At 66.7% G+C, this 57,671-nt stretch carries 44 protein-coding genes (1 of these 44 only partly in view); 22 read left to right on the plus strand and 22 right to left on the minus strand.

The genetic code is table 11. The features are described from left to right. Window positions 1-649: 649 nt before the first annotated feature. Together EYW47_RS24675 and EYW47_RS24680 are read left to right on the plus strand one after the other, a co-directional pair. Window positions 650-2,344, plus strand: coding sequence for a diguanylate cyclase (locus EYW47_RS24675; RefSeq protein WP_133197465.1), 1,695 nt, complete (start codon window positions 650-652; stop codon window positions 2,342-2,344). Between the two features lie 177 nt (window positions 2,345-2,521). Further along, window positions 2,522-2,788, plus strand: a complete 267-nt coding sequence (locus tag EYW47_RS24680) for a double-stranded DNA-specific endonuclease (protein WP_028219326.1) — start codon at window positions 2,522-2,524, stop codon at window positions 2,786-2,788. A gap of 67 nt (window positions 2,789-2,855) precedes the next feature. Here the strand turns inward: EYW47_RS24680 and EYW47_RS24685 are convergent, their stop codons facing one another. Both EYW47_RS24685 and EYW47_RS24690 read right to left on the minus strand, forming a co-directional pair. Beyond that, on the minus strand, window positions 2,856-4,172 hold the full coding sequence (locus EYW47_RS24685; protein ID WP_133197466.1) for an ATP-binding protein: 1,317 nt from the start codon (window positions 4,170-4,172) through the stop codon (window positions 2,856-2,858). Then, complete coding sequence (locus EYW47_RS24690; protein WP_028219324.1) at window positions 4,156-4,887, minus strand: response regulator; 732 nt, start codon at window positions 4,885-4,887, stop codon at window positions 4,156-4,158. Before EYW47_RS24690 ends, EYW47_RS24685 begins: the two co-directional genes overlap by 17 nt. A 230-nt stretch (window positions 4,888-5,117) precedes the next feature. Here EYW47_RS24690 and EYW47_RS24695 point away from each other — a divergent pair, with 230 nt between their 5' ends. Beyond that, entirely contained in the window at window positions 5,118-5,666 is a 549-nt protein-coding gene (locus EYW47_RS24695; protein WP_133197467.1) for a Spy/CpxP family protein refolding chaperone, read from the plus strand. A 138-nt stretch (window positions 5,667-5,804) separates the two neighbouring features. Here the strand turns inward: EYW47_RS24695 and EYW47_RS24700 are convergent, their stop codons facing one another. Beyond that, complete coding sequence (locus EYW47_RS24700) at window positions 5,805-6,521, minus strand: pirin family protein (protein WP_133197468.1); 717 nt, start codon at window positions 6,519-6,521, stop codon at window positions 5,805-5,807. A 663-nt stretch (window positions 6,522-7,184) separates the two neighbouring features. Here EYW47_RS24700 and EYW47_RS24705 point away from each other — a divergent pair. From EYW47_RS24705 to EYW47_RS24725, 5 genes are all read left to right on the plus strand, one after another. Beyond that, on the plus strand, window positions 7,185-7,961 hold the full coding sequence (locus EYW47_RS24705) for an ABC transporter substrate-binding protein (protein ID WP_133197469.1): 777 nt from the start codon (window positions 7,185-7,187) through the stop codon (window positions 7,959-7,961). 160 nt (window positions 7,962-8,121) lie between these two features. Beyond that, complete coding sequence (locus EYW47_RS24710; RefSeq protein ID WP_133197470.1) at window positions 8,122-8,811, plus strand: ABC transporter permease; 690 nt, start codon at window positions 8,122-8,124, stop codon at window positions 8,809-8,811. Between the two features lie 19 nt (window positions 8,812-8,830). Beyond that, window positions 8,831-9,553 carry an ABC transporter permease gene (locus EYW47_RS24715; RefSeq protein WP_028219319.1) on the plus strand — a complete coding sequence of 241 codons (723 nt, stop codon included), beginning with the start codon at window positions 8,831-8,833 and terminating at the stop codon, window positions 9,551-9,553. Window positions 9,554-9,572: 19 nt separating this feature from the next. Next, complete coding sequence (locus EYW47_RS24720) at window positions 9,573-10,355, plus strand: ABC transporter ATP-binding protein (protein WP_133197471.1); 783 nt, start codon at window positions 9,573-9,575, stop codon at window positions 10,353-10,355. Between the two features lie 587 nt (window positions 10,356-10,942). Then, complete coding sequence (locus EYW47_RS24725) at window positions 10,943-12,103, plus strand: porin (protein ID WP_133197472.1); 1,161 nt, start codon at window positions 10,943-10,945, stop codon at window positions 12,101-12,103. Between the two features lie 179 nt (window positions 12,104-12,282). Here EYW47_RS24725 and EYW47_RS24730 read toward each other — a convergent pair whose 3' ends face one another. Next, on the minus strand, window positions 12,283-12,621 hold the full coding sequence (locus tag EYW47_RS24730) for a P-II family nitrogen regulator (RefSeq protein WP_133197473.1): 339 nt from the start codon (window positions 12,619-12,621) through the stop codon (window positions 12,283-12,285). A gap of 98 nt (window positions 12,622-12,719) precedes the next feature. Then, window positions 12,720-14,840 carry an NAD(+) synthase gene (locus EYW47_RS24735; RefSeq protein WP_133197474.1) on the minus strand — a complete coding sequence of 707 codons (2,121 nt, stop codon included), beginning with the start codon at window positions 14,838-14,840 and terminating at the stop codon, window positions 12,720-12,722. A 165-nt stretch (window positions 14,841-15,005) separates the two neighbouring features. Between EYW47_RS24735 and EYW47_RS24740 the strand changes: the two genes are divergently transcribed. Then, window positions 15,006-16,172 (plus strand): GNAT family N-acetyltransferase, encoded by a 1,167-nt coding sequence (locus EYW47_RS24740; RefSeq protein ID WP_133197475.1) that lies wholly within the window; start codon window positions 15,006-15,008, stop codon window positions 16,170-16,172. A 68-nt stretch (window positions 16,173-16,240) separates the two neighbouring features. Here EYW47_RS24740 and EYW47_RS24745 read toward each other — a convergent pair whose 3' ends face one another. From EYW47_RS24745 to EYW47_RS24750, 3 genes are read right to left on the minus strand one after another with little or no spacing between them, the layout of a single operon-like run. Next, window positions 16,241-18,025 (minus strand): M48 family metalloprotease, encoded by a 1,785-nt coding sequence (locus EYW47_RS24745; protein ID WP_165976666.1) that lies wholly within the window; start codon window positions 18,023-18,025, stop codon window positions 16,241-16,243. Then, window positions 18,022-18,420, minus strand: a complete 399-nt coding sequence (locus tag EYW47_RS41015) for a hypothetical protein (RefSeq protein ID WP_165976667.1) — start codon at window positions 18,418-18,420, stop codon at window positions 18,022-18,024. Before EYW47_RS41015 ends, EYW47_RS24745 begins: the two co-directional genes overlap by 4 nt. Window positions 18,421-18,461: 41 nt before the next feature. Then, complete coding sequence (locus tag EYW47_RS24750; protein WP_133197477.1) at window positions 18,462-20,048, minus strand: CHASE2 domain-containing protein; 1,587 nt, start codon at window positions 20,046-20,048, stop codon at window positions 18,462-18,464. Between the two features lie 226 nt (window positions 20,049-20,274). Between EYW47_RS24750 and EYW47_RS24755 the strand changes: the two genes are divergently transcribed. Then, a complete protein-coding gene (locus EYW47_RS24755; RefSeq protein ID WP_133197558.1) occupies window positions 20,275-20,586 on the plus strand; it encodes a GIY-YIG nuclease family protein in 312 nt (103 codons plus the stop codon). 437 nt (window positions 20,587-21,023) lie between these two features. After that, complete coding sequence (locus EYW47_RS24760; RefSeq protein WP_133197478.1) at window positions 21,024-23,963, plus strand: EAL domain-containing protein; 2,940 nt, start codon at window positions 21,024-21,026, stop codon at window positions 23,961-23,963. 156 nt (window positions 23,964-24,119) lie between these two features. Here the strand turns inward: EYW47_RS24760 and ppa are convergent, their stop codons facing one another. After that, window positions 24,120-24,647, minus strand: coding sequence for an inorganic diphosphatase (ppa, locus tag EYW47_RS24765; protein WP_133197479.1), 528 nt, complete (start codon window positions 24,645-24,647; stop codon window positions 24,120-24,122). Window positions 24,648-25,042: 395 nt separating this feature from the next. Here ppa and EYW47_RS24770 point away from each other — a divergent pair, with 395 nt between their 5' ends. The 3 genes from EYW47_RS24770 to EYW47_RS24780 all read left to right on the plus strand — a co-directional run bounded on the left by EYW47_RS24770 (window position 25,043) and on the right by EYW47_RS24780 (window position 28,839). Continuing rightward, entirely contained in the window at window positions 25,043-26,482 is a 1,440-nt protein-coding gene (locus EYW47_RS24770; RefSeq protein ID WP_133197480.1) for an aldehyde dehydrogenase family protein, read from the plus strand. A gap of 66 nt (window positions 26,483-26,548) precedes the next feature. Continuing rightward, window positions 26,549-27,307, plus strand: a complete 759-nt coding sequence (locus EYW47_RS24775; RefSeq protein WP_133197481.1) for an SDR family oxidoreductase — start codon at window positions 26,549-26,551, stop codon at window positions 27,305-27,307. Window positions 27,308-27,519: 212 nt separating this feature from the next. Then, window positions 27,520-28,839 carry an MFS transporter gene (locus tag EYW47_RS24780; protein ID WP_133197482.1) on the plus strand — a complete coding sequence of 440 codons (1,320 nt, stop codon included), beginning with the start codon at window positions 27,520-27,522 and terminating at the stop codon, window positions 28,837-28,839. A 109-nt stretch (window positions 28,840-28,948) separates the two neighbouring features. On the opposite strand, the gene EYW47_RS24785 is transcribed toward EYW47_RS24780, so the two are convergent. The 3 genes from EYW47_RS24785 to hemC all read right to left on the minus strand — a co-directional run bounded on the left by EYW47_RS24785 (window position 28,949) and on the right by hemC (window position 33,456). Next, window positions 28,949-30,148, minus strand: a complete 1,200-nt coding sequence (locus EYW47_RS24785; RefSeq protein ID WP_133197483.1) for a heme biosynthesis protein HemY — start codon at window positions 30,146-30,148, stop codon at window positions 28,949-28,951. Window positions 30,149-30,151: 3 nt separating this feature from the next. Then, on the minus strand, window positions 30,152-32,317 hold the full coding sequence (hemDX, locus tag EYW47_RS24790) for a fused uroporphyrinogen-III synthase HemD/membrane protein HemX (protein ID WP_133197559.1): 2,166 nt from the start codon (window positions 32,315-32,317) through the stop codon (window positions 30,152-30,154). Window positions 32,318-32,397: 80 nt separating this feature from the next. Next, a complete protein-coding gene (hemC, locus tag EYW47_RS24795; protein WP_133197484.1) occupies window positions 32,398-33,456 on the minus strand; it encodes a hydroxymethylbilane synthase in 1,059 nt (352 codons plus the stop codon). A gap of 432 nt (window positions 33,457-33,888) precedes the next feature. Between hemC and ppc the strand changes: the two genes are divergently transcribed. From ppc to EYW47_RS24810, 3 genes are all read left to right on the plus strand, one after another. Continuing rightward, the gene (gene ppc / locus EYW47_RS24800) at window positions 33,889-37,002 is read left to right on the plus strand and encodes a phosphoenolpyruvate carboxylase (protein WP_133197485.1); all 3,114 of its coding nucleotides are present in this window, start codon (window positions 33,889-33,891) and stop codon (window positions 37,000-37,002) included. 290 nt (window positions 37,003-37,292) lie between these two features. Further along, the gene (locus tag EYW47_RS24805) at window positions 37,293-37,646 is read left to right on the plus strand and encodes an aggregation-promoting factor C-terminal-like domain-containing protein (RefSeq protein WP_240763901.1); all 354 of its coding nucleotides are present in this window, start codon (window positions 37,293-37,295) and stop codon (window positions 37,644-37,646) included. Window positions 37,647-37,769: 123 nt separating this feature from the next. Then, window positions 37,770-38,126 carry a hypothetical protein gene (locus EYW47_RS24810; protein WP_133197487.1) on the plus strand — a complete coding sequence of 119 codons (357 nt, stop codon included), beginning with the start codon at window positions 37,770-37,772 and terminating at the stop codon, window positions 38,124-38,126. A 109-nt stretch (window positions 38,127-38,235) separates the two neighbouring features. Here EYW47_RS24810 and EYW47_RS24815 read toward each other — a convergent pair whose 3' ends face one another. Beyond that, window positions 38,236-39,000, minus strand: coding sequence for a class I SAM-dependent methyltransferase (locus tag EYW47_RS24815; protein ID WP_133197488.1), 765 nt, complete (start codon window positions 38,998-39,000; stop codon window positions 38,236-38,238). Between the two features lie 152 nt (window positions 39,001-39,152). Here EYW47_RS24815 and EYW47_RS24820 point away from each other — a divergent pair, with 152 nt between their 5' ends. The 3 genes from EYW47_RS24820 (at window position 39,153) to EYW47_RS24830 (ending at window position 42,979) form a co-directional block, all read left to right on the plus strand. Beyond that, on the plus strand, window positions 39,153-39,992 hold the full coding sequence (locus EYW47_RS24820; RefSeq protein WP_133197489.1) for a helix-turn-helix transcriptional regulator: 840 nt from the start codon (window positions 39,153-39,155) through the stop codon (window positions 39,990-39,992). Window positions 39,993-40,345: 353 nt separating this feature from the next. Then, the gene (gene argH / locus EYW47_RS24825) at window positions 40,346-41,752 is read left to right on the plus strand and encodes an argininosuccinate lyase (protein ID WP_133197490.1); all 1,407 of its coding nucleotides are present in this window, start codon (window positions 40,346-40,348) and stop codon (window positions 41,750-41,752) included. 306 nt (window positions 41,753-42,058) lie between these two features. Further along, window positions 42,059-42,979, plus strand: a complete 921-nt coding sequence (locus EYW47_RS24830) for a bestrophin family protein (RefSeq protein WP_133197491.1) — start codon at window positions 42,059-42,061, stop codon at window positions 42,977-42,979. Between the two features lie 105 nt (window positions 42,980-43,084). On the opposite strand, the gene EYW47_RS24835 is transcribed toward EYW47_RS24830, so the two are convergent. From EYW47_RS24835 to apbC, 5 genes are all read right to left on the minus strand, one after another. Next, window positions 43,085-43,804: a lysozyme inhibitor LprI family protein gene (locus tag EYW47_RS24835; RefSeq protein ID WP_133197492.1), complete on the minus strand. Its 720-nt coding sequence runs from the start codon at window positions 43,802-43,804 to the stop codon at window positions 43,085-43,087. Window positions 43,805-43,821: 17 nt separating this feature from the next. Then, the gene (locus EYW47_RS24840; RefSeq protein ID WP_133197493.1) at window positions 43,822-46,101 is read right to left on the minus strand and encodes an arginine/lysine/ornithine decarboxylase; all 2,280 of its coding nucleotides are present in this window, start codon (window positions 46,099-46,101) and stop codon (window positions 43,822-43,824) included. Between the two features lie 89 nt (window positions 46,102-46,190). Beyond that, a complete protein-coding gene (dcd, locus tag EYW47_RS24845; RefSeq protein WP_133197494.1) occupies window positions 46,191-46,760 on the minus strand; it encodes a dCTP deaminase in 570 nt (189 codons plus the stop codon). A gap of 321 nt (window positions 46,761-47,081) precedes the next feature. Then, the gene (locus EYW47_RS24850) at window positions 47,082-47,630 is read right to left on the minus strand and encodes a superoxide dismutase family protein (RefSeq protein ID WP_133197495.1); all 549 of its coding nucleotides are present in this window, start codon (window positions 47,628-47,630) and stop codon (window positions 47,082-47,084) included. Between the two features lie 220 nt (window positions 47,631-47,850). Next, window positions 47,851-48,939 carry an iron-sulfur cluster carrier protein ApbC gene (apbC, locus tag EYW47_RS24855; protein WP_133197496.1) on the minus strand — a complete coding sequence of 363 codons (1,089 nt, stop codon included), beginning with the start codon at window positions 48,937-48,939 and terminating at the stop codon, window positions 47,851-47,853. A gap of 334 nt (window positions 48,940-49,273) precedes the next feature. On the opposite strand from apbC, the gene EYW47_RS24860 reads away from it, so the two are divergent. Both EYW47_RS24860 and metG read left to right on the plus strand, forming a co-directional pair. Continuing rightward, entirely contained in the window at window positions 49,274-49,927 is a 654-nt protein-coding gene (locus EYW47_RS24860; RefSeq protein ID WP_133197497.1) for a YiaD family glycine zipper/OmpA-like lipoprotein, read from the plus strand. A 548-nt stretch (window positions 49,928-50,475) separates the two neighbouring features. Further along, a complete protein-coding gene (gene metG / locus EYW47_RS24865; protein WP_133197498.1) occupies window positions 50,476-52,641 on the plus strand; it encodes a methionine--tRNA ligase in 2,166 nt (721 codons plus the stop codon). Window positions 52,642-52,852: 211 nt separating this feature from the next. Here metG and EYW47_RS24870 read toward each other — a convergent pair whose 3' ends face one another. From EYW47_RS24870 to EYW47_RS24885, 4 genes are all read right to left on the minus strand, one after another. After that, window positions 52,853-53,377, minus strand: coding sequence for a fimbrial protein (locus EYW47_RS24870; protein WP_240763902.1), 525 nt, complete (start codon window positions 53,375-53,377; stop codon window positions 52,853-52,855). A gap of 75 nt (window positions 53,378-53,452) precedes the next feature. Then, entirely contained in the window at window positions 53,453-56,362 is a 2,910-nt protein-coding gene (locus EYW47_RS24875) for a fimbria/pilus outer membrane usher protein (protein ID WP_240763903.1), read from the minus strand. Window positions 56,363-56,520: 158 nt separating this feature from the next. Beyond that, a complete protein-coding gene (locus EYW47_RS24880) occupies window positions 56,521-57,264 on the minus strand; it encodes a fimbrial biogenesis chaperone (RefSeq protein ID WP_133197499.1) in 744 nt (247 codons plus the stop codon). Between the two features lie 225 nt (window positions 57,265-57,489). Further along, window positions 57,490-57,671, minus strand: partial view of a fimbrial protein gene (locus tag EYW47_RS24885; RefSeq protein ID WP_133197500.1) — the 3' end only. 370 nt of this gene lie beyond the right edge of the window; only the last 182 of its 552 coding nucleotides appear in the window; its start codon lies beyond the right edge, outside the window; its stop codon occupies window positions 57,490-57,492.

Below are 57,671 nucleotides of genomic sequence, written 5' to 3' on the forward strand. Positions count from 1 at the left end.
ACGGTTCAGGTTGAAGCTGAAGTCCATTCAGACGCCCTCCACGCGTTGCCGCGGATGCACGGGGTGAGACGCGGCGCGGCGGGCGCGGCCACATGAATAGCACGCGCAACGCTGGCAGCGCGCATGGCGTTCAGGGAAAGCGCGATCGGGAAAGGCAAGACGCATGGAGACCGTATTTCGTTTGGCGTTGACGACGCACCGTCCGCAAGTGCGGGACCGGGCCGGCGACCAGCCTCGCGGGACCCGCCAGGCCGGCTTGCCTTGTTCAGGAACGGCACGACACTACACAACCTTCGTGACAGATTCAACCTCGCGCTCGATGGCGCCACACGCCCGCCGGCAAGGGCTTTGCGCGTCCTTTCAGGGCGCCTTCGGGGACCTTGCGCTGGCGCTCGAATACCCCGCCCGTCGACGCTATGCTGCACCGTGCAGCCACTCAGGCATGCAAACTGCATCGGGACGGCCCGCACAAGGGCGTCTGCGGATTCTCAGGCAGCATTCGAGAGTTAAAATCGTCGCACGGCAGCGGCTGCCAACTGTTAAAACTGTTGTCACACGCGGCCACGCATTGCCTCGTTTTCCCGGATGCCAGCCATCCCGCCCGCCAATGCACCATGCGCGCCATGCGCCTGAACGAACCAGAAGGCCGATGAACAGGAGACTCTTGCGTCAGGCTGCCGTGTCCCCCGCGGTTACGGTGGCGGTCGTCGTGGCGGTCGCGCTCGTCTGCTGGCTGGTCGCGGGCTGGCTCGCCGAGCGCATGGTGCGCCAGGAGCTCGACACCGCGCTCGGCGTGCAGCGCCAGATGACGCGCTCGGTCGTCGACAACATGGCCGAGGTCATCGCGAGCGATCTGTCGATGTCGCGCGCCGTCCCCGCGACCATGGCCGAAACCGCCGTGGTGCAACAGGCGCTGGCCGAGGCCGGGCATTATGCCGCGTCGCGCCCGTCTGCGGAACTGGCGCGGCGCGAGGCGCTGCAAAGCGCGCCCGCGCTCGTGGCCGTCAACGGCTTCCTGCACGACGCGCAAGGCTTCTCCGGCTTCGACGCCATCTGGCTCGTGAACAACAACGGCATCTGCATCGCGTCGAGCAACGCCATGGAGAAAATCTCCTACGTGGGCATCGACATGCGCTCGCGCAACTATCTGAGCGACACCCTGCTCGGCGCGTTCTCCGAGACCTATGGCGTGGGGACCTCGAGCGGCGAGCCGGGCATCTTCGTCGCCGCGCCGGTCTATAGCGACGGCTTGCTCGTGGGCGCCGTGCTCGCCAAGGTCAGCATCGCGCGCCTGCGCCACTGGGTGACGCACGCGGGCACCTTTGTCTCCGACAGCAACGGCGTGATCGTCATGGCACATGACAGCAAGCTCGAAGGGCTCGCCATGCCGGGCTCCCACGTCGAGGAGATGAACGCCGTCGATCGCGTGAATACCTATCTGCGCGAGCGCTTCTCGGAACTCCCGCTGCACAGCGCCGCCCACGCCGCGACGCGCGAGGCCCCCTGGATGCCGGCGAGCGAGGCGCAGGCGTTCGTGGACCTGCCCGGCCTGCGCTCCCCGGCGCTCTATGAGCATCGGGGCGGGCTCAATTCGGGGCTCACCGCCCATCTCGTCGATCCGCTCAACGCGTGGCCCGAGTTGCTCGCCAATCAACGGCGCGACCGGCTGCTGATCTTCCTCACGCTCACGGGGTCGACGGCGCTCGCGGCCGTGATCTCGATCTCGTGGGTACGCGAGCGCCGCCTGCACCGCGCAAGCCGCGACCTCGCGGAGCAACTGCAGGCCGCCAACTCGCTGCTGGCCGCCGAGGCGCGCCACGACGCCCTCACGGGCGCGCTCTCGCGCCGCTATTTCCTCAATCTGCTGCGCCGCGAGATCGATGCTGCCTACGCGAGCGGCAGGCCGCTGTGCATGGCGATCGCCGACCTCGATCACTTCAAGCAGATCAACGACCGCTTCGGCCACCCCGCGGGCGATCGCGCGCTACAGCACTTCGTCGAGACCTGCCGCGCCGAGTTGCGCTCCGACGACGCCGTCGGGCGGCTCGGCGGAGAGGAGTTCGGCATCCTGCTGCCGGCCACGTCGCTCGCCACCGGGCAGGAAGTGGTCGAGCGCCTGCGCCGCGAGGTGAAGGCGAGCGTCTGCGCCGGGCTGCCCAGCGAAGCGTATCTGAGCGTGAGCATCGGCATCACGGAGCTCGCGGCGTCCCAGGACCAGCCCGAGCGCCTGATGAGCCGCGCCGATCTCGCGCTCTACATGGCGAAGGCGGGAGGCCGCGACCGCTGCGAAGCGATGGCCTCCGACGGCGCCGCGCCGCCGCGCGCCACCGCGGCGACCTGGTAAGCCGGGCGGCAGCCGCGCGTGGCTATCGCAACCCCGTCTACCCAAGCCATTACTTACTTAATTGCAGGACTCGTCCCGGGCTTTCGCCTCTGACGCGGTATGATCGAACGAACGGAGCGCGTGGCGTCGTGCGGCGCGCATCGCCGTAGCAAGTCGCTCAGCACATAGGAGGCATGCATGAAGGGAAATCTGGTCATCGTCTGCCGCGATCAGGATGCTCTCGCGTTCGACCAGTTGATGGTCGAATACGGGGCGTTCCAGACGCGCCTGTCATCGACCGCGTGGTACCTGAAGCTCGAAGCCGCACCGGAGCTGGTTCAGGAAGAGATTCTTGCCCGCCTCGGCAAGTACACGACGCACTACATCTTCGAGGCCGACAGCGTCGTCTACAACACCGTCGATAGCGAGGCCGCCGCCGCGCTCGATACGCTGTTCTCAGCCTAGGGCCTGTTCACGCCAATAACAGGCCCTGCCAACAAGCGCTTAGCCAACCCGCGCCGCACGCCGGCGCTCACCAGATCTGCGCCGCCTCGGCGACCGTGCGCTCGACCACCTCGACCGGGAACGTCATGCGCACTTCGAGCCCACCGCTCTGGCCGTTGCGGATGGCGATTTCCCCACCCGCCCGACGCACGAGCCGCTCGACGATCGCAAGTCCCAGACCGCTGTGGCCGTTGCCGCCGCGCGCGGGATCGAGGCGCACGAACGGACGGCTCGCCTGCGTGAGGTCCTGGTCGGCGATACCCTTGCCGTGGTCGCGCAGGGTCAGCGTGAAAGCGTCCCCGTCGCGCGAGGTCTCGATCACCACGGGCGGCGCGCCGTAAGCGTGCGCGTTGTCGAGCAGGTTCGACACCACACGCTCGAGCGTAGCCGCGGGCAGGCGGAAGTCCGCACCGGCTTTCAGGCGGCGCTCGATCGCGAGCGTCTCGCCACCCACCGTGCGGTAGTTGCGCGCCATGCGCTCGCACTGGTCGTCCACTTCGACGGGTTCGCTGCGATCGGCGCCATCATGCGCGAACACCAGAAATTGGTCGACGATATGCGCCATCGATTCGACGTCGCGCACCACGCCGTCGCGCACTTTCTGCTCGTCCATCATTTCGGCACGCAGACGCAAACGCGCGAGCGGCGTCTTCAAGTCGTGCGCGACGCCCGCGAGCATGACCGCCCGGTCTTTCTCGGTGCGCTCGACTTCCTTCACCATCTGATTGAAGCCGCGCGTGAGCTGGCGCATCTCGCGCGGACCGCGTTCGTGCACGGGCGGCACCGGCTGGCCGCGCCCGAAGCGCGCAACCGCCTGGGCGAGCGCGCGCAGCGGCTGCTGCAGCATCCACGCGGCCACCAGCGCCGCGATCACGGCCGCCGAGAAGATGATGACGAACCACGGCACCGCGCGGTCGATGGGCCGCATCAGGCGCAGCGGCTGCGCCGGCACCACGATCCAGCGCGCGTCGTGCGGTCCGCGCACCCATAGCATGGGCGGATGCCCGGGCGGGCCGATGCGCACGTCGGTGCCGGCCGGCATGCGGTCGCGCATGTCGTCGATGAAACGGCGCAGGCCTGTGGGCATGTCCGGCTGGACCGGCGGCACCGCGGGGCTCGCCGGGTCGACCAGCTGCACGCGCGAGGGCAGCGGCTGGTCAGGCTCGCGCTGCACGTGCTGGCGCACGGCGTCGACGAGGAACACCGCCTCCTCCACCGCGTAGCGCGACTGCATCTGGTCGCGCTCGAGCCGCATCAGCGCGAACCACGCGACGTGAGAGATAAGCAGAACGCCGATGAAGAGCAGCGCGAGCCGCCCGAACAGCGAATCAAACGGCCGGCGCATGACTGTTCTGTTCGCCGTCCGGCACGAAGACATAACCGCGGCCGCGCACGGTCTGGATGAAGCGCGGCGTGGACGGGTCGGTCTCGAGAATGCGGCGCAGGCGCCACACCTGCACGTCGATGCCGCGGTCGGTGCCGTCGTACTCAGGACCGTGCAGCAGTTCGAGCAGGCGCTCGCGCGTGAGCGTGCGCATGGGGTGATTGACGAAGATCTTCAGGAGCGCGAACTCGCTGCCCGAAAGCATGATGGGCTTGCCTTCCTGCTGCAGCGTGCGCGACTGGAAGTCGAGCATGAAGCGGCCGAACGAGAACGGCTCGCGCTGCTCGGGCGCGGCGGCCGAGGGCACCGTGCGGCGACGGCGCAGCACCGCCTGCACGCGCGCAAGCAACTCGCGCGGGTTGAAGGGCTTGCCGAGATAGTCGTCGGCACCGAGCTCGAGACCGACGATGCGGTCCACGTCGTCCGCGCGCGCGGTCAGCATGATGACGGGAATGTCGTCGCCCGACGCGCGCAGCTTGCGCAGCGCGGTGAGCCCGTCGACGCCCGGCATCATGAGATCGAGCACGATCAGGTCGGGGCGCTCGCGCTCGAGCCGCCGCTCGAGCGAGCCCGCATCGTGCAGCACCGACACTTCCATGCCCTGCCGCGCCAGATAGTCGCGCAGCAGGTCGCGCAGTTCGACGTCGTCGTCGACGACCAGAATTTGAGTAGCCATGAACGAAGTGTAACGCGCGCATGAAAGCCGTTTGCTTACACGAAAGCAGTTTGGGTTACCGGGTGTTACCGCGAAAGGCGCGTGTAATGTCGCGTAATGACCGCGGCCGGGGCCGTAACACGCGGCGCCCATCCGCTCGATACGCTAGGGACACCGGTTGCGGACGCCCTCTCCTTCAAGTGGCGCCGTGCCAGACCGGACACCTTCAAGGATCTGTCAGGAGCATCACCATGTATAAGACCACTTCGCGCCTTCTCGCCATCGCCGCAACCTCGCTCGCCCTCACCCTGGGCGCCACCGCAGCCAACGCGCAAACGCCGCCGCCCTCGGGCAGCCCGGCCATGATGCACGGCGGCCACGACATGCACGGCGATTTCATGATGGGATTCAAGAAGCTGCACGACAAGCTGAACCTGAACGCCGCCCAGGAAAAGCAATGGCAAGCCGCGCTCGACACCATGAAGCAAAACCACGAGGCCATGCGCAAGAACCACGAGCAGCTCAAGCAGCAGTTCGATTCGATGAAGAACCAGCCGATCCTCGACCTGAACGCGATGCACACCACGCACCAGCAGATCGAGCAGCAGGACGCGCAACTGCGCGAGCAGACCGCGCAGGCCTGGCTCAGCTTCTATAACGGGCTGAACGATCAGCAGAAGACCACGGTGAGCACGGCGCTCAAGGAGCGCTTCGCGAAGATGGAGCAGCGCCGCGAGAAGATGCGCGAACACTGGGGCGAGCATCACAAGGGCGCGGCCTCGGCCCCCGCGGCGCAGTAAGCGCCTCGTGCGACGCGGCCGGGCAGCGCACCGCCCGGCTTGTCGGCTCGATACAAAACGCCGCGGGACTTGCGTCCCGCGGCGTTATTCATTTCGGCCCGGGCCCGAGCGCGCCTCGAGCCGCTCCCGAGCCCGCGCTCACACCACGTCGGCCACGCCGGCCACGTCGAAAAGCAGCACCTCGGCGGCCTCGCCGTTCGCGAGCGTCACGGCCGTTTCGGCCTCGATCATCGCGGCGTCCCCGGCCGCCAGACGCTCGCCGTTGACCTCCAGCGCACCGCGCGCCACGTGCACGTACGCGCGCCGTCCCGGCGGCAGCGCGTACCCGGCGCGCTCGCCGCCGTCGATCAGCGCGGCGTGGATCGACGCATCGGCCTGCACCGTCACCGAACCATCGCGCCCGTCCGGCGAGGCGATCAGGCGCAGGCGCCCGCGTTTGTCGGCGTCGTCGAAACGCCGCTCCTCGTAGCCCGGCGCCCCGCCAGGCGCGGTGGGCAGCAACCAGATCTGCAGCAGATGCGCCTCTTCGTCCTTCGAGGCGTTGAACTCGCTGTGCATGACGCCCGTGCCCGCGCTCATGCGCTGCACGTCGCCGGGGCGGATGGTCGAGCCGTTGCCCATGCTGTCGCGGTGCGCGAGCGCGCCCGAGAGCACGTAGGTCACGATCTCCATGTCGCGGTGGCCGTGCGTGCCGAAGCCGCCTCCGCCCGCGATGCGGTCGTCGTTGAGCACCCTGAGCGCCCCGTAATGCACGTGCGCTTCGTCGAAATAGTCGGCGAACGAGAAGCTGTGCCAGCTGTCGAGCCAGCCGTGATTGGCGTGGCCGCGTTCGCTGGCGCGTCGGATCGTAAGCATGGGCATTCTCCGGTTAGTCATGTCAATACAGCTAAATTGGGGCGAGCGGCCCGCGGCACAATCCGCAGCGGCGCACCGCAGCGTTTCTGCAGCGACCTCAATGGTTCGCGCGCGTGGCCGCAGCGCGCCGCATCAAAGCGATGCACTGACGGCGGGCCTGGGTCGGCTCAGCGGCGCACTCCGTCACGTTCCTTCCCCAGAGTCTGTCAGACTGAAGCCACACGCCAAGATGCAGGCGACCGCGCCGCCACCCGCTTCGGGTAAAATACCGCGCTTTTCGAGCACGGCCGGTCAGGCACGGCCGGTCAGGCGCGGCCGTTAAGCGCGGGCTCCAAACGCTGTGCGCGTCCGACCCGCATTTTTGATCGCCTAGAATAGCGGCGCCGGTCACGAGCCGGCCCGCGCGAAAGCGGACCGGCGCCCCGCCCTGAAGTCGCCCTCAAATGGCTCTCGGGCGGGCCTCGGGAAAACCTCAGGCAGACGCACCGGCAGAGGCCGAGCGGTGCCGACCCGGCACCTTGCTGCGCGGCACCCATACGGCGCCGCGCCCGTATCAGCTTTGCATGGGACCAGCGTAACGCGCTCTGCATGGGGCCGGAGTAAGTGCTAAAGCACCCACTCCGGCCGACAGCTAAAGCGCGAGCTCTGGTCGACAGGAGAATGATGAAGAAGTTTGCAGTGTGCGTCGCGCTCGCCCTTTTGGCGGGCAGCGCCGCGGCCAAGGAATGGAAAACCGTGCGCATCGGCGTCGATGCGAGCTATCCACCGTTCGAGTCCAAGAATGCCAGCGGCCAGATCGTCGGTTTCGACGTCGACCTGACCAAAGCGCTCTGCGCGCGCATGAACGTGAAGTGCGTCTGGGTCGAGAGCGACCTCGACGGCATCATTCCCGCGCTCAAGGCCCGCAAGTTCGACGCGATCGTCTCGTCGCTGTCCATCACCGACCAGCGCCGCACGCAGATCGACTACTCCGACAAGATGTTCGACGCGCCCGCGCGCATGCTCGCGAAGGCCGGCTCGCCGCTGCTGCCCACGGTGGCCTCGCTCAAGGGCAAGAACGTGGGCGTCGAGCAGGGCTCGACCCAGGAGGCCTACGCGAAGGCTCACTGGGCGGGCAAAGGCGTGAACGTCGTGTCGTACCAGAATCAGGATCAGGTCTATCAGGATCTGATGTCGGGACGCCTCGACGCGACGCTGCAGGACGAGGTCCAGGCCGACGTAGGCTTCCTGAAGACGCCGCGCGGCAAGGGCTTCGCGTGGGCGGGCCCGGCGGTGGAGGATCCGGCGACGATCGGCGACGGCACCGCGATCGGTCTGCGCAAGGAAGACACCGACCTGAAGGCGCAGTTCAATACCGCACTGGCCGCCATCCACAAGGACGGCACGTTCGATCGAATCGCGAAGCAGTACTTCGACTTCGATATCTATAAAGGCAAGTAAAGAAAAAGACGGAGACACACGGCGCCCACCGGCGCCGCCGTCGCGAAGCACGCGGCCAGCCAAGCTGGCCGCGCATGAACGGACTTGAAGCGCGGCAGCCTCTGCCGCGCCATTCTCGGGGCGCCTTCCAGCGTTGAGACGCCCCGTCGAGGACTCACCTATGTTTCTTCAAGGCTACGGCCCGCTGATCCTCGCCGGCACCTGGCAGACCGTCAAGCTCTCGGTGCTCTCGCTCGTGCTCTCGTTCGTGCTCGGCCTCCTCGGCGCGGGGGCGAAGCTCTCGAAAAACCGCGTCGTCTATGGCGCGGGCACGGCCTACACCACGCTCATTCGCGGCGTGCCTGATCTCGTGCTGATGCTGTTGCTCTTCTACAGCCTGCAGATCTGGCTGAACATGCTGACCGACCGGCTAGGCTGGGACCAGATCGACATCGACCCGTTCCTTGCGGGCGTCATCGTGCTGGGCTTCATTTACGGCGCGTACTTCACCGAGACCTTCCGCGGCGCCTTTCTCGCGGTGCCGCGCGGCCAGCTCGAAGCGGGCCACGCCTACGGCATGACCAACTGGCAGGTGTTCAAGCGCATCATGTTCCCGCAGATGATGCGCTTCGCCCTGCCCGGCATCGGCAATAACTGGCAGGTGCTCGTGAAGTCCACGGCGCTCGTCTCGATCATCGGCCTCGCCGACGTCGTGAAAGCGAGCCAGGACGCCGGCAAGGGCACGTTGCGCTTTTTCTTCTTCACCCTGCTCGCGGGTGCGATCTATCTCGTCATCACCACGGTCTCGAACTTCGTGCTGATGTATCTCGACAAGCGCTACTCCACCGGTGTGCGCAAGGCGGATCTCTGAACCGCACGAGGCCAAGACCATGCAAGACTTCGTCCAACTGATCCAGCAATACTGGCGCAACTATCTCTATAGCGACGGCTATCACTTCACCGGCGTCGCCATCACGGCGTGGCTGCTCGTGATTTCGATCGGCATCGGCTTCTGCCTCTCGGTGCCGCTCGCGGTCGCCCGCGTCTCGAAGCGCAAGTGGCTCTCCAGACTCGTATGGCTCTACACGTATGTGTTCCGCGGCACGCCGCTCTACGTGCAGTTGCTGCTCTGCTACACGGGCCTCTATAGCCTCGACATCATCCGCAACCACGAGCTGACGAGCGCGTTCTTCAGAAGCGGCATGAACTGCACGCTGCTCGCGTTTGCGCTCAACACCTGCGCGTACACCACCGAAATCTTCGCGGGCGCGATCAAGGCGACGCCCTACGGCGAGATCGAAGCGGCGCGCGCCTACGGCATGTCGCCCTTCACGCTGTATCGCCGCGTGATCCTGCCTTCGGCGCTGCGCCGGGCGCTCCCCTACTACAGCAACGAAGTCATCCTGATGCTGCACGCAACGACCGTGGCGTTCACGGCCACCGTGCCCGACATCCTGAAGATCGCGCGCGACGTGAACTCGGCGACCTACCAGTCGTTCGGCGCCTTCGGCATCGCCGCCCTGCTGTACCTGATCATTTCTTTCACGCTCGTGTGGCTGTTCCGCCAGGCCGAGCGCCGCTGGCTCGCGTATCTGCGGCCCCAAGGCAAGTGAGCCCGCACCGAGGTATTTGATGAACTCCCAGAAGCAGAAACTTTTCGTCGACTCGCTCCACAAGAAGTACGGCGACCATGAGGTCCTGAAAGGCGTCTCGCTCAAGGCGAACGCCGGCGACGTGATCAGCGTGATCGGCTCGTCCGGCTCGGGCAAGAGCACGATGCTGCGTTGCATCAACTTCCTCGAGCAGCCCAACGCGGGCCGCATCGTCGTCGACGGCGAGGAAGTGGCGACCCGCGCGGACAAGCGCACCGGTGCGCTGCACGCGGCCGACTTGAAGCAGTTGCAGCGCGTGCGCACCAAGCTCGCGATGGTGTTCCAGCACTTCAACCTGTGGTCGCACATGAACGTGCTCGAAAACGTGATCGAGGCGCCCGTGCACGTGCTCGGCATCTCGCGCAAGGAAGCCGAGGAGCGCGCGCGCACGTATCTGGAGAAGGTCGGCCTCGCGCCGCGCGTGGAAAAGCAATATCCCTCGCATCTCTCGGGCGGCCAGCAGCAGCGCGTGGCGATCGCGCGCGCGCTCGCGATGAACCCCGACGTCATGCTCTTCGACGAGCCCACTTCGGCGCTCGACCCCGAGCTCGTGGGCGAAGTGCTCAAGGTGATGCAAAAGCTCGCCGAGGAAGGCCGCACGATGATCGTCGTCACGCATGAAATGGGTTTCGCGCGCAACGTCTCGAACCACGTGATGTTCCTGCACCAGGGCCGCGTGGAAGAGGAAGGCGTGCCGGCCGAAGTGTTCGCGAATCCGACGAGCGAGCGGCTGCGGCAATTTCTCTCGGGCAGCCTGAAGTAACGCTCCCGTCTGGTCTCGACTACATCCGATTCCTGGAATGTAGTTAAAGTAGTATTTCAAGGCGCTTTCAGCGCCTTTTCTTTTTGCCTTCGCAATTCTGCCCAACAGCCCGCTTTACGCAGCAAATCCGCGCATTTCGCCTTACTCCTGACGATATTTCGCGTCAATAGTGGCAATCCTGAAGATCCTCCGCCAGCAAACGTGTGTGCCTTGTCCTACAAGGCTTTAGACATACTTTTGAGATGGTGCCGACCACCATCCAGGACGTGCGTATGGCAATTTGACGACACCCCGCCCCTGCCAAGCGATTTCGGTCGCCACTGCCAGTCTTTTTTGCTAAATTAGTAACCAAAGTAGCAAAACAAAGTTCGTTAAAAGTAGTTTCACTTCAAATAAGAACGGGAGATGCCAGTCAACCAGGGGATCTGCAAGACGACTCGAACAGGTTGTCCTGCTCGCATCGTTTCCGTACGCCGATCCTCGGGGCACGCTCCCTATGCGACAACTTCTGTCCGCAGCACCCCGAAGGCGCGCGGACGTCTTTCGCAGTACTTAGGTTGACTCTTTGACAGGGTATGGAGGAGAAGATGAAGAAAGCTTTGCTCGCCGCAGCGTTGATGTCGGCTGGCGTAGTCGCGCATGCGCAAAGCAGCGTGACCCTTTACGGCCGCCTCGATGCAGGCATTGCGTACATGAACGGCATCGGCGTGGGCGGCGGCCCCAATGGCCCCGCGACCAGCGGCAAGAGCCAGGTTCAACTCGAAAGCGGCTACTGGGGCACCAGCCTCTGGGGCATGAAGGGTGTTGAAGACATCGGCGGCGGCAACAAGGTGCTGTTCCAGTTGGAAGGCAGCTTCAGCACGGCAACGGGCGCGCTCGGCTCGTCCGGCTCGATCTTCAATCGCTGGGCCACCGTCGGCATGGCCAACGACCAGTTCGGTACGCTGCTGCTGGGTCGCGAGCTGTTCATCTCGAACGGCATTTGGGACTTCGACCCGTTCGGCCAGTCGAACTGGTCGTCGGCATCGCTCGTACGTGGCCGCAACTGGCCGCAGTCCAGCAACAACATTTCGTACCAGTCGCCGAAGCTGTACGGCTTTGACGTGTACGGCCAATACTCGTTCTCGAACCAGACGAGCTGGAACGGCAACAGCACGGCAGCCGGCGCCCAAGGTCGTCAAGACGGTATCCAGCTGACCTATACGAGCTCGCTGTTCCAGATCCGCGGCCTGTACGACGAAATCCGCAACCCGACGAACGGCACGCTCGGCGGCGCGTACGATCCGACCGGCGTCAACGCGGGCAACACCCCTCAAGGCGTCTTCGCCTACTCGCGCGACTACATGGCGATGGTCAACGTGTTCCTCGGACCGTTCAAGGTTCAGGGCGGGTACGAAGCCGTCCGCTCCTCGGGCATGACGGGCCAGCTGATCGGCCAGCCGACCACGCTCGACCACGAATGGGGTGGCGTGACGTGGCAAGCCACGCCGGCAGCGGCGCTGATCGCGGCGGTCTACCACGTCAACGCCAACAACGGCGGCGGCAACGCCACGCTGTACACGGTCGGCGGCTCGTACAACCTGTCCAAGCGCACGCTGCTCGACCTCCAGGTCGCAACGGTGCAGAACAGCAAGTCGGCCAACTTCGGTCTGAACGCCAACAACTACGGCGATTCGGCTGCGACGACCAACCCGCTCATCGGCCACAGCCAGACCGGCGTGTACGCAGGCATCCAGCACTCGTTCTAAGTTGCAGCGAGTGTAGACAGTACAGTTTCATCCACGTTTTCACGCTGCTGCGAGAGGCGCGTATCGGTGCGATATCCCAAACGGGTATCGCACCGTTTTTTATGGTGGGGACGGGCCGCGCGAGCGGTGCCGTCCCCTGTTTCTTTGTAGTGGTGCTGCGAAGCGGGGGCGCTGGCGCCTCAAACCGCCGCTTCGTTTTCTTCGCCCGTGCGGATGCGGATCACACGCTCGACATCGGTGACGAAAATCTTGCCGTCGCCGATCTTGCCCGTGCGGGCCGCGCCGATGATCGCGTCGATCACCTGGTCGGTCTGGTCGTTGGCGACCACCACCTCGATCTTCACCTTGGGCAGGAAGTCCACCACGTACTCGGCACCACGGTAGAGCTCCGTGTGGCCCTTCTGGCGGCCGAAGCCCTTCACTTCGGTGACGGTCAGGCCCGTGAGGCCCACTTCGGCGAGCGCCTCGCGCACTTCGTCGAGCTTGAACGGTTTGATGACGGCGGTGATGCGTTTCATGACGATCCTCTCTGACTCAGTTGATATGCGGGTTATGTGTGGCTTGTCGGCCGGAAATTCGGCGACGGTCCTGCGATTTTACGCTGTGCGAGTCCATATCAAGACGCGGCGGCAGGCGGCGGCGCGCTCGCGCGCTCCGCGTCGGGCACGCGCTCGAGATCCGCGAGCCACACTGCCGACTCCGAATCGCTCGGCGCGCGCCAGTCGCCGCGTGGCGAAAGCGAGCCACCCGAGCCCACCTTCGGGGCGTTCGGAATGCAGGTGCGCTTGAACTGGCTCGTGCGGAAGAAGCGGTCGAGGAAGATGCGCAGGTTGCGCTTGATGGCCGCGAGATCGTACTGATTGCGCGCGACCTTCGCGTTCTCGGGCCATGCGCCCGTCTCGCGGTCGCGCCACGCATGGCGCGCGAGGAACGCGACCTTCGATGGGGCGAAGCCGAAGCGCAGCGTGTAGTAGAGGTTGAAGTCCTGCAGCTCGTACGGGCCGATCGTGCTTTCGGTCTTCTGCTCGGGTGCGCCATCGGATTTGCCGGGGATCAGCTCGGGGCTGATGTCGGTGGCGAGGATCGCTTCGAGCACGTCGCGGCCGCTCTCGCCGTTCTGGCCGATCTGCCCCGTCTCCGCGACCCAGCGCACGAGGTGCGTGATGAGCGTCTTCGGCACACTGGCGTTCACGTTGTAGTGCGACATGTGATCGCCTACGCCATAGGTGCACCAGCCGAGCGCGAGCTCGGAGAGATCGCCCGTGCCAATCACGATCGCGTGATTGAAGTTGGCGAGGCGGAACAGATGGTTCGTGCGCTCGCCCGCCTGCACGTTCTCGAATGTGATGTCGTAGCTCTCCTTGCCCGCCGAATACGGATGGCCCAGGTCTTCGAGCATCTGCATGCAGCTCTGGCGAATGTCGATCTCGCGCGCCGTGCAGCCCACCAGCGCCATGAGCTCGCGCGCCTGGCGCAGCGTGCGCTCGCTGGTCGCGAAGCCCGGCATGGTGTACGCGAGAATATTGGCGCGCGGCAGCCCGAGGCGGTCCATCGCCTTCGCGCAAACCAGCAGCGCGTGCGTGGAATCGAGCCCGCCCGACACGCCGATCACCACCTTCTTGATGCCGGCCTGCGAGAGCCGCTGCACGAGCGCTTGCACCTGGATGTTGTAGACCTCGTTGCAGCGCTCGTCGCGGCGCTTCGGATCGGCCGGCACGTAAGGGAAGCGCTCGACGCGGCGCGCGAGCGCCAGCGTCTCCTGCTCCCACGCGCCCCTGGCCGCCGCCGCGCCACCCGCGAGCTCACAGCGGATCACGCGGAACTTCGCGACCTCGTCGGCGTGGCGGCGCACCGAATCGCCGAAGGTGGTCTGGCGGATACGCTCCTGCTGGAGTCGATCGAGATCGACGTCGGCGTAGATCAGGTGCGAGTCGTCCAGAAAGCGCTCGGACTGCGCAAGCAGCTCGCCGTTTTCGTAGACCAGCGCCTGGCCGTCCCAGGCCATGTCGGTGGTCGATTCGCCCTGGCCCGCCGAGGTGTAGAGATAGGCGGCGAGGCAGCGCGCCGACTGCTGCGAGACCAGCTGATGCCGATACCCCGCCTTGCCCACCACCACGTTCGACGCGGAAAGATTGACGAGCACCGAAGCGCCCGCGAGCGCCGCGAACGACGACGGCGGAATCGGCACCCAGACGTCTTCGCAGATCTCCACGTGAAAGCGCAGGCCCGGAATTTGTGCCGCTTCGAACAGCAGCGACGCGCCGAACGGCACGTCCTCTCCGACGAGGCGCACGGTGTCGGTGCTCGCGCAATCGGCGGCGCTGAACTGGCGCGGCTCGTAGAACTCGCCGTAGTTCGGCAGATAGCTCTTGGGCACGACGCCCGCCACGCGCCCGCCCGCCACAACCGCCGCGCAGTTGAAGAGCGCATGGCCGACGCGCACCGGCAGCCCCACGATCATCACGAGCGGCAGCTTGGCCGACGCCGCCACGATCTGCGCCAGCGCGCGCTCGCAGGCGTCCAGCAGCGCCTGCTGGTGGAAGAGATCGTCGCAGCTATAGGCAGACAGGCCCAGCTCGGGAAACGCGATCAGCGCCGCGCCGCCGGCTGCGGCCTCGCGCGCGAGCGCGAGCGTCTGTTCGGCATTGAAGGCCGGATCGGCCACGCGGCAGCGCGGCACGCCCACGGCCACGCGCGCGAAGCCATGCGAATAGAGATTGAAGAAGCGCTCTGTCATTTGGATAACCGATAAGCGATGGGGGCCGCGACATCTGCTGGCGCTCGGGCCATCCCGGCATTGCGGCCCTCACCCGTTCGGGTGGATTGCTTTACCATGACCGTTTGCCGCGGCGCCGCGAGACTCGCGTGTGTGCCGGGCGCCAAGCCACAACGGGCACGCAAGTTGAATAAGGAACATTTCGATTATCGCACGGGCATTCTCGGCTCACCGGCCGAGGTCGACGCCGCGCAATGGAACGCGCTGCTCGCGCGCCAGGGCCAGCCGACACCCTTTTTGCGTCACGAATTCCTCGCGGCGCTCGACGCCGCGCGCTGCGCCACGCCCGATGCGGGCTGGGCGCCGCAGTTCGTCACGCTCACCGACTCGCGCACGGGGCAGCTCGCCGCCGCGGCGCCCGTCTACCTGAAGGGCCACTCGTACGGGGAGTACGTGTTCGACTGGGCCTGGGCCGATGCGTACAAGCGCAACGGCCTCGAGTACTACCCGAAGCTGCTGTGCGCGGTGCCCTTCACGCCCGTGCAGGGCACACGCCTCCTGGCCGCCGACGACGCCGCGCGCCGCCATCTGGCCGCCACGCTGGTCGCGTTCGCCGAGCAGGCCGACGTCTCCTCGCTGCACGTGCTCTTTCCCACCGCAGAGGACGCGGCGATGCTCACCGACCTCGGCATGATGCAGCGCGAAGGCGTGCAGTTTCACTGGCTCAACGACGGCTACCGCGACTTCGACGACTTTCTCTCGACGCTCGAGCAGAAAAAGCGCAAGAACATCCGCGCCGAGCGGCGCAAGGTGCGCGACGCGGGCGTGACGCACCGGCGCATTCGCGGCGAGGACATCCGCGACGAACACTGGCGCTTCTTCAGCCGCTGCTACCGCCAGACGTACCGCGAGCATTTTTCGTCGCCGTATCTGAATCTCGACTTCTTCCGCACGATCGGCGAGACGATGCCCGAGAACCTGATGCTCGTGATCGCCGAGTACGAGGGCAAGCCGATCGCGAGCTCGCTCGTCGTCTATCAGCGCGACGAGAGCGGCGGGACGCTCTACGGCCGTTATTGGGGCGCGCTCGAACACGTGCCCTGCCTGCACTTCGAGACCGCCTACTATCAGCCGCTGGAGTTTTGCATCGAGGAGAAGCTCGCCGCTTTCGAAGGCGGCGCGCAGGGCGAGCACAAGATGGCGCGCGGCTTCATGCCCACCGTCACGCGCTCGGCGCACTGGCTCGCGCATCCCGCGTTCGCCGACGCCGTCGCCCACTTTCTCAAGAGCGAGACCAACCAGATTCATGCCTACGTGCACGAGCTGAACGAGCACAACCCGTTTCGCGCATGATGCGGCGGGCGGCTGCGCGCACGCCGCCACCGCCTGTGAAACTTGCCTCGCTCGCTACCGCGTGAGCCCTACTGCCTGAACCAGCGGTGTGCGGCGTTATCGACGATCATCTTCGCGTGCGCGTCGGTCTTCGCCTTGATCTCGGCAAGCTCGGCGGGCGTCATGCTCGCATTCGAGCACGCGCTGCGGTAGTCGGTGAACTTGAGCCCGCAAGTCAGCGCCATCTGCTTGCCAAGCTGCACGTCGCCGCTGTCGCGATAGAACGCAATCATGTCGGGCCACGTCTTCGGCGCCTGCCCGAAATACGCGAACTGCGCTTCGAGAAACGCACGCGCCTGGGCGCGGTTGGTCGCCATCATCGCGTCCGCGAGCCAGACCTGCATGCGCCACGAACGCTCCGGCGACTTCAGGTTGCGCGCGAAAATCTGCACCGGCCCCTCGTTCGAACGCGCATGCGAAAGCGCGAGCGCATTGGCCAGATAGAAGTCCGGGGCGGCGTCGTTTGCGCTCGCGCCCGAGGCCGCCTTCTGCGCGAGCCGCCAGGCGTCGGCGTAACGATGCTCGGCCTGGGCCTCGTCGATGTCGGCGAGCATCGCGTAGTGCGCGAGCACTTCCTTCGTGCGCCGCTGGTTGCGCGCCGCTTCCCACGGCGCCGTCGTCGCCGGCACACGCTTGCCCGCGATCAGGCCCGCCACCGCACGGCTCAGATCGTCCTCGCGCGCGGCGCCTTCGGGGTGCGTCTCGCGCATCGACGCCATGCCCTTCGCGAACGCTTCGTCGAGCATGCGCTGCGCGTCGAACGCGCCCGTGTTCAAGCTCACCTGGCCTTGCGTGAGCATGCCGTTGAGCTTCGCGAGCGCGTCATTGAGACCCTGGAGCGCCTGCGCGGGCCCCGACGGCGCCGCTGCGGCCACCGCCGACGAAGCCCCCGAAGCGCCGGGCGCAGGCGCCGCGGCCTGCATGGCGGGCGCCGGCTGCGCGGCCGGCACGGCATGAGCGGACGCCCCCTGAACCTTCGCGAGCGTGTCGGCGCGGATCTTCTCGCGCATCGCATCGTCCTGAGCCTTTTGCAGCTGCTCGTCGCGCTTGCGCGCGGCGGCGTCGTAGGAGTCGATGCGCTCGAGAAACGCCTTGAAGCCGTGGATATACGAGTACCCGCAGCGCAAACTCACGGTGGCGCCGAACAAGTCGGCCTGCTCCTCGATGCTGCGCTGCCAGGCCGGCATGAGCACCATCGTGCCGACGCCCTGCACCAGCGCGATCTTGTCGAGCCCGTTCCAGCCGTGATCGATGACCTTGCGATTCACCCAGGACCACGTCACGCCCGCGAGCAACGTGGAGGTGTCGCCGGCGTTGCGCACGTCGTAGACCGCGTAGTGGTTCAGATAGATGTGACCGTACTCGTGCGAGAGGATCGCGAAGATCTCGTCCTCCGACTCCGCCGACATCAGCCAGCCGATCGGAATGTAGATATTGCCCGCCGCCGTGGAGCTTGCGTTGAGCGACGTGTCCGAGGTGACGTGGACCGTCACGGGCCAATCGGTGGTGCCGGTCGCGACCTTGACCTTCATGAGCAGGCCGTTGAGGTACTGCTCCATCTCCGGCATCGAGACGAGCCCCCAGCCGTCCGCGCGGTGATCGTTGAGATCCTGCTTCGCGTCGGGCCACGTGTGCGGGGGCGCGGCCGGCAGCTCGCCGGCGGTCTTCACGACGGCCTTCTGCGGCGCGCCGGGCGCAAGCGATGTGAGGTCGGTCGGGATCGACAGATTCGCGCAGGCCCCGAGCGCGAGCGCGAGCGCGCACGCGAGCGCGGCGGCGCGAGGCGCCGCGCGCCGCAAGATGGGCGGCCTCATTTGCAACGATTCGTCGACGAACCCAGATCGGCCGCGACGATCACGCCGCCCGCCGAATGCTCGCAATTCGCCTTCACGGCCTGGCTCACGTGCACGGTCATCGAGTCGACCCAATAGTCCTTGCCGTCGATCTTCACGCGGTAAAAGTCGCTGCGCGTGTCGAGCACGGCCCACGGCAAGCCGCTCGCGTGCGTCGAGCTGGCCGGCTGCGCGGCGTCGGGCGATGCGTAGAGCGGCAACGGATCGACCTTCGCACTGACGATCGACTGGGCGCCTGCGGCCAGCGCACCGGGCGCCGTCGACGCCGCGCCGAAAGCGACGCACAGCGCCAGCACGAACTTCACGCCACCGCGCTCGAGACTCTGCTTGAAACCCTGCTTGAGGCTTTGCTCCATGGTGATTCCCCGTTGGTGTGGTGCGCTTCTGGATGCGCGTTTTATGGGTGCGTTGATTCAGCCTGCTCTGCGGGTCGCGCCGCGCCTGCTCCTCCCTCGCGCGTAGCGTTGCCCGCCTCGTCTTTCTTTTCATGCGGGTGGTCGTGCCCGCCCTCGCCTGCGCTGGGCTCGGGCCCGAGCAGCCATTCGACGAGCCTTTCGTTCCACTCGAACCATTCGGCCGCGAGCGCGAACACCGCGATATCGACGATGCTCAGGAAGCCGATGTCCATCTTCGCCTGCCCCACATAGAGCAGCGCACCGACGAGCACGAGCGAGCACACGAATTCGAGCCCGCACATGACGAGCCACACGATAAATTCCCGGCCACGCTCCAAAGCGCAGCTCAGGCTGAAGCTGAGCTTCTGGCGCTGCGCCTCCTTGCGCGTGAGGTTCTTCAGGATGCGCACCAGCGCCACCACGAGCACGGCGCCAAAGACGAGCGCGAAGAGGCAAAGATGGTCGCGGTCCGTGCTGAGCGCGAGCGCCGCTACGTGCTTGTAATTCGCGCCGTAGGTGTCGAGATTGTCGAGCGCCATCGCATGCAGATAGACGCCCGGAATGCGCCCATGGATCGGCGAGTTGATGTAGTCGCTCGAAAACTGGCGCGCGGTGCCGATCATCACGACACGGTTGTTCAGCGCATGCTCGAGCATGGCTTCGCCGGCATCGTCGGTATTGGCCAGGTCGTAGGCGTAGACCGTCTCGTGGAACACGCAGACCGGCTTTTCGGCGTCGCCGTAGAGGCGCTCGCGCACGCCGAACGGCAGGATTTCCGCGAGGCCGTGATCGGCGCGGCAATAGGATTGAGCTTCCTGCGATCGCGCTCCCGATTCGCGCGCCGCATCGCCCGCCTGTTCCTGCGTAAACCAGCGCAGGCCGTCGTGCGCGGGCACAAGCCCCCAGGACACCGCCATCGGCACGCGCGGATCGGCGATCGGCTGCGCCGAGAGATCGTCATGGATGGCGAGCGCCGCGCTGCGCTCGCGCGCTTCGTTCGCACCGCGCTGTTCGAGCGGATAGGACCACGCGAGCTTGTCCACTTCGTCGGGCGCATAGGTGACCGCAACCGGCTCGAAGCAGCGGCCGCGCAACTCGTCGAGATCGGGGCGCAGACGCAGCGCGCCGTCGGCGCCGGGCGTCGCGGCGAGATAGACCTTGGTGCCCGACGCGGAGAGCGCGCAAAGGCGCTGCGCGAACTGCGCCAGGGTCGGATCGGGGCGCGCGTCCTTGAACGCGATATCGAAGAAGACGGCGCGCGGCCGGTAGATCTCGACGCCGCGCAAGAGGCGCGCATAGTAGCCGTAGCTCGCGGGCCAGCTCTGCCCCGCCTGGGCGAGCGCGGCATCGTCGATCAACAGGACCGAAATGCCCTCGCGCGAGCCGGCGCCGTAGGCCTTGCCCGCAACCGGCGCATAGACGCGCGCGGCCTGGCGCGTGGCGAACTCCTCGCCGAACAGCCGCGGCAGGACGAGCGCGCCCGCGATGCCCAGCACGATCGCCAGCACCGCCTGCAAGATCGTGCGCTTGATCCGCGCTGCGCGATCCCGCTCCCCGGGCGCGCACGTTCCCCGTTCTTGTCCACTCATTGTTCTTGATTTTCTTGGCCACGTATTCCGGTTGTCCGGCCGGCACGACGACACCAGGGACGAACACCGCTCTCGACACCTTTACGGCCGGCACGACGAAAACTTGAGTCCAGCATCGCGCGGCGCGCCGCGCGGCGCCGTCTCTGCGGCGCTTAGCATATCGGCCGATCTGTGGGACACTCACGCTCACTTTTCGCTCACCGCCCATCGTCGCGCCGTCTCCAACATGCCGTGGTTCCTCTACCTGCTCGAATGCGCCGACGGCAGCGTCTACACGGGCATTGCCGTCGACGTCGCCGCGCGCTTCGCGCAGCATGCGAACGGCACCGGCGCGCGCTATACGCGCTCGCGCAAGCCGGTGCGCGTGCTCGCGCAGTTCGAGCTCGCCGACCGCGCGAGCGCCTTGCGCGCCGAATACCGGGTCAAGCAACTCACCGCGCGCGAGAAACGCGCGCTCGCGGCAGGCGCTCGCACCCTGGAATCGGTGCTGCCCGCGCCGCCCGACAGCACGCAGCCGGAAGCCGAAGCGCCCGTCTGAGCGTGGGTTCGAGCCTCGGGGATACCCGCCCATCGCCGCCCAAGCCTAAAGCCCCCTCCCGCCCCCGCCGTTATCCCTCATAGGTCCGCCGAGGCTTAGGGCCTGTTCACGCTAATAACAGGCTCGCGCTGGCCGCCAGAAGGGCCGAGCGCGAGGATTGCGACGAAGCGAATACTCGATGTATTCGTGAGGAGCATGACGCGGCGATCGGCCCTTCTGGCGGCCAGCCCCTGGAATGGAAATAGTTAATTTGGGGAACGTGCCTTTCCGGGCGCATTGCGGCGTCGCGCGTCGCTTGTTTGGCTCGGCCAAACGGCGCGCCGTGCTCCTTGCACTGCGACCGGAAAGGCACGTTCGCGAGCCTGTTATTAGCGTGAACAGGCCCTCTACGCGACACGTCACGTCATCCAGTAAAGCGACCGGACCGGTAAAGCCTGATGAGACGACACAAAACGGAGCCCGCGCGGCAAGCCCCGGGGTGGCACGGACTGCGGCGCACCACGGCCGTCCTGCTGCCGCTGTGGCTGCTCGCGGCCGTGATGGCGGTGATCGCGTCCATCAGCCTCGCGATCATGGCGATCCTGCTCGCCTACGTGGCCGGGGAAAGCACCTGGTCGAAGGGCCAGAAGGATGCCGTGCACGCGCTCGAACGCTACGCGCGCGCGGGCGACGAAGCCGACTACCGCATGTTCCTCAAATGCATCGCGGTGCCGCTTGGCGACCGCGCGGCCAAGCTCGAAATGAACCGGCCGCAGCCCGATATCGCGGCGATCCGGCGTGGCTTCGAGCAAGGCCGCATCGCGGCCGCCGACATCGATGGCATGACCTGGGGCTACCGCACGCTCAAGAACACGCCGTGGATGCGCCCTGCGGTCGCGTACTGGGACATCGGCGACCGCTACATCCTGAAGCTCGCCGAAACGGGCGAGCGCCTGCACGCGCTCGCGCAGGCGGGCAAGCTGCAGAGCGCGGAATCCATCGCGCTCGTGCGCGAGCTGCACGACATCGACAATCAGCTCGCGCCCATCGAAAACGGCTTCTCGCGCTCGCTCGATGACGCCGCGCGCGCCACGCGCTCGCTCCTCACGCTCGCGATCGCGGCCTGCGCGTGCTTGCTGCTCGCCGTGTTCACGCAGTTCATCCGCCGCTCGCTCACGCGTAGCGACCGCCTCGAGGCCGAGGTGCGCAAGAACGAGGAACGCCTGAGCCTCGGCTTCGAGGGCATCAACGCCGGGCTCTGGGACTGGGAGGTCGGCAGCCGCCAGTGCTATTTCTCGAACTGGCTCTACGAGCAGCTCGGCTACGACGCGGGCAACGCCGCGGGCACGCCCTTCGACAGCGAGGCCGGCCCCACGCAGCTCGTCCATCCCGATGACCTGCCGGGTGTGCGTCATGCGCTGCGCCGCCACCTCGTGCGCTCGACGGCCTTCGATGTGGAGTTCCGCCTGCGCACGCGCGCCGGCGCCTACTGCTGGTGCCGCGCGCGCGGGCAGGCGGTGCGCGATGCGCGCGGCCGCGCCGTGCGCATGGTCGGGTGCCTGTTCGACATCTCCGATCTCAAGACGGCCGAAGCCGAGGCGCATACGGAACGCGAGTTGGCGGAGGTCACGCTGGCCTCGATCGGCGATGCCGTGATCCGCACCGACGAAGACGCGCGCGTGACCTACTGCAATGCGGTCGCCGAACGCATCCTCGGCCGCTCCGCCGCCGCGATGCTCACGCAACCGTTCGAGGCCATCTGCGACCTGCGCAACGGCGCCGACAACGCGCGCAGTTTCGACATCCTGCGCCGCGCGCACGCCGCGAGCGGCGCCGACGGCATCGGCGGCATCAGTGGCATCGGCGGCGCCAACGGCACTGGCAGCGCGGCGGCCGATCTCTACATCGCGCGCCCGGACGGCTCGCGGCTCGCGGTCGACTACTCGGTCTCGAAGCTGCGCGACGCGCGGGGCTGCGCGATCGGCAACGTCGTCGTGCTGTACGACGTGAGCGCGCTGCGCGAGCACGCGGTGCGCCTCGCGTATCAGGCCACCCACGACGAGCTCACCGACCTCTATAACCGCCGCGAATTCGAGCGCCGGCTCGGCGCGCTGCTCGAAGCCGGCGCGCATGACCCGGGCGGCCCGAATGGCACGAATGGCCAGAGTGACGCAGGCGAGCGGCGCGAGCACTCGGGCCACTCGGTCATGTTCCTCGACCTCGACCAGTTCAAGGTCGTCAACGACACGTGCGGCCATTCGACCGGCGACGAGCTGATCCGCGAAGTCTGCAGCGTGCTCAGGAAGACGCTGCGCCGCACCGACATCATCGCGCGCCTGGGCGGCGACGAATTCGGTGTCGTGCTGCCGCACTGCGCGGTGACGCATGCATGGCAGCTCGCGGAGAGCCTGCGCGAGGCCATCGCCGGCATCCGCTTCACGGGCGCCGGGCGCGTCGTGCAAACGAGCGTGAGCATCGGCCTCGTCGGCGACGTGGCGAGCCTCGCCTGCGTCAAGGAAGTCATGAAGGCCGCGGACGTCGCCTGCTACATGGCGAAGAAGAAGGGGCGCAACCGCGTGCACCGCTTTCGCCTGGACGACGAGGAGCTCTCGGAAGCGCACACGCAGATGGCGTGGGTCGCCGACATCAAGGCGGCGCTCGAGAACGACCAGTTCTGCCTGTTCGGCCAGGAGATCGTGCCGCTCGCTCCGGGAACCGGGGGCGCGCACGTGGAGGTGCTGTTGCGCATGCGTTGCGCCTCGGGCGCGCTGGTGGCGCCGGCGGGGTTCATCGGCGCGGCCGAGCGTTTCGACCTGATGCCCTCGATCGACCGCTGGGTGATCGCGCGCGCGTTCGGCACGATCGCCGCCGGCGCACACCGCTACGGCACCTGGTCGATCAATCTCTCGGGCGCCTCGCTCGGCGACGAGCGGCTCGCCGACTATATCGAAGAGCAGCAGCGCCTCTGGGGCATTCCGTTCTCATGCGTGTGCTTCGAGATTACGGAGACCGCCGCGATCACGAACATGCACGACGCCATCACGCTCATCTCACGCCTGCGCGCGCATGGCTGCCGCTTCGCGCTCGACGACTTCGGCGCCGGCATGTCGTCGCTCAATTACCTGAAGCACCTGAACGTCGACTATCTGAAGATCGACGGCAGCTTCATACGCGGGATCGTCGACAGTCCGCTCGATCAGGCCATCGTCCGCTCGATCAATCAGGTCGCGCACGCGGCCGGCAAAGAGACCATTGCCGAGTTCGTCGAGGACGCCGAGATCGTCGACTGCATGGTCGCCATGGGCGTCGACTTCGTGCAGGGCTACGCGGTGGGCCGGCCCGCGCCGCTCGACGCCCTGCGCGTGCCGCAAGAGCGGGACGTGGCCGAGCTCGATTGAGGGAGCCAGGCACGCGGACGAGGCGTGCGGACGAGGCGTGCAGACCAGGCATGCAAGCGCAGAGCCATCGTCCGATACTCAAAAAAACGGGGACAAAAAAAAGCGCTCCTTGCGGAGCGCCTTGCCGGCAAACTTGCGTCTTCCGGTGAGCCTTGCTTACTTCTTGAAGTTCGCGACGCCGTCGGTGATTTCCTTGTGCGCGGCTTCGATGCCGACCCAGCCTTCGACCTTCACCCACTTGCCCTTTTCGAGCGACTTGTAGTTCTCGAAGAAGTGCTTGATCTGGTCCTTCAGGTACTCGGGCACGTCCTCGAGCGACTTGAGGTTGGCCGTCATCGGGCAGACCTTGTCGTGCGGGACCGCGATCAGCTTGGCGTCGACGCCCGACTCGTCGGTCATCTGCAGCATGCCGAGCGCGCGCGAGCGCACGACGGAGCCCGCGAGCAGCGGGAACGGCGTGATCACGAGCACGTCGACGGGGTCGCCGTCGCCCGAAAGCGTCTGCGGGATGAAGCCGTAGTTCACCGGATAGCGCATGCCCGTGCCGACGAAGCGGTCGACGACGAGCAGGCCCAGGTCCTTGTCGGCTTCGTATTTGACCGGATCGCTTTGCGCCGGAATCTCGATGATCACGTTGAAGTCTTGCGGCAGATCCTTGCCGGCGGGGACATTTGCGAAGCTCATGAGCGCTCTCTGTTGAGAAGGGAAAAAGCGACGGTTGCGTGCGCGGGGCGCGGCGTGCGGCGCGGATGAGGCCAAACCGGGCCAAACCAGGCCAAGCAAAACTCGGTGCGCACGGCGCTCCGGCACGAAACCGGACGTTGGAAGTTGGCGCCCATTATAGCCAATCGGCCGCGCCGCCCGGCGCTTCGGCCCAGGGCTTTCCCGCACGCGGATGAAGTGTCCGCTGAATTCGCGCGCGTGAGCGCCACGATTGGCGCGATAATGATCCGGCCGGCGCGGCCCTGCTCCACGCGAAGCCTGCCGTACCCGAGTCCGCCCCGGCAACGTCTCCCGTTTTGCATTTCCCTTCCCTCGTTTCATTGCCCCGTTTCACTTCCCTTTTACGAGGCGCATGCATGGAAGAAGCGAAGCACTTCATCGGCGGCGAATGGCGCTCGCCCGCCAGCGGCGAGACCCTCGCCGCGATCGATCCCTCCACCGGCCAGCCGTTCGCGCAGCTCGCACGCGGCAACGCCGCCGACATCGACGCTGCCGTCACTGCCGCGCGCGGGGCTTACGAAGGCGCCTGGGGCGCACTGAGCGCCGCCGAGCGCGGGCGTTTGCTGTTCAAGCTCTCCGGCCTCGTGGCCCAGCATCAGGAAACCCTCGCGCAGCTCGAAGCCCGCGACACCGGCAAGCCGCTCAGGCAGGCGCGCGCCGACGCCGCCGCGCTCGCGCGCTACTTCGAGTTCTACGCGGGCGCCGCAGACAAGCTGCACGGCGAGACCCTGCCCTACCACGCGGGCTACACGGTGCTCACGGTGCGCGAGCCGCACGGCGTGACGGCCCACATCGTGCCGTGGAACTATCCGATGCAGATTTTCGGGCGCAGCGTGGGCGCAGCGCTCGCGGCCGGCAACGCCTGTGTCGTGAAGCCCGCCGAGGACGCCTGCGTCTCGCTGCTCGAAGTGGCGGCGCTTGCGCGCGAAGCCGGCTTGCCCGCCGGCGCGCTGAACATCGTCACCGGGCTCGGCCATGAGGCGGGCGCGGCGCTCTCCGCGCACCCGGGCATCGACCACATCTCGTTCACGGGCTCGCCGCAAACGGGCAAGCTCGTCGCGCAGACTGCCGCCGGCAATCATGTGCCCGTCACGCTGGAGCTGGGCGGGAAGTCGCCGCAAATCGTCTTCGCCGATGCCGATTTCGACGCGGCGCTGCCCGTGCTCGTCGCCGCCATCGTGCAGAACGCGGGACAGACGTGCTCGGCGGGCAGCCGCGTGCTGATCGAGCGCGCCGCGTACGAGCCGCTCGTCGAGCGACTCGCTGCGGCGTTCGAGGCGTTGCGCGTCGGGCCCGCAAGCGCCGATCTCGATTGCGGGCCGCTCATCAGCAAGAAGCAGCGCGCTCGCGTGCGCGAGTTTCTCGACGAGGCGCAGCGCGACGGCATTGCCACCGCCGCGCGCGGCAAGCTCGACGCCGATGCACCCGCGGGCGGCTTCTACGAAGCCCCGGCGCTCTTGCGCGACGTGCCGCCTCAAAGCCGGCTCGCGCAGGAGGAGGTGTTCGGCCCGGTGCTCGCGGCCATGCCCTTTGACGACGAAGCCGAGGCGCTCGCGCTCGCCAACGGCACGCCCTACGGGCTCGTGGCGGGCGTGTGGACGCGCGACGGCGCGCGCCAGATGCGCATGGCGCGGCGCGTGCGCGCGGGGCAGGTGTTCGTGAACAACTTTGGCGCGGGCGGCGGCGTCGAGCTGCCGTTCGGCGGCACGCGCCTGTCCGGCTACGGACGCGAGAAAGGCTTCGAGGCGCTCTACGGCTTCACGGTGCTCAAGACCATTGCGCTGCGGCACGGCTAGCGCGGTTGCTCTGCGCATCTGAACACCCTGCATCGATACGCATATACACGCACACACGGAGACATCATGCGACTCAAAGGCAAGACGGCCGTCGTGACGGGCGCCGGCTCGGGCTTCGGCGAAGGCATCGCGAAGACGTATGCGCGCGAAGGCGCGAACGTCGTCATCAACGATCTGAACGGCGATGCAGCCGAGCGCGTGGCGAGCGAGATCGCGCTCGCGGGCGGCAAGGCCATCGCGGTGCAAGGCGACATCACGCGCGAAGCCGACTGGCATGCGCTGCGCGACGCCGCCATCGAGGACTTCGGCAGCGTGCAGGTCGTCGTCAACAACGCGGGCACCACGCATCGCAACAAGCCCGTGCTCGAAGTGACCGAGGCCGAATTCGACCGCGTCTACGCCGTCAACGTGAAGGGCCTTTACTGGAGCGTGCGGGCCTTCGTGCCGCACTTTCGCGAGCACGGCGGCGGCGCGTTCGTCAACATCGCCTCGACGGCGGGCATCCGGCCGCGCCCGGGGCTCGTCTGGTACAACGGCAGCAAGGGCGCGATGATCGTGGCGAGCAAGGCGCTCGCCGCCGAGCTCGGCCCGGACCAGATCCGCGTGAACTGCGTGAACCCGGTGATCGGCGACACGGGCCTGACGGCAGAATTCATGGGCGTGCCCGACACGCCCGAGAACCGCCAGCGCTTTATCGCGGGCATCCCGCTCGGGCGCTTTTCCACGCCGCAGGATGTGGCTAATGCCTGCCTCTATCTCGCCTCCGACGAAGCCGCGTTCATCACCGGCACCTGCATCGAAGTGGACGGCGGACGCTGCGTATAGTCTGGGTATTGCGCATCCCGATGCACTCCGGCGCGCGCCCGCCGCGCGCGCCAAACGCACCCTAAGTGCTTGACTGATCAGTGTTTCCCCCGACCGATACGGGCCACCGCACGGCGGCGGCCCGTATAGAATGGTCGTGCTTTAGCGTCGAATACCCGCCATAACCTGGCGGCAATACAACAAGCACGACGTTCCATGTCGACGGAGACACCATGGCCAGTCCAGCAAATCACCTGCCGCATGCGGGCGCGGGCGCCCCGCCCTCCGCCTTTGAAGAAGCCACCTACCGCAAGGTCTCGTGGCGCCTCATCCCGCTTCTGATGCTCTGCTATGTGGTCGCGTATCTGGACCGCGTCAACGTGGGCTTCGCCAAACTGCAGATGAGCACGGCGCTCAATCTCTCCGATGCGGTCTACGGCTTCGGCGCCGGCATTTTCTTCATCGGCTATTTTTTGTTCGAAGTGCCAAGCAATGTGATCCTGCATCGCGTGGGCGCGCGCGTGTGGATCGCGCGCATCATGGTCACGTGGGGCCTCGTTTCGATCCTGACGATGTTCGTCACCACGCCCAGCATGTTCTATGTGATGCGCTTTCTGCTCGGCCTGTGCGAGGCCGGCTTCTTCCCGGGCATCATCCTCTATCTCACGTACTGGTATCCGGCGCACCGGCGCGGACGCATGACCACCTGGTTCATGACGGCCATCGCGCTTTCGGGCGTGATCGGCGGGCCGATCTCGGGCTGGATCCTCAAGTCCTTCAACGGCGCGAACGGCTGGCAGGGCTGGCAGTGGCTGTTCCTGCTCGAAGGGCTGCCTTCGGTGATCGTCGGCGTGCTGGTGTTCTTCGTGCTCGACGACCGCATCGGCCGCGCGCAGTGGCTTTCCGCCGAGGAACGCGCACTGCTCGAGCGCAACATCGCCGCCGAGGACGCCACCAAGGAAGACCTCCCGCTTGCCAAAGTGCTCACGAGCGGCCGTGTGCTCGTGATGAGCTTCACCTACTTCTCGTTCGTGATGGGCCTTTATGGCGTGAGCTTCTGGCTGCCCACCATCATCAAGGCGACGGGCGTGAAGGACGCGCTCATGATCGGGCTGCTTGCGGCGATTCCGTTCGCGGCGGCCGTGGTGGGCATGCTGCTCGCCGCGAAGAGCGCCGACCGCATGCGCGAGCGCCGCTGGCACATCGCCATTCCGGCCGCAATCGGCGCGCTCGGCCTCGTGCTCTCGGTCACGTGGGCGCACGACACCACGCTCGCGATGACGGCGCTCACGATCGCCACCATCGGCATTCTCACCACGCTGCCCTTGTTCTGGAGCCTGCCCACCGCCTGGCTCGCGGGCACGGGCGCCGCGGCAGGCATCGCGCTCATCAACTCGATCGGCAATCTCGCGGGGTTTCTCAGCCCCTATGCGGTGGGCTGGCTCAAGCAGGTCACCGCCGCGAACGACTCGGGCATGTACATGCTCGCGGCCTTCATGATCCTCGGCGGCCTGCTCGCGCTGTGCGCGCCTGCGAAGCTGGTGAACCGCTAGCTGCGCGGCGGCGCCGCTCGATCCGCCCGCAAAAAACAACGGCCGCTCGAAAGCGGCCGTTTTGCGTTGAAGCGCACGAAGCGCACGAAGCGCACGAAGCGCAATGAGCCTAGACGATGTTCATCGCCAGCGCGCTCTCGCGATAGTGCGTGGCGGCCTTATCGGCATCGCCAAGCTGCTCGTGCAGACGCGCGAGCGCACGATGCGAGCGGATCTTGAGCGGCTCGTTATTGCTCGCGTTGGCGGATTTGAGCGCCGCCTCGAGGAACGACTGCGCCTTGCCCCAGAGCTGCTGCTTCAGGCACAGGCGGCCCAGCGCGAACAGCAGATCGCCGTCTTCGGGACGCTCCTTGCGCCACGCTTCGGCCTTCTGGATGAGCGGCAGCGCGTCGTTGCCTGCCGTGTCGGGATAGCGCCGCAGCAAGCGCGCGTCCCAGTTCTGCGCGAGCGCTTCCTCGACGATCTTGCGTGCCTCGTTCGGGCGGTCCAGCGCGATCAGCAGTTCCGCGGCGCAGTCGGCCAGACGCGGCGAATGACGCTCGATCGGCGTGAGCGCGTGCCAGAGCTCGAGCAACGCGTCTGCGTTGTGCCGCCGGTCGCGCAGCAGGTTCTCCGCCGCAAGCTGGCGCAGGCGCACCGCCACGGCCGGATGCAGCGCCTCGCGCTTTTCCAGCGTCTTCACGAGCTTGAGCACTTCGCTCCAGTTCTTGAGCTGCTGCTGCGCGCGCAGCGCGATCTGCTGCGCGTGGATGCGGCGGCCGCCCTGCGAGCGCATTTCGGTGAGCGCGGCGAGCGCCCCGTCCGCGTCGCGGCCATCGGCGCGCATGTCGGCGGTGGCCATGAGGCGAGCTTCCTGGAGGTCGGGGTCGTCCACCTGCGTGAGCCAGTCGTCGCGGCGCGCGTACTCGTGCAGACGATGCGCGGCGTTCGCGGCGATCAGGCCCGCGGCGCCCTTGTTCTTCTCGTCCACGAGCGAATCGCGCGCGGCCTTTTCGGCACGCGAGAAGCGACCCGCATAGAGATTGCCCACGGCATCGCGCAGCGCAGAGTTGGCCTTTTCCGCGCGCATGCGCGCGCGGTAGGCGGCGACGCGGCGCGGCATCGTCACGATGTTGCGCGCGAAGCGCAGCAGCGCATAGAGCAGCAGGAACGCCACCACGATGCCCACCACGAAGAGGTTGAGCGAGACGTCCACGCGATACGGCGGATAGACGAGCAGCACCTGCCCCGTGTCGAAACGGCCGACGGTGGCGAGCGCGACAGCCACCGCGAAGAGCAGCGCGAGCCAGATGAGTCCACGGATCGCCATGTCTTACCCCCGGCTCCGGAATTGCTGGAGCGCCTTCAGGCTCGTGTCGAGCGTGGGCAGCGTGACCGCGCCCGAGCCCGCGTCCACTTGCTTGAGCAGGTCGCGCACGTTCTGCGTTTCCTTCGACGCGCTGTCGAAGTAGCGCGCGAGCGCGCTGTCGGCGGCGGCGAGGTCGGACTTGAGCGTGGTCTCGTTGCGCGAGAGCAGCGAGAGGCGCGCCGAGAGCAGGCGCAGCTTCAGGTTCTCGCGCACGAAGTAGCCCTGGTCGGGCGAAACGAGCATGGCGTCGGCATTGTCGATGCGGCGCACCTGCACGAGGCTCGTGATCTGCTTGCCGATGCCGGAGACGAAGGTGTCGAGCCATGCCCGCCAGCGCGGCTCGCCGGTGGCGGCAGCCGTTTTCGCGACGTCCACGGGCGCGTCGGTCTCGGGCTTGGTGTGCGCGACGATCGCTTCGCCCGCGAGCGGCAGCGTGTCGACGGCGGCCAGCGCGGTGTCGAGCTTGATCGCGAGGCCCGCGAGGTCCGTGGACGGCGCGGCCTTGAGCTTGTCGACGTCCTGCGCGATGGCCTTGCGCACGGCGAGCGCCTGCGGGCTGTCCGAGGCGGCCAGACGCGTGTCCGCGCTTTGCAGCGCGAACAGCGCGAGCTGCGTGTTGCCGGTGAGCTGAAGCTGCTCGCTCGCGCTCGAAAGCATCTGGCCGACTTCGGCGAGCGTCCAGTCGTCGCGGTTCTTGGCGAGATCGGCGTATTGCTGCGCGAGCGCCTGCTGCGAGGTTTGCGCGTCGGCGATCTTGCCTTCGAGCAGCGACATCTGCTTGTCGACCTGCTGCGCGCCCGCCACGGCCGCATCGGTCCGGGCGCGCAGCGCGGCGCTCTGCTGGTCGGCGGCCTGCTGGCGCTGCACGAACGTTGCGTCCATGCGGTCGAGCTTGCGGTTGAGCGCATAGCCGCCCGCCCCCGCGCCCGCCGCAACCAGCACGACGACGAGCCAGAGAATCGCGGTGCCCGCGCCGCCGCGCCGCGCGTTGGCGGGCTGCGTGTAAGGCGTGGATGAATAAGAGGAAGAACTGGATGCCGGACGCGCACTCGCGGCGGCCGGCGGGGTGCCCTGGCTGCCGGGGTTGCCTTGCGACGCGGCGCCCGGATTGGGAACGCGGCTGGAATCGTTCGAATCAGTCATGCGTGATTGTGCCGGCGGCGAGGCCGGGTTGTTCTGAACCGGTTGAGCCGCAAGCTGCGCGGCCGAAGGTGCGTCGGCAGGTGCTACGGAAGAAACCGAGGATCCCGCAAGGCCCAGCAGCGTCTCGACAATGCGCTCGTCGCCTGCGCCGGACACCGTAATCCTATCAAAACCCAATCCGCGCGCCGTCTCGGCGATCCGCCCATGGGGTGCGACGAGCGGCGCGTGGCGCAGCTCGACGATCTCGCCCGCCGTGAGGTGCTCGCGCGCGAGCTCGTCGAGATTGCGCACGCCTTCGGAGCTGGTCACGAGCCAGGCGTGCGGCGCGCCTTCGAGCAGCGCATGCACCGTCTCCCAGGCGCCGATGGGCGGCTCGGGCACGGCGCGGCGATAGGCCGCGACGGCCTCGACTTCGGCGCCCGCTTCGCGCAGGCGGTCGGCGAGCCATTCGCGGCCGCCGTCGCCGCGCACGATCAGCACGCGCTTGGCCGCGAAGGCATCGTCGCCGAGCGTCTTTTCGAGTGCGGCGTAGAGCGATTCGGAGTCGAAGCGCGCCGGTTCCTCGTCGGCGGCGCCCGCAGGGCTGATCACGCGATGCGCGGGCGCCGAGACGCCGTGGCGCGCGAGCGCGGCCACGCTCGCGGGCCCCACCACGGCGACCGGCAGCGCGTGCGGCCAGATCGACGAAATCGTGCCGTAGCACGCGAACGCGCGATCGACGGCGTTCGGCGAGACGAACACCACGAGCGCGTAGCGGTCGAGCGCGCCGAGCGCTTCGCGCAATGGCGCGTCGTCGCGCACGGGCTCGATCGTGATGAGCGGGAATTCGAGCGCGCGCAGACCGCGCGCCTCGAGCTGCGCGGCGAGCGCCTGCGATTGACCGGACGGACGGGTAATGACGACGGTGAACGGCTCAGCCGCGTGCGAAGGATGACCCGCAGTGGAACCCGATGCGGCGCGGCCAGACGGCGTGCCGCCCGCCCCCATGCCGGCGTCGGCCGGCCCGCCCCATTCGTCGGGCTGTGCGGGAGCGTTCACGCCACCGCGTCGCGGTTGCCACCGGGCCGTCATCGCGCGCCCGTGCCGTCTGGCGCGGCACCGCCCGCGCCGCCCGTGCCGTTCTTGCCGGCCGGCGGCGCGTTCGGCGCACGTGCTTCGTCGGCGCTTGCCTCGGAAAGCGCGCGCACGATCTCGAGCGCGCCCTGGGCAATCAGGGCGTCGGCGACCTCGCGGCCCAGCGCGACGGCGTCTGCGACCGTGGCCGGCGCGGCCTCGCCCTCGGCGGCGAGCACGCGGCTCGCGTCGGGCGTAGCGATGGTGCCGCGCAGCATGAGCCGGCCTTCGTGCCACTGCGCGTAAGCGGCGAGCGGCACCGAGCAACTTCCGCCCAGCGCCCGCGAAACCATGCGCTCGGCCTCCACGGCCTTCGCGGTGGCGTCGTCGTGCAGCGGCGCGAGCCACGCGGCCAGGTCGGCGCGGTCGGCGCGGATCTCGATGCCGAGCGCGCCCTGCCCCGCCGCCGGCAGGCTGTCCGCCGGCTCGAGCAGCGCGCGGATGCGCGCTCCGAGGCCAAGGCGCTTGAGCCCCGCCGCCGCGAGAATGATGGCCGCGTAGTCGCCACGGTCGAGCTTGGCGAGACGCGTGTCGAGGTTGCCGCGCAGCGGCTTCACGTCGAGGTGGGGATAGCGCGCGCGGATCATCGACTCGCGGCGCAGGCTGGAGGTCCCCACGACGCTGCCCGGCGGCAGCGCCGCGAGCGAGTCGTAGTCGTTGGAGACGAAGGCGTCGCGCGGGTCCTCGCGCTCCATGATGGCCGTGAGCGCGAAGCCCTCGGGCAGCTCCATGGGCACGTCCTTGAGCGAATGCACGGCGAGATCGGCGCGGCCCTCGGCCAGCGCCTGCTCCAGTTCCTTGACGAACAGCCCCTTACCGCCGACTTTCGAAAGCGTACGGTCGAGAATTTGATCGCCTCGGGTCGTCATTCCGACGATTTTCACGTCGCAGGATGGATATAATTTGTGCAGCGCAGCTTGCACATGTTCGGCCTGCCACATCGCGAGGCGGCTCTCCCGCGAAGCGATCACAAGGGTGCGGGGCGTGGGCGCGGATAAGGACTCGGAATTCATGGCAAGCACTTCGAATGACGGGTTCGAAAAACAATATCGGATAACAGGCAATGTTAGCACGCGCCCCTTTTTCGGCTGGCCCCCTGGCCGCCGAAGGGGCCCACGAAGCCCTTAGGTGAGCGCGTGCGGTGGCAAGGAAGAGACCCGGATCGGCGCAGCGCGCCCGAACCCGAGCCGCGCGCGGCTTCAAGTCCCCCAGCGTCCCCAACGTTCCCCGGCAAAACCGGCCCTGTCCGATCCGTCCGCTCGCTGTCTCATAATGTGCGCACGCTGTGCCCAACCAGGCACGTGCGGCACGCACAGGATGGCACGTCTATCCACAGGTCCTGAGTTGCACCCGTTGTACCCCCGACCGCGGCCCGCGCCGCGGCCATGCAGTTGGCAGTTCCCGTTTAACTTGTCCATCTCCTGGCTAGTCCTGAGGAAAACATCGTGAAGTCTTCCGGATCGGCGCGCGCAGAGCGCCGCAACAACGCATCGCAGAACGCCTCTTCCACGGCCGCCGAAACGGCAGCCCCGTCGTCGCCCAAAAAAGCCAGGGCGACGACTACCGTGAAAGCCTCGACCAAGACAACGAAGGCCACGAAAACGGCAGACGCGACGAAGACCACGAAGGCCCCTAAAGCCACCCAAGTCACTCAAGCAACCCAAGTCGCTCAAGCCACCAGGGCCGCGAAGGCCCCGCAAGCCACCGCGAAACCCGCGGCTGCCGCACGCAACGCTCGCGCGCGCGACGACAAGGACCAGCCGCTGTTCGAGGACATCCGCTACCTCGGCCGGCTGCTCGGCGACGTGCTGCGCGAGCAGGAAGGCGACGCCGTGTTCGACGTGGTCGAGACGATCCGCCAGACGGCCGTGCGTTTTCGCCGCGAAGAAGACAACACCGCCGCACTCGCGCTGGAGAAGCAACTGCGCGGCCTCTCGCCCGAGCAGACCGTGAGCGTCGTGCGCGCGTTCAGCTATTTCTCGCATCTGGCGAACATCGCCGAGGACCGCCACCGCAACCGCCGCCGCCGCATCCACGACCTCGCCGGCTCGGCGCCGCAGGCGGGCACCATCGCGCATTCACTCGAGCGCCTCGCCCAGGCGGGCGCCGCCGCGACGCCCGTGCTCCAGCAGTTCTTCAACGACGCGCTGATCGTGCCCGTGCTCACCGCGCACCCCACGGAGGTGCAGCGCAAGAGCACGCTCGATTCGCAGCACGACATCGCGCGCCTGCTCGCCGAACGCGACCAGCCGCTCACGCACCGCGAGCGCGAGCAGAACGACGCGCTCCTGCGCGCGCGCGTGACCTCGCTCTGGCAAACGCGCATGCTGCGCGACTCGCGCCTCTCCGTGGGCGACGAAATCGAGAACGCGCTGTCGTACTACCACACGACCTTCCTCACCGAGATCCCCGCGCTGTACGGCGAGATCGAGACGTCGCTCAAGGAGCACGGCCTCTCGGCCCGCTTGCCGGCGTTCTTCCAGATGGGCAGCTGGATCGGCGGCGACCGCGACGGCAATCCGAACGTCACCGCCTCCACGCTCGAAGAAGCGAGCGAGCGCCAGGCACAGGTGATCCTGCAGCACTACCTCGACGAAGTGCACAAGCTCGGTGCGGAGCTCTCGGTTTCGAACCTGCTCGCAGGCGCGAGCGCTGAGCTCCAGGCGCTCGCCGAGGCCTCGCCCGACCAGTCGCCGCACCGCGTGGACGAGCCGTACCGCCGCGCGCTGATCGGCGTCTATACGCGCCTCGCGGCAAGCGCGCGCGTGCGTCTGGGCGAAGGCGTGGTCGCTGTGCGCAGCGCGGGCCGCAACGTCCAGCCCGTGCGCGCGCAGCCCTACGCCGATGCATCCGAATTCTCGCGCGACCTGCATATCCTGATGGATTCGCTCGCCGAGCATCACGGCGCCTCGCTCGCAACGACGCGTCTCGCGCCGCTCATGCGTGCCGTCGATGTGTTCGGCTTCCATCTAGCGTCGATCGACCTGCGCCAGAGCTCGGACATCCACGAAGCCGTGATCGCCGAGCTGCTCGCGCGCGCGGGCGTCGTGGCCGACTACGCCGCGCTCACCGAAGAAGCGAAGCAGACCGTGCTGCGCGCGCAGCTCGCCGACGCGCGCCCGCTGCGCTCGCCCTACCTCGACTACTCGGACCTCGTGAAGAGCGAGCTCGGCGTGCTGGAGATGGCACGCGTGACGCGCGAGAAGTTTGGCGCGCGCGCGGTGCGCAACTACATCATCTCGCACACCGAAACAGTTTCCGACCTGCTCGAAGTGATGCTGCTGCAAAAGGAAACGGGCCTCATGAGCGGGCGTCTCGGCCACGCCGAGGATCCCGCGAAGGCCGCGCTGATGGTGATCCCGCTCTTCGAGACAATTCCCGACTTGCGCAATGCCACGCACATCATGCGCGACCTGCTCGCGCTGCCGGGCATCGACAGCATCGTCGAGCATCAGGGCAACGAGCAGGAAATCATGCTCGGCTACTCGGACAGCAACAAGGACGGCGGCTTCCTCACCTCGAACTGGGAGCTCTATCGCTCCGAGCTCGCGCTCGTCGCGCTCTACCGCGAACGCGGCATCACGCTGCGCCTGTTCCATGGCCGCGGAGGCACGGTGGGCCGCGGGGGCGGCCCGACCTACAACGCGATCCTCTCGCAGCCGCCGGGCACGGTCGAAGGCCAGATCCGCCTCACCGAGCAGGGCGAAGTCATCGCCAGCAAGTTCGGCAACCCGGAGATCGGGCGCCGCAACCTGGAAACGGTGATTGCCGCCACGCTCGAAGCCACGCTGCTGCCGATGGGCAAAGCCGCGGGCAACTCGCCCGATCAGCTCCCCGTGTTCGAAGAGACGATGCAAAAGCTCTCGGACGCGGCCATGGCGGCGTACCGCTCGCTCGTCTACGAGACGCCCGGCTTCACCGACTACTTCTTCGCCTCGACGCCGATCACCGAGATCGCCGAGCTCAACATCGGCAGCCGCCCCGCCTCGCGCAAGCTGCAGGACCCGAAGAACCGCAAGATCGACGACCTGCGCGCGATTCCCTGGGGCTTCTCGTGGGGCCAGTGCCGCCTGCTGCTCACGGGCTGGTACGGCTTTGGCAGCGCGGTGGCCGCGTATCTCGACGAAGCGGGCAACGACGCGGAGCGCACGCGCCGTCTCGCGCTCTTCAGGAAGATGTACAAGACCTGGCCGTTCTTCTCGAACCTGCTCTCGAACATGGACATGACGCTCGCGAAGACCGACCTCGCGGTGGCGTCGCGCTATGCGCAGCTCGTCGCCGACAAGAAGCTGCGCAAGCACGTGTTCGAGCGCATCGTGGCCGAGTGGGAGCGCACGACCCGGGTGCTCGACGAGATCACGGGCACGAGCGGGCGTCTTGCCGACAATCCGCTGCTCGCGCGTTCGATCAAGAACCGCTTCCCGTATCTCGATCCGCTCAATCACTTGCAGGTCGAGCTGATCAAGCGCTATCGCGCCGGCGACCCGAGCCCGCGTGTGCGGCGCGGTATCCATCTGACGATCAACGGGATCGCGGCGGGGTTGCGCAATACGGGCTGATGATGCGGCTCGTTTGAGCGTCTGCGCTCATGCATAAACGGCGTCGTGCCCTCGCGGGCACGACGCCGTTTTTTCTTTCCAAGTACGCATGGCTGCGCTAACGCCCGCCAATCATTACTCGATTTAACGAATCATTGCCAGAACGCCAAATCATTCGATCAAGTACGGTGAATATTCAACGTCTTTGATCACCAACAATCCGCTGGTGAAGCACTCCGACTTATCGTGGCAATTCGCATAACGATGGAGACTTCAATATGGTGACTTCGCACGCTCATTCTCATCGCCCCATGAAGACACGCAAGCGCGGTTGGACAGAAAAGCCTGCCAGCGTGGTGCCGATTTATGTCCAAAGCGCGCTGCGCGACGCCATGCGCGCGGAAAATGTTTCGGACACGGATTTCAATGATTTGCTCTGGATCATGGCGCAGGAATCGGCGGGCGTAGTCGATGCCCGAAACGGAGCGTCTACCGCGCGTGGCCTGTTTCAGTTGCTGCACGCGCAGTACAGCTTGAACCCTCGCGGCGCGACTTCCTTCGGCAATGCACAGGAAGAGTGCCAAGGGGGCATCCGGTATATTTATGGGCGCTATCATTCAGCCCGCGCGGCAAAAGCATTCTGGAAAACACATCACTGGTATTGACTCATGTGCACAGGATCAAAACTGCTCGTTATGCTCGCCCTGTCAGTAGTAGCGGGCGTTGTCCACGCTCAGCGCTTGCCAACGTTTGAGGATTGTCCTGCGAAGGTTCAAACGAAGCGCGGAATGCCGCGCGTGACGTTTGCCGATACACGCGCGCAACAGTATCAGACCGCCATTCGCGATGCTGCAAAAGGACCAATCAATTTCGCGGGTCGGTACATCCTCGCGTCGTGGGGCTGTGGGGCTGGCTGCGTTATGGCAGCCGCTATAGATGCAACATCCGGCCGCGCAACTTCGCTGCCATTCTCCGTCTCCGACTGGCCGCTCGACGTAACCGAGCCGCTTTCATATCGCGCAAACAGCTGCCTGCTGATTGTGCGAGGAAGCCGTGACGAAAGCGCCGAGCACGGGACGTATTACTACGCTTTCGACGGCAACGCGTTCAGGCTCCGCGCATCGGAAATCAATCGGCAGCGTTAGCGCGTAGCACACGCGCGCGCGGCGCGTCCAGGACGCTCACAGGCGAAAACGGCGTCTTGCCCTCGCGGGCACGACGCCGTTTTTTCTTGCATCGACCGCTTGCAGAACCTCAACCCCGCCGCGTCGCCTCGATCATCAACGCATCGAGCTTGAACGAGCCATCGCTTTGGACATCGAAGTACTCGCGCACTTCGTCGGGCGCGCGCTCCCACATCGAGCGGATCGCCATGACGCGCTCGGGCGGCGTGCGCATGCGCGCGACCCACGTGTCGAAGTCGAGCGCGATGCGCCAGCGCTCGCTCACCTTCGCGTCGAACCCCGCGCGATCGAGCATCGCGAGCCATTCGTCGGCGCGGTAGTCGCGGATATGCGAGGCGTCGCGCAACAACTCGATCGCCTGGATATGCACGTCGTAAAGCGGGTCGTCGACACCGGCGATGTCGATGAACTTCAGCCGCCCGCCGGGCTTGAGCACGCGATGCACCTCGGCGAGCGCGCGCGGCACGTCGCGCCAGTGATGCGCGCTCATGCGGCTCACCGCCCAGTTGAAGGTGGCGTCGGCGAACGGCAGCGTCTCGGCGGCGCCCTGCTGCGTGCGGATGGTCGCGAGGCCCCGCTCTTTCGCGGCCGCCTCGACCGTGGCGAGCATCTGCGGGGCAATGTCGTAGGCCACGACTTCGCGCACGTGCGGGGCCACCGCGAAGCTCGCGTGACCCGCGCCGCAGCCCATGTCCAGCACCGTGGCATTGCCGCAGGTGGCCGCGAACGTCGCGGCGAGATTGTCCAGGTCCGCGCCGCTCGCGTGGACTTGGCTCGTGAGGTAGGCGGCGGCGGTCGAGCCGAACGCGTCGGCGACCTGATCGTGATGCTTCATCGCTTGCTCCTTTTATATGTGAACGCCCGTGTAGTGCCATGTGCTGCCGGCGCGGCGGCCCGACGCCGCGTCAGCCGTTACAATAGGGCCCGTTCTGTACCAGTACAAGTTAAGCAATTATTCTGGTATCACTAACACCTGCCCCACGCCTCATGAGCCTCGATACCCCTCCCGCCGGATTGCCCGCCACCGAAACCGGCGCAGCCAAAACGCTCGACGCGACGCCCGCCCGCGCGCTGGGCGAGTTCATCCGCGCCCATCGTGAGCGGCTCTCGCCGCAGGAAGTCGGTCTCGCACCCGGCCCGCGCCGCCGCACGCCCGGCCTGCGCCGCGAGGAAGTCGCGCAGCTGTGCGGCGTGAGCCCCACCTGGTACACGTGGATCGAGCAGGGCCGGCCCGTCTCGGCCTCGGCGGATGCGCTCGCGCGCATCGCCGTCGCGCTGCGCCTCTCGCGCGCCGAGCGCGCCTATCTATTCGAGCTGGCCGCCCAGCGCGACCCCGCCGAGCCCGATCCGGCCAGCGCCGCAGACGCGCCCGCCACGCTCCTGCAGACCGTGCAGCTGGTGGACGCCCCCGCCTACGTGCTCGACCGCCAGTGGACCGCGCTCGCCTGGAACGCCCATGCGGCGGACCTTTTCACAGGCTGGCTCGACAGCGGGCACGACCGCAATCTGCTGCGCTTCACCTTCACGGAACCGCTCGGGCGCGAGTTGATCGTCGACTGGGAGACGCGTGCGCGGCGCCTCGCCGCCGAATTCCGCGCCGACTCGATCCGCCACCTGAACGACGCGCCCACGCGCGCGCTGATCGATTCGCTGCTTGCCGCGAGCGACGAGTTCGCGCGCTTCTGGGGCTCCCAGGACGTGTTCGAGCGCGAAGGCGGCCGGCGCGAGTTCAATCATCCGCGCCATGGCCGCGTCGCCTACGACCAGATCACGCTCAAGCCCGCGCACCGCGAAGACCTGAAGCTGGTCGTGCTGGTGCGGCTCTGAGCGCGGCGGCGCCAGGCGCTGCGAACCGGCTTGGCCCGCGGCCCCAGCGGGGCACCCACGCTGGCCCCCGTGCCAGCGCGCCCAGCCCGGTCGCCCGCGCCGGTACGCCGACGCTGGTACGCCGACGCGTAAGCCGACGCTGGTAAGCCCACGCCGGTAAGCCCACGCCAGTAAGCGCACGCCGGTACGCCCGCGCCGGTACGCCCGGTCCCGTCGCCACGCCGGGCCGCCCAGGCACCGGCAGCCCACCGCGCCGATGGTAAAATCGGCTTCTTTCCCGCCGTGCGCCGCTTTCTCGCGAGACCGCCCGGCCCGCGCTTTTTCACGCTCATCGCTCGTTCACGCCCATCACCATGACGTCCCAACTGCACAAAAAAGGCGAAGCCTGGTCGGCTCGCTTCTCCGAGCCCATGTCGGAGCTGGTCAAACGCTATACGTCGTCGGTCTTCTTCGACAAGCGCCTCGCGCTCGTCGATATCGAGGGCTCGCTCGCGCACGCGTCGATGCTGGCTGCGCAGAAAATCATCTCCGCCGACGACCTCGCCGCCATCCAGCGCGGCATGGCGCAAATCAAGGGCGAGATCGAGCGCGGCGAATTCGAGTGGCTGCTCGACCTTGAAGACGTGCACCTGAACATCGAGGCGCGCCTCACGGCCCTGATCGGCGACGCGGGCAAGCGCCTGCACACGGGCCGCTCGCGCAACGACCAGGTCGCGACCGACATCCGCCTGTGGCTGCGCGGCGAGATCGACCGCATCGGCGGCCTGCTCGGCGACCTGCGCGGCGCGCTGCTCGACCTGGCCGAGCAGCACGCGGGCACGATCATGCCCGGCTTCACCCACCTGCAAGTGGCGCAACCGGTCACCTTCGGCCATCACCTGCTCGCCTACGTGGAGATGTTCACGCGCGACGCCGAGCGCATGGCCGACTGCCGCAAGCGCGTGAACCGCCTGCCGCTGGGCGCGGCGGCGCTCGCGGGCACGAGCTACCCGATCGACCGCTTCGCCGTGGCGAAGACGCTGGGCTTCGACGGCATCTGCACGAACTCGCTCGACGCCGTCTCCGACCGCGACTTCGCGATCGAATTCACGGCCGCCGCGGCGCTCGTGATGACGCACGTCTCGCGCTTCTCGGAAGAGCTGGTGCTGTGGATGAGCCCGCGCGTGGGCTTCATCGACCTCGCCGACCGCTTCTGCACGGGCTCGTCGATCATGCCGCAGAAGAAGAACCCGGACGTGCCCGAGCTCGCGCGCGGCAAGACCGGCCGCGTGAACGGCCATCTGATGGCGCTCCTCACGCTGATGAAGGGCCAGCCGCTCGCGTACAACAAGGACAACCAGGAAGACAAGGAACCCCTCTTCGACACCGTCGATACGGTTGCCGACACGCTGCGCATCTTCGCGGAAATGGTCGCGGGCATCGCGGTGAAGGAGCAGGCGATGCGCGCGGCGGCGCTGCAAGGGTTCTCGACGGCCACCGACCTCGCCGACTACCTCGTGAAGAAGGGCCTGCCGTTCCGCGACGCGCACGAAGCGGTTGCGCACGCGGTGCGCATCTGCGTGGACCGCAATTGCGATCTCGCGGATCTCACGCTCGACGAGATGCGCCGCGAGCTGCCGGCAGTCTCGCAGTTGCTCGGCGAGGACGTGTTCGAAGTGCTGACGCTCGACGGCTCGGTGGCGGCGCGCAACCATGCGGGCGGCACCGCGCCCGAGCAGGTGCGCGCGGCCATCGCGGCGGCACGCGCGGCGCTCAAGTAAGCCGGCTCGCTCGCCGGGCCATCATGGGGCCTTCACGTGACCCTCGTGTGCCCCCCACGTGGCCATGATGCGATGGCAAACCGACTGTAAAACGGGCGCGCGACGGACACCGTCGCGCGCCCGTTTTTTTGTTGGCATGCGCGGACCCGCACATGCCAGCCGCTTTGCTCCGTCTCGCGCTGTACCCGCTGCGAAGTTTCCGAAGTGTGCGCCCGACGTTCGCGCCCCACGTCTTATCATGACGCGTAAGACTCGTGCCCGGCCCCACCCCGGCATTGCCCGCCCAGCCCCAGCTCACCCGCTCCGATGATCGTCCGCCCTCACCTCCACTGGTTCCGCATGCTGCTCGCGTGGCGCGGCTCCGTGCTGCCGCAGCTCCTGCCGCGTCTCGTGCTCGTGCTGGTCATTTCGATCGTGGCCGTCGCCGCGCACGATCACATCCTCAAGGTCACGGTGAACCTGAGCACCGTGCCGTTCTCGCTCATCGGCATCGCGCTCGCGGTGTTCCTCGGCTTTCGCAACAGCGCGAGCTACGACCGCTACTGGGAAGGCCGCAAGCTGTGGGGGCAGATGCTCAACGAGTCGCGCTCACTCGTGCGCGAGTCGCTCACGCTCGTGCAAAGCGACGACCCTCGCACACACGTGCGCCCGTTCGCCGAACTGCTCTGCGCACTACCGCACGCGCTGCGCCACCAGTTGCGCCGCACCGACCCGCGCACGGACCTCGAAGCGCGCCTGCCGCGCGACCTGGTGGAGCGCGTGATGGCCTCGCGCTACCGTCCCATGACGCTCGTGCAGTGCGCCTCCGAATGGCTGCGCAACGAGGCACGCGCGGGCCGCGTCGACGGCTACGCGGTGCTCGCCTTCGAACGCAATTTCAATGGGCTCTCGGATGTGATCGGCGGCTGCGAGCGCATCGTCTCCACGCCGCTGCCGTTCGCCTATACGGTGATGATTCACCGCACCGTGTACTTCTTCTGCGCGCTGCTGCCCTTCGGGCTCGTCGACAGCATCGGCGCGCTCACGCCGATCTTCGCGGTGTTCGTGGCCTATGCGTTCATGGCGCACGAAGCGATCGCCTCGCAGCTCGAAGACCCCTTCGGCACCGAGGACAACGATCTCGCGCTCAGCGCCATGTCGGAGGGTATCGAGGCCGCGTTGCACGACCTGCTGGGCGAGCCCACCACGCTTGCGGCGCGCAAGCCCGAGCAGTTCATCTTCGACTGAAAATGAAACAGGCGCCCGGACGTGTATCCGAGCGCCTGTTTTCCGGTCACGCTGCCGCGCCAGAACGCGAATGGGCGAATGGCTAGCGGCGGGTCACCGGGTTGCTCACCGGTTGTTCACCGTCTCCGACAAGCGCTTGAGCGTCGCGAGCCGCGCCCCTAGCAGGTCGAGGCGCGCGTGCTCGTCGATGAGCGGCGTGGTCGCGTCGCGATACGCGCGCCACGCGTTTTGCGCACGCGAGAGCACGGGCCGCGCGTGCGCCGGCATGCGCGCAAACAGCTTGCGGTAGTAGCGATTCAGGTCGTAGCTCACGTGCTCGCAACGCGCATCGGCGCTACAGGCGCGTGCGGCCGGCGGCGCGTCGCCCGAGGCCGCCACGGCCTGGCCGCGCAGCGAGAGCGCGCGGTCGCGCACCGGCTGCAGGCGCATGTCCGCTTCGTAGAGCTGATAGGTCGAGCCGCTCGTGGTCGCGAAGGCCGCACCGAGCATCGTGTCCTCGGCATCGCGCCACGCCGACCACTTGTCCTGGCTAACACGCCAGCGCTTTTGCTGCGCGGCCGGCAGCTTCGCGATCAGCTGTGCGAGCGCCGCGTCGGCGGCGCTGCGCCACGCGGTGCGCGCGTCGTCCATGCACTGGATCTGGCCCGCCGTCGAGGAGCGGTCGGCGCGCGCGAGACACGTGCGCATGCCCGCGTCGATCGGATCGGCGGCCGCCACCTCGGCATGCGCCACGGGCGCGGCCACCAACCCCGCCACCAGCGCCACGCCAAGGGTCGCCGCCGTCGCCAGCGCCGTCACGAAAGAACGCAGGATCCGCACCGTCATGCCGCTCGACCCCGCGCTCAAGCGCGCACGCAGTCCACGAAATACTCGATGCGGCCGTTGATGGTCTCGCCCACGAGTCCGTGGATGTCGGTGTGAAAGCCCGGGAAGCGCTCGTTGAATTCGCGCGCGAACTTCAGATAGTTCACGATCGTCTTGTTGAAGCGCTCGCCCGGAATCAAAAGCGGAATGCCCGGCGGATACGGCGTGAGCAGGATCGACGTGACGCGGCCTTCGAGCTCGTCGATGGCCACGCGGTCGATCTCGCGGTGCGCGAGCTTCGCGAACGCGTCGGACGGCTTCATCGCCGGCTCCATGTCCGAGAGGTACATCTCGGTCGTGAGGCGCGCGATGTCGTTGGCGCGGTAGACGCTGTGGATCTGCTGGCACAGGTCGCGCAGGCCCACGCGCTCGTACATCGGATGCTGCGCGACGAACTCGGGCAGCACGCGCCACAGCGGCTGGTTGTTGTCGTAGTCGTCCTTGAACTGCTGAAGCTCGGTGACCATCGAGTTCCAGCGGCCCTTGGTGATGCCGATCGTGAACATGATGAAGAACGAGTAGAGACCCGTCTTCTCGACGATGATGCCGTGCTCGGCCAGGTACTTCGTGACGATGGCCGCGGGAATGCCGGTCTCGCCGAAGTCGCCTTCCACGTCCAGACCCGGCGTGACGATGGTCGCCTTGATCGGGTCGAGCATGTTGAAGTTTTCGGCGAGCGCGCCGAAACCGTGCCAGCGGTCGTTCGGGCGCAGCATCCAGTCTTCGCGCGAGCCGATGCCTTCTTCCGCGAGGTCGTCCGGGCCCCAGACCTTGAAGAACCAGTCGTCGCCGTACTCGGCATCCACCTTGCGCATGGCGCGGCGGAAATCGAGCGCCTCGGCGATCGACTCTTCGACAAGCGCGGGGCCGCCCGGCGCTTCCATCATCGCCGCGGCCACGTCGCACGACGCGATGATCGCGTATTGCGGGCTGGTGGACGTGTGCATCAGATACGCTTCGTTGAAGCGGTGACGGTCGAACACGCTGTCCTCCGAATCCTGCACGACGATCTGCGACGCCTGCGAGATGCCGGCGAGCAGCTTGTGCGTCGAGTGGGTCGCGAACACGAGCGCCTTGGTGCGCGGACGGCCCGCACCGATCGCGTGCATGTCCTGGTAGAACTCGTGGAATTCGGCGTGCGGCAGCCAGGCTTCGTCGAAGTGCAGCGTGTCGAGCATGTCGCCGAGCAGGTCCTTGATCATCTCGACGTTGTAGACCACACCGTCGTAGGTGCTCTGCGTGATCGTGAGAATGCGCGGCTTCGCGTTGGGGTTCTTTTCGAGCGCCTCGCGCGCGAACGGATTCGCCAGGATCTTCTTGCGGATGTTCTCGGGCTTGAACTCGTCACGCGGAATCGGCCCGATGATGCCGAAGTTGTTGCGCGTGGGCGTGAGGAACACGGGGATCGCGCCCGTCATCGTGATCGCGTGCAGGATCGACTTGTGGCAGTTGCGGTCCACCAGCACGATGTCGCCCGGCGCCACCGTGGCGTGCCAGACGATCTTGTTCGAGGTCGAGGTGCCGTTGGTGACGAAGAACACGTGGTCGGCGCTGAAAATGCGCGCCGCGTTGCGCTCCGAGGCCGCCACGGGACCCGTGTGGTCGAGCAGCTGGCCGAGTTCGTCCACGGCATTGCACACGTCCGCGCGCAGCATGTTCTCGCCGAAGAACTGGTGGAACATCTGGCCGAGCGGGTTCTTCAGGAACGCCACGCCACCCGAGTGGCCGGGGCAGTGCCACGAGTACGAGCCTTCGTCGGCGTACTTCACCAGCTCCTTGAAGAACGGCGGCGCGAGCGCGTCCAGATACACCCTCGCCTCGCGGATGATGTGGCGCGCGACGAATTCCGGCGTGTCCTCGAACATGTGGATGAAGCCGTGCAGCTCGCGCAGGACGTCGTTGGGCAGATGGCGCGAGGTGCGCGTCTCGCCGTACAGGAAGATCGGGATGTCCGCGTTGCGCTTGCGCACCGCTTCCACGAACGCGCGCAGCGCGACGATCGCGGGCGCGTGCTCCGGCGCTTCGCCGTCGGTGCCTTCCACGTAGGGCAGCAGCTCGTCGTCGTCGATCGAGAGGATGAAGCAGGCGGCGCGGCTCGATTGCTGCGCGAACGACGTGAGGTCGCCGTAGCTCGTCAGCCCGAGGACTTCCGCGCCCTCTTTCTCGATGGCTTCGGCCAGTGCCCGGATGCCGGAACCCGAGATGTTCTCGGAGCGAAAGTCTTCGTCAATGATGACGACGGGAAAACGAAACTTCATGGGCGATTCTCCAAAAGAAACGACCGCTGCATGTGACGCGCAGCGGTCCCCGTATGTCGTATGTCCGGTGGGTTGTGTGCGCTCGAACGTCAGGTCTTGGGCAAGGTCACGCCGTGCTGGCCTTGATATTTGCCGCCGCGGTCCGCGTAAGACACTTCGCAAACCTCGTCGCTCTCGAAGAAGAGCACCTGGGCAACACCTTCGTTCGCGTAGATTTTGGCAGGCAAAGGTGTCGTATTCGAGAATTCGAGCGTCACATAGCCCTCCCATTCGGGCTCGAACGGCGTGACGTTCACGATGATCCCGCAGCGCGCATAGGTGGACTTGCCCAGGCACACGGTCAGGACGTTGCGCGGAATGCGGAAATACTCGACCGTGCGCGCGAGCGCGAACGAATTCGGCGGAATGATGCAGACGTCGCCCTTGAAGTCCACGAACGACTTTTCGTCGAAGTTCTTCGGGTCGACGATCGTCGAATTGATGTTCGTGAAGATCTTGAATTCGTCGGCGCAGCGGATGTCGTAGCCGTAGCTCGAGGTGCCGTAGCTCACGATCTTGCGGCCATCTTCCGAAGTGCGAACCTGGTCGCGCACGAACGGCTCGATCATCTGATGCTCTTCGGCCATGCGCCGGATCCACTTGTCGGATTTGATTGCCATGTTGCGCTGCGGTCCAGTAAAAACAGGGAACGAAAAAGGATAGTGCGGGATACAGCCGCAAGCGGCCCGCAGGCGCGCCCATCGAGCAGGCAGACGCGCTTCGCGCGCCCTGCCGCCCCGCCTGGGGCGCACCGCCAAGGGTGCCCGGCTAGGCGCCCCCCACTAGGCGTGCCCGGCTAGGCGCCCCCCACGAAAGGCGCCTATTTTACGCGATGTGGATGACCGTGCCGGGAAGTGCACGCGATGCGCACCTCAACAGCACCTCGAGCGCGCGCAAATGCGCTCATGGCGGCGCCGTGCGCAGGCGGCTCACGCGCCGCGTCACTGCACCTTGATCACGCCGCAGGCGAGCGCCGGGCCGGTGCCGCGCGCCGGATATGCGTAGGGATCGATAGCGTCGTGATGCACGAGCACCGAGCGCTGCAGCACGGAGCGCACGCCGTCGAGCGAGACGTCCGGTGCCACGATGAAGCCGGTGGCCACACCATTGGAATCCGCGTGGATGTTGCCGAGGTCGCCCTCCACGCGCGCGCCAGGCTTCAGGCGGTCGGCCGCGGGCGCGAAAACGGCGCCGGCGCTCGAGGCGTCCGCGGCGTTGCAGTCGCCCCGATCGTGGACTTGTATCGCATGGTCGCTATCGGGTGGCAGGCCGGCGAGGTTGTAGCTCACCTGCACGCCGTCCGAGCGCTCGACGAACGACACGGTGCCCCGCACCTGGTTGCCGACGGTAGGCAAGACCTGCGCAAGCGCGCGCTTGTCCTGCTGGCCCATGAAGCTCGTGCAGCCCGCCAGCAGCACGCACGCAGCCACGGCCAGCACGGCTGCGTTGCCCGCCAGCCTGTTCTCGCCCCTGTCGATTCCTTTGCCCATGCGATCCTCATGTCCGCACGCGGCTGCCCCTGCAGCCGTCGATCCGGACCTTTGAATGCAACATGATACCGCGCAGCGGGCCTTGCGCGCGCCCCATGTGAGCGCTGTCTTACACGCTGCGAGCCTTGCGCAGCAAGGCCCACGGGGTGCGACACCGACGCGCTGCGCGAGCTCGGCTCAAAGCGGGCCGACAGGCGCGCCACGCGAGGCGCCCGGTTGCTCAGGTGTTCTGCACGACAATGGTCGGGAACTTCGAGGTCATGTCGCGCGCGCGCTCCGCGATCTGGACCGCGATGCGACGCGCAATCGCCTTGTAAGTCGCCGCCACGGCGCCCTGCGGATCGGCCACCACGGTCGGATGGCCCGAGTCGGCCTGCTCGCGAATCCCGATGTCGAGCGGCAGGCTGCCGAGCACCTCGACGCCGTATTCCTTCGCCATGCGCTCGCCGCCGCCCGAGCCGAAGATGTGCTCGGCGTGGCCGCAATTCGAGCAGACGTGCACGGCCATGTTCTCGACGATGCCGAGGATGGGAATGCCCACCTTCTCGAACATCTTGAGGCCCTTCTTCGCGTCGAGCAGCGCAATGTCCTGCGGCGTCGTCACGATCACGGCGCCCGTGACCGGCACGCGCTGCGAGAGCGTGAGCTGGATGTCGCCCGTACCCGGCGGCATGTCCACCACCAGATAGTCGAGCTCGCGCCAGTTGGTCTGGCGCAGCAACTGCTCGAGCGCCGAGGTGGCCATCGGCCCGCGCCAGACCATCGGATTGTCCTGCTCGATCAGGAAGCCGATCGAGTTGGCCTGCACGCCATGCCCTTCGAGCGGATTCATCGACTGGCCGTCGGGCGATTCGGGGCGGCCCTCGATGCCGAGCATCATCGGCAGCGACGGGCCGTAGATGTCCGCGTCGAGCACGCCGACCGAGGCGCCTTCGGCCGCCAGCGCGAGCGCGAGGTTCACGGCGGTCGTGCTCTTGCCGACGCCGCCCTTGCCCGACGCCACGGCGACAATGTTCTTCACGTTCGGCAACAGCTTCACGCCTCGCTGCACCGTGTGCGCGGCCACTTCATGGCGCACCGCGACGCGGCTCGACTTCACGCCGGGCACCGCCGCGAGCGCGCCTTCCACCTGCGCGCGGACCGCGTCGTACTGGCTCTTCGCCGGATAGCCGAGCACGATCTCGACGGCCACGTTGTCGCCGTCAATCGTGACGTTGCGCACGCCTTTTGCCACCGCGTACGGCCGGCCCGTGTTCGGATCCGTGAGGGCCGCGAGGGCGGCGTCAACCAATGCCCGATCAATGCTCATTGAAACTCCGTGTGCAAGAATGCCCCGGCGCCCGCGCGGCCCGGAAGGCCGCACGGTGTCATGTTTGCGCCGGGAAACGCAAGAAATTGTTAAGCTGGATTGCGCAAATGCCCGCGGCAAGGCACGCTTCGCGGCAGCGGCCCTTTTTGCACCGAAGAAGCACTTGTCAAGCCGTCGCCAAGCGACGATTCACAAGTTGCAAAATGACTCACGCAAGCTCCCAAGCCGTCATTGTAGTAGTTGCAGGCGCGCGCCGTCCGAAGACCCTTGGCTCAGTCGGGGCCTGCGAGCGGCGCAAGGAGCCGTCCCGTTCCACTCAAGAGAGGATTGAAAAATGAACACAAGAATCTTGACCCGTCTGTCCGTCTTCGCCATCGCCGGCGCGCTCGTCGCCGGCTGCGCGACCCAGCAGGGCACCAACACGGCTGTTGGCACCGGCATCGGCGCCGGCACGGGCGCCGCCATCGGCGCGATCTTCGGCGGCGGCAAGGGCGCGGCGATCGGCGCGGGCGCCGGCGCGCTGGTTGGCGGTGTTGCGGGCTACAACTGGACCGCCATTCACAACAAGCTCACGGGCGCCACCAAGGGCACCGGCACGCAGATCACCGAGCAGCCGGACGGCTCGCTCAAGCTCAACATCCCGAGCAACGTAACCTTCGACACCAACAGCTACGCGATCAAGCCGTCGTTCGCGCCGGTGCTCGACCAGGTCGCGCAGACGCTGCAGCAGAACCCGGAAGTGGTCGCGCAGGTCGTCGGCCATACGGATAACACGGGCCAGCCCGCCTACAACCAGACGCTGTCGGTCAACCGCGCACAGAGCGTGGTGAACTACCTCGGCTCGCGTGGCGTGGGCATGCAGCGCATGGCAGCCGACGGCCGCGGCGACACCCAGCCGATCGCCGACAACAGCACCGAAGCCGGCCGCGCCGCGAACCGCCGCGTGGAAATCTATCTGCGCGCGACGGCGCAGCACCAGGGCGGCTAAGCGCTGCGGGCGGCGCCGCAGGTTGCAGCACACGCAATTTGCGGCGCGCATCGCGAAAACAGCGACAGGACGAGCGGGACGGCTGCAAAGCCGTCCCGCTTTGACTTCGGCCCGCGCGAGGCGGCTGCAATCCGGCCAGACATCGGCGTCACAAGCGCTCCTCAAGCCCGGCCAGCCGTCAGAGTCAGCAAATCGAAAAAATTTTCGAACTCTCTTTCAACTCCGCGGTCTTTCTTTACGGTACGCGTGCGGTCACGCCGCCGCGTCACCATTCTCCTCTTGTCGTTGTTGCTCCGGGGCCATCCTGCCCCGGTTTTTTTTGCCTGCGATATTTGCAGACGTCGAGCCGCACGACCCGCACGCATGGGCTCAACGCAAAGCGCGCGCCCACTTCGCGAATGCACGGCGCATTGGCGTCGATCTCGTCCCCGGCCCAGCTCACGCACGGCCCCCCGCGCTTGCGCGGCGCCTGGCATCCGGACTCGCCGCCTGCCCACCCTGCTAAAATCGTCGTTTCGACCTCCCGCATCACCGGAACCCTCTCACCTATGTCAGCACCCGCCACCGACCTCGTTGCAGCCGGCGCGCCTGCCACGCAAAGTGCCCCCGCCAGCGACCGCCGCCAGATTCTCGTCACGTCTGCTCTGCCCTATGCCAACGGGCAGATCCACATCGGCCATCTGGTCGAGTACATCCAGACGGACATCTGGGTTCGCGCGCTGCGAATGCACGGCCACGAGGTCTATTACGTCGGTGCCGACGACACTCACGGCACGCCCGTCATGCTGCGCGCCGAGAAGGAAGGCCTCACGCCGCAGCAGTTGATCGCGCGCGTCTGGCAGGAGCACAAGCGCGACTTCGACAGCTTCGGCGTGTCGTTCGACAACTACTACTCGACGGATTCCGAAGAGAACCGCGTGCTCTCGGAGTCGGTGTACCTGGCGCTCAAGGAAGCGGACCTCATTGAGACGCGCGACATCGAGCAGGCCTACGACCCGGTCAAGAACATGTTCCTGCCGGACCGCTTCATCAAGGGCGAATGCCCGAAGTGCGGCGCGAAGGACCAGTACGGTGACAGCTGCGAAGTCTGCGGCTCGACCTATGCGCCCACCGACCTGAAGAATCCGTACTCGGTCGTTTCCGGCGCCACGCCCATCCGCAAGACCTCGACGCACTACTTCTTCCGCCTCTCCGACCCGCGCTGCGAGCAGTTCCTGCGCGGCTGGGTAAGCGGCCTCGCGCAACCCGAAGCCACCAACAAGATGCGCGAGTGGCTCGGCGACGCGGGCGAATCCAAGCTCGCCGACTGGGACATCTCGCGCGACGCGCCGTACTTCGGCTTCGAGATCCCGGGCGCGCCCGGCAAGTACTTCTACGTGTGGCTCGACGCGCCCGTGGGTTACTACGCAAGCTTCAAGAACCTGTGCGAGCAGCGCGGGCTCGACTTCGACGCATGGGTCAAGGCCGATTCGAAGACCGAGCAGTATCACTTCATCGGCAAGGACATCCTGTACTTCCACACGCTGTTCTGGCCGGCGATGCTCGAGTTCTCGGGCCATCGCACACCCACCAATGTGTTCGCGCATGGCTTCCTCACGGTGGACGGCGCGAAGATGTCGAAGTCGCGCGGCACCTTCATCACCGCGCAAAGCTATATCGACACGGGCCTGAATCCCGAGTGGCTGCGCTACTACTTCGCGGCCAAGCTCAACAGCTCGATGGAGGACCTCGACCTGAACCTCGAGGACTTCCAGGCGCGCGTGAACAGCGACCTCGTTGGCAAGTACATCAACATCGCGAGCCGCGCGGCGGGCTTCCTCATCAAGCGCTTCGAGGGCCGCGTGCAGGACGGCGCGATGAACCATCCGCTCGTCGAGCAACTGCGCGCCGCCATCCCCGAGATCGCCGCGAACTACGAGGCACGCGAGTACAGCCGCGCGCTGCGTCACACGATGGAGCTCGCCGATGCGGTGAACGTCTACGTCGATACGGCCAAGCCGTGGGAGCTGGCGAAGGATCCGGCCAACGCCGTGGCGCTGCACGAGACCTGCAGCGTGAGCCTCGAAGCGTTCCGCCTGCTTTCGCTCGCTCTGAAGCCGGTGCTGCCCACGCTCGCTGAAGGCGTCGAGCAGTTCTTCGCCATCGCGCCGCTCACGTGGGCCGATGCAGGTACGGCGCTCTCGTCGCAACAGCCGATCAACGCGTACAAGCACCTGATGACGCGCGTCGATCCCAAGCAGGTCGAAGCGCTGCTCGCTGCGAACCGCGATTCGCTGCAAGCGACCGAGGCGCCCGCCGCCGCTGCCGCCGCCGATGCGAGCAAGAAGTCGAAGGCGTCGAAGGAAGCGAAGAAGGCCGAGCCCGAAACACCGGAAGTCATCTCCATCGACGACTTCGCAAAGATCGACCTGCGCGTTGCGCTGATCGTCGATTGCAATATCGTCGAAGGCTCGGACAAGCTGCTGCAACTCACGCTCGACGTGGGCGAAGGCCGCACGCGCAACGTGTTCTCGGGTATCCGCTCGGCGTACAAGCCGGAAGACCTCAAGGGCAAGCTCACGGTGATGGTTGCAAATCTCGCGCCGCGCAAGATGAAGTTCGGGCTCTCGGAAGGGATGGTGCTCGCGGCTTCTTCCGCGGATGAGAAGGCCGAACCGGGCCTCTACATTCTCGAGCCGCATAGCGGCGCGAAGCCGGGGATGCGAGTGCGGTAAGGCAACGCCCTTCGCCTCGATAGCAAGGAACAAGACCCCGCAGGCAGTTACGCTGCGGGGTTTCTTTTTGCCTGGAACGAGCGTATCCGGCGCGCGGAAGGCGGCTTAAAAGGGAACCGGCAGCGCGCGGCCTCGCGTCAACCGACCGGGGGGCGGCACGAGCGCCAGCGTTACTGGTAGCTCATAGTCAAGGTCGCCAATGCCCTGACAATTAGTTATACGTAAAATTCACTGTCGCCGTTGCGGATACGGTGCCAGCCTTCAACGTCCCGAGCCTGTAGAACTGCGCGACGAAAGGAACCGTCATCGCATTAGCACTACCCACCGCGCCGAGACTGATGGCGCTGTTCAGTTTGACAGGCGTGCCGGTCGTCGCGCCCACGCTGCCTGCCTGCAGAATCTGCACGCCCACCTGGGCGGCCGAGCCCGTGTTCTTCAGCACGCTGGGAACCGTGTCCATCGTGCCTGTCACGCTCATCGTCACGCTCGTGCCTGGCGCACAGTTGACAAGTTTCAGATTGAACGCCGTTGGATTGCTCGTGCTGCCGACGGCAGCGAAATCCATGATCGGCGCACGTCCCAGTGGCACCGTCTGATTGGCCGTCGAGCTGTCGATATCGCACGACGGCTGCAGGATCGTGCCGGTGAAGTTCAGGTTCGCGTCTGCCGCGAATACCGGCCCCATCAGGATGGCGACAAGAATGCCCAGCAACAGTTGAAGGCTACGCATGTTCATAGGATCTCTTTTCGGTTTGCGTTCGATATCGGCGGCATTCCTGCATCTCTGGCGTGCCATTGACGGACCAGCCACTCATTGACAGCTCGCATCGGAAAACACCGTCTCGGCCGGCTTGTCCTTCTGCGCCACAGGCATCGAATAGCGCACCTTGCAGCTCTGCCCGATGCCCTCGCCCCACTTCACCGTGAGATCGCCGCCCGCGTCCTTGCTATAGAACATCGCCCGGCTGCCCTGGCTGACCGTGCCGACGTTGTTGCCCTTCGAGTCCAGCACGTCCGCGCCGAACGGCACCGTATCGCCATTCAGGCGCCGCAGGCGCATCACCATCGCGCGGCCGCGATAGTCCGTGTCGAACTTCACGCGCACCACCGCACCCGCCGTCGGGGCGAAGTGCTGCTCCGTGCTCTTGAGCTCGACGCCCATCGGCAGGCCCTTCGTATCGATGTCGACGGAATTCAGCGAGTAAGGCTGCATGCCCGCAATAAGCGCATGCCCCTGCGAATCCACGCGCACGCCCGGCGAAGTCGCCACGCGTGCACCTGCGGCATCTTTCGCCTCGATAACCGCGAACGTGTCGCCGATCTGCGGCGAAAGCGCGACGCCGCCCCGGTAGGCGACGACCGTGCCCGTGAAGCCGGCGCCCGCCTGCGTGTAGCCGTTTCCGTAGCCGGCGTTCGCGCGCATTTGCGTGTACTGGCTGAGGTAGCCCGCGTTCGCATTGATGCTGCCGCCGCTCGAGTTGCCCGACGTGTAGCCGGCCGTGACGCCATAGCTGAACGTGTTGTCGACGCCTGCCGTTCCCGTGACCGTTTCCTGGATCTGGTTGCTGTTGTCGCGCGAATCGTGGGTGTAGCTCGTGTTCGAGTTCGCGATCTTCGACCCGACATCGAGCGGAATGCTCAGGTTCACCATCACGCGGGTGTCCCAGTGCCCGGAATCGATATCGAGCGCGCGCGAAGCCGAAACGCCAACGCCCACGCGGCGGATGTTGGTGTTGTAGCCGACCTGATACGACGTATCGCGGTTCGACTTGTTCCAGTAGTTCTGCGTATAACCGGAAACATAGACCGAACCCCACGAATTCAGGTTCTGGTTGAGCGTGAGTTGAAGCCGGCCCTTCTGGATGCCGTTGTTCGTGGAATCGATGCCGCGCCGCGAGAGGTCGCGCAGATTCATCGCGTCGGTAAGACTCAGGAAGCCGCTCGTGGAATAGCGATAGGCCGCCAGCGTCACGTTGGTGTCCGTGGGCGCGAAGACGCGCGAGTACGAAATGCGCAAGCTCTGCCCGCTGCGGCCCGGCAGGTTTTTCAGATTCGTGTTCGCCTGCGTGATGTCCGCCGCGAAGGCGCCAATCGGCGTGTCGAGCGCCGCGCCCACCGCGCCGGACACGTAATCGTTGGCCACGATCGTGCCGCCATACAGCGTGACGAAATTATTGATGCCGCGCTGCACGCCCGCTTCGAAGACGAACGGGTGACTCTGCTCGGTCGAATTGCGGTACTGGCCAGCCGCCACGCTGTAACGCCAGCGGCCCTCGCGCAGCGCGTTCACCGGCGCGGCATATGGAACCACGGACACCCGCTGGCTGCCGTCGGCCTCGGTCACGACGACCTGAAGGTCGCCGCCATAGCCGGTCGGATAGAGGTCGTTGATCTCGAACGCCCCCGGTGCGACCGTGGTTTCATAGATGATGTTGCCGTTCTGCCGGATCTCGACCTTCGCGTTGGTGTTTGCGATCCCGCGCACCGTGGGCGCGTAGCCGCGCTGCGACTCGGGGTACATGCGGTCGTCCGTGCCGAGCTGCACGCCGCGCACGCCGAAGCTGTCGAATATCGTACCGTCCGTGTACGAATCGCCGAGTGTGAGCTGGCTCTTGATGGGCGTGAACGAGCGCTGCAAGTAGGTCTGCATGCTCTGAAAGTGGGTGCCCGCGCCGGTGGTGGTCGTGACGTTGCCGTTGTAGCGAAAGCGCCAGGCGCCGACGTTGAGGCCGGCCATCATGCCCAGGTAACCCTGTGTGGTCGACAGCCCGCTGCCGTTCGTGTGATAGACGTTGGCGTTGTACTGGAACGTCGCTGCCGGCACGCCGTCGTCCCAGTATTTCGGGTCGACCCAGCCGCGCGCGTTGCGGCTCATCATTGCCTGCGGAATGCTCACGTCGAGCCGCTGCTCGCCCATGTCGAACGTCGCGCTTGCCTGCGGGATCAAGTTGGGCAGCAGCGCAACGGGGCCGCCATTGGCTGCGGCGTCGAGCTGCGCGCGCGCCGCGTCGGACAGGCGGGTGAGGTCGACGCCCGCACGCGTGAGCAGATCGCGGTCGAAGGCAGGTTGTACGTTGTCCTTTTCGCCGCCCACTTCACGCAAGTTGACGTCGGTTACGCCTATCCACACCTCGTTCACGTAGAGCGTCGCGCGATAGGAGCCCGGCAGCGCGACATTGCCCTTGCCGAAGCGGGAAATGTCCATGGTCGCCGCGCTATTGCCGGTCAGGAACTGCGAGTTGAATTCCACGGTCGCCGGCGCCGCAGGTGCGGATGCCAACGCCAATGCTTCAGGCACGACCGGGCCGGCATCGACCGCCGCATACCCGCCTCCCGCCAGCGCGGCATGCGCCGCGGGTGCCTTCTCAGCCGCCGCCCGCGAGCTGGCGTCTGCGCTCATCGAGGCGAGGTCCGCGGGCACGAGCGGCGCACTCGCCACGCCCATCAGGTTCTGAACCGCGACATCATTGGCGGATGGGGACGGCACGGCGCCCTGCGCGTCGGCGGATGTCGCCTGCCCCGGCAGCGCGGCAATCCCGGCGGCCGCAACGCCGTCTGCCATGGCGTGCGAGGCGGTGAACGCGAGCACCACCGCCGCGCCGACCTGGCTCAGGAGAAGAGGATCCGCGTGAGCATGCCTGGCATTGGGTTTTGAATTGCGATTGGTCATATTGAGCCGGAATCGCAGGCAATAGGGGTCCTTGCCGATGCGTCGAGCCATCGGCGCACGGACCCGCTACCTCGCGACGTTCGAATGATTTGTGCACGCGCGCCGGGTTTCACGCCCCGCCCGGCGCCGCTCTGTCCGGCTGATGAAGGATTCGTAGTCCTTCTCAGCGTCAATCTGTTCGGCCTGCGGCCTGGCGCGAGGCCGCGGCGTTATTGCAACGCCGCCTCGTGCTTCATCGGGCCACCGTAGTCGTTCAGCGTCGTGAACGAGACCTTGCCGCCGGCGCCCGGCGCGGCAGAAAGCGGCAGCGCGAGCTGGCCGCCCGGCGCCACCATGCCGCCTTCGTCGAATTTCGGCGCATGCGGGCCCTCGCCCACCTGGGCCTCGATGATCGTGACGTGGTACGGCGTGGGATTCGAAACCAGCAGCGCAGGCTTGCCGTTTTGCACACCCGTATGCCACGTGAGCTTTCCCGGCGCATCGTCGGACTTGCCCTGAAGGCCAGCGGGACGGAAGAAGAATTTCAGGCGCGAGCGGAATGCGAGTTGCACGTAGTTCGGGCCAGCCTGCTCCGCCGAGGGCTTGGGCGGCACCTCGAGCATGTTGAACCACAGGAGGGTTTCGCGATCCTTCGCCATCGGTTCGCCCGTGTAGGCGATGCGGATCGTCTGCGACTTGCCCGGGTCGATGCGCGCAAGCGGCGGTGTCAGCATGAAAGGCAGATCGAGCTTGCTCGGATCGGCTTTCGGGTCGCCCTTGTCCAGCCACACCTGGGTCAGCGCCGGCGACTTGCCGACGTTGGACAGCTTGAGCGTCACTTCGCTATCCCCAGCGTTATAGATCACACGCGTGCCCCCAATGACGACGGACGCCTGCGCCGCGAAGGGCAACATCGAGCCTAAAGCCAGCACGCTCGCGGCAAGTGCGCTGCTGACGAGTTTTCGAAGATTCATGACGCTCAACCAGATAGCTAAAGTGCGGTGACATGGCGCTGCGCACGTTCGCGCGGCACGGCTAGTTGAGACATCGGTACTCATGGTATGGAGTCGATGCCTGCAAGAACAGCTCAGGAAGAAGCAGATGCGGCGCAGGACGGTATGAGCAAAAACAGCCAATTCTTCCGGAGATGTCCTGACGGACGGAAAGCGCGCGGGCGCCCCCGTCCGCACACCCGTGGATTACTGGTAGGCCATCGAGTAGGTGACGTTGGTCGTCACGCTGCCGGCGCTCGCGCCGCCAGTCGGCGAGATGTACTGCGCCGCGTACTGCAGGTTGGCCTTGCCGCTCGCGATCGCGACGGACTGCGAGTTCTGGGCACCATCGCCCTTGCTCACGTCGATGACCTTCATGCCGCCGTTGT

This window comes from Paraburkholderia silviterrae, from assembly GCF_004353915.1.
In the GTDB taxonomy this organism is placed as follows: Bacteria; Pseudomonadota; Gammaproteobacteria; order Burkholderiales; family Burkholderiaceae; genus Paraburkholderia; species Paraburkholderia silviterrae.

Bases quoted from the DNA above. Each gene is read 5' to 3' on its own strand.
- EYW47_RS24675 (WP_133197465.1), top strand. From the start codon at position 650: ATGAACAGGAGACTCTTGCGTCAGGCTGCCGTGTCCCCCGCGGTTACG.
- EYW47_RS24680 (WP_028219326.1), top strand. From the start codon at position 2,522: ATGAAGGGAAATCTGGTCATCGTCTGCCGCGATCAGGATGCTCTCGCG.
- EYW47_RS24685 (WP_133197466.1), bottom strand. From the start codon at position 4,172: ATGCGCCGGCCGTTTGATTCGCTGTTCGGGCGGCTCGCGCTGCTCTTC.
- EYW47_RS24690 (WP_028219324.1), bottom strand. From the start codon at position 4,887: ATGGCTACTCAAATTCTGGTCGTCGACGACGACGTCGAACTGCGCGAC.
- EYW47_RS24695 (WP_133197467.1), top strand. From the start codon at position 5,118: ATGTATAAGACCACTTCGCGCCTTCTCGCCATCGCCGCAACCTCGCTC.
- EYW47_RS24700 (WP_133197468.1), bottom strand. From the start codon at position 6,521: ATGCTTACGATCCGACGCGCCAGCGAACGCGGCCACGCCAATCACGGC.
- EYW47_RS24705 (WP_133197469.1), top strand. From the start codon at position 7,185: ATGAAGAAGTTTGCAGTGTGCGTCGCGCTCGCCCTTTTGGCGGGCAGC.
- EYW47_RS24710 (WP_133197470.1), top strand. From the start codon at position 8,122: ATGTTTCTTCAAGGCTACGGCCCGCTGATCCTCGCCGGCACCTGGCAG.
- EYW47_RS24715 (WP_028219319.1), top strand. From the start codon at position 8,831: ATGCAAGACTTCGTCCAACTGATCCAGCAATACTGGCGCAACTATCTC.
- EYW47_RS24720 (WP_133197471.1), top strand. From the start codon at position 9,573: ATGAACTCCCAGAAGCAGAAACTTTTCGTCGACTCGCTCCACAAGAAG.
- EYW47_RS24725 (WP_133197472.1), top strand. From the start codon at position 10,943: ATGAAGAAAGCTTTGCTCGCCGCAGCGTTGATGTCGGCTGGCGTAGTC.
- EYW47_RS24730 (WP_133197473.1), bottom strand. From the start codon at position 12,621: ATGAAACGCATCACCGCCGTCATCAAACCGTTCAAGCTCGACGAAGTG.
- EYW47_RS24735 (WP_133197474.1), bottom strand. From the start codon at position 14,840: ATGACAGAGCGCTTCTTCAATCTCTATTCGCATGGCTTCGCGCGCGTG.
- EYW47_RS24745 (WP_165976666.1), bottom strand. From the start codon at position 18,025: ATGAGGCCGCCCATCTTGCGGCGCGCGGCGCCTCGCGCCGCCGCGCTC.
- EYW47_RS41015 (WP_165976667.1), bottom strand. From the start codon at position 18,420: ATGGAGCAAAGCCTCAAGCAGGGTTTCAAGCAGAGTCTCGAGCGCGGT.
- EYW47_RS24750 (WP_133197477.1), bottom strand. From the start codon at position 20,048: ATGAGTGGACAAGAACGGGGAACGTGCGCGCCCGGGGAGCGGGATCGC.
- EYW47_RS24755 (WP_133197558.1), top strand. From the start codon at position 20,275: ATGCCGTGGTTCCTCTACCTGCTCGAATGCGCCGACGGCAGCGTCTAC.
- EYW47_RS24760 (WP_133197478.1), top strand. From the start codon at position 21,024: ATGAGACGACACAAAACGGAGCCCGCGCGGCAAGCCCCGGGGTGGCAC.
- ppa (WP_133197479.1), bottom strand. From the start codon at position 24,647: ATGAGCTTCGCAAATGTCCCCGCCGGCAAGGATCTGCCGCAAGACTTC.
- EYW47_RS24770 (WP_133197480.1), top strand. From the start codon at position 25,043: ATGGAAGAAGCGAAGCACTTCATCGGCGGCGAATGGCGCTCGCCCGCC.
- EYW47_RS24775 (WP_133197481.1), top strand. From the start codon at position 26,549: ATGCGACTCAAAGGCAAGACGGCCGTCGTGACGGGCGCCGGCTCGGGC.
- EYW47_RS24780 (WP_133197482.1), top strand. From the start codon at position 27,520: ATGGCCAGTCCAGCAAATCACCTGCCGCATGCGGGCGCGGGCGCCCCG.
- EYW47_RS24785 (WP_133197483.1), bottom strand. From the start codon at position 30,148: ATGGCGATCCGTGGACTCATCTGGCTCGCGCTGCTCTTCGCGGTGGCT.
- hemDX (WP_133197559.1), bottom strand. From the start codon at position 32,317: ATGGGGGCGGGCGGCACGCCGTCTGGCCGCGCCGCATCGGGTTCCACT.
- hemC (WP_133197484.1), bottom strand. From the start codon at position 33,456: ATGAATTCCGAGTCCTTATCCGCGCCCACGCCCCGCACCCTTGTGATC.
- EYW47_RS24805 (WP_240763901.1), top strand. From the start codon at position 37,293: ATGAAGACACGCAAGCGCGGTTGGACAGAAAAGCCTGCCAGCGTGGTG.
- EYW47_RS24810 (WP_133197487.1), top strand. From the start codon at position 37,770: ATGCCGCGCGTGACGTTTGCCGATACACGCGCGCAACAGTATCAGACC.
- EYW47_RS24815 (WP_133197488.1), bottom strand. From the start codon at position 39,000: ATGAAGCATCACGATCAGGTCGCCGACGCGTTCGGCTCGACCGCCGCC.
- EYW47_RS24820 (WP_133197489.1), top strand. From the start codon at position 39,153: ATGAGCCTCGATACCCCTCCCGCCGGATTGCCCGCCACCGAAACCGGC.
- argH (WP_133197490.1), top strand. From the start codon at position 40,346: ATGACGTCCCAACTGCACAAAAAAGGCGAAGCCTGGTCGGCTCGCTTC.
- EYW47_RS24830 (WP_133197491.1), top strand. From the start codon at position 42,059: ATGATCGTCCGCCCTCACCTCCACTGGTTCCGCATGCTGCTCGCGTGG.
- EYW47_RS24835 (WP_133197492.1), bottom strand. From the start codon at position 43,804: ATGACGGTGCGGATCCTGCGTTCTTTCGTGACGGCGCTGGCGACGGCG.
- EYW47_RS24840 (WP_133197493.1), bottom strand. From the start codon at position 46,101: ATGAAGTTTCGTTTTCCCGTCGTCATCATTGACGAAGACTTTCGCTCC.
- dcd (WP_133197494.1), bottom strand. From the start codon at position 46,760: ATGGCAATCAAATCCGACAAGTGGATCCGGCGCATGGCCGAAGAGCAT.
- EYW47_RS24850 (WP_133197495.1), bottom strand. From the start codon at position 47,630: ATGGGCAAAGGAATCGACAGGGGCGAGAACAGGCTGGCGGGCAACGCA.
- apbC (WP_133197496.1), bottom strand. From the start codon at position 48,939: ATGAGCATTGATCGGGCATTGGTTGACGCCGCCCTCGCGGCCCTCACG.
- EYW47_RS24860 (WP_133197497.1), top strand. From the start codon at position 49,274: ATGAACACAAGAATCTTGACCCGTCTGTCCGTCTTCGCCATCGCCGGC.
- metG (WP_133197498.1), top strand. From the start codon at position 50,476: ATGTCAGCACCCGCCACCGACCTCGTTGCAGCCGGCGCGCCTGCCACG.
- EYW47_RS24870 (WP_240763902.1), bottom strand. From the start codon at position 53,377: ATGAACATGCGTAGCCTTCAACTGTTGCTGGGCATTCTTGTCGCCATC.
- EYW47_RS24875 (WP_240763903.1), bottom strand. From the start codon at position 56,362: ATGGCTCGACGCATCGGCAAGGACCCCTATTGCCTGCGATTCCGGCTC.
- EYW47_RS24880 (WP_133197499.1), bottom strand. From the start codon at position 57,264: ATGAATCTTCGAAAACTCGTCAGCAGCGCACTTGCCGCGAGCGTGCTG.